The 51,700-nt window shown below is 71.3% G+C and carries 50 protein-coding genes (1 of these 50 cut by a window edge); 24 read left to right on the top strand and 26 right to left on the bottom strand.

Annotated elements, in window-relative coordinates:
• The 6 genes from ACQUQF_RS17500 to ACQUQF_RS17475 all read right to left on the bottom strand — a co-directional run.
• On the bottom strand, positions 1–1,484 hold a 1,484-nt coding region (locus ACQUQF_RS17500), incomplete at its 3' end, for an acetate--CoA ligase (RefSeq protein ID WP_435180393.1).
• Between the two features lie 161 nt (positions 1,485–1,645).
• The gene (locus ACQUQF_RS17495; RefSeq protein WP_435180392.1) at positions 1,646–3,508 is read right to left on the bottom strand and encodes a bacterio-opsin activator domain-containing protein; all 1,863 of its coding nucleotides are present in this window, start codon (positions 3,506–3,508) and stop codon (positions 1,646–1,648) included.
• A gap of 260 nt (positions 3,509–3,768) precedes the next feature.
• Positions 3,769–5,709, bottom strand: coding sequence for an acetate--CoA ligase (locus ACQUQF_RS17490; RefSeq protein WP_435180391.1), 1,941 nt, complete (start codon positions 5,707–5,709; stop codon positions 3,769–3,771).
• Between the two features lie 95 nt (positions 5,710–5,804).
• Positions 5,805–8,570 carry a DNA mismatch repair protein MutS gene (gene mutS / locus ACQUQF_RS17485; RefSeq protein WP_435180390.1) on the bottom strand — a complete coding sequence of 922 codons (2,766 nt, stop codon included), beginning with the start codon at positions 8,568–8,570 and terminating at the stop codon, positions 5,805–5,807.
• Positions 8,571–8,734: 164 nt separating this feature from the next.
• Entirely contained in the window at positions 8,735–10,324 is a 1,590-nt protein-coding gene (locus ACQUQF_RS17480; protein ID WP_435180389.1) for a BCCT family transporter, read from the bottom strand.
• Between the two features lie 243 nt (positions 10,325–10,567).
• The gene (locus ACQUQF_RS17475) at positions 10,568–10,765 is read right to left on the bottom strand and encodes a heavy-metal-associated domain-containing protein (RefSeq protein ID WP_435180388.1); all 198 of its coding nucleotides are present in this window, start codon (positions 10,763–10,765) and stop codon (positions 10,568–10,570) included.
• 184 nt (positions 10,766–10,949) lie between these two features.
• Here ACQUQF_RS17475 and ACQUQF_RS17470 point away from each other — a divergent pair, with 184 nt between their 5' ends.
• A complete protein-coding gene (locus ACQUQF_RS17470) occupies positions 10,950–11,627 on the top strand; it encodes a DUF4396 domain-containing protein (RefSeq protein WP_435180387.1) in 678 nt (225 codons plus the stop codon).
• Positions 11,628–11,729: 102 nt separating this feature from the next.
• Positions 11,730–12,080 (top strand): four-helix bundle copper-binding protein, encoded by a 351-nt coding sequence (locus ACQUQF_RS17465; RefSeq protein ID WP_435180386.1) that lies wholly within the window; start codon positions 11,730–11,732, stop codon positions 12,078–12,080.
• A 30-nt stretch (positions 12,081–12,110) separates the two neighbouring features.
• On the opposite strand, the gene ACQUQF_RS17460 is transcribed toward ACQUQF_RS17465, so the two are convergent.
• The gene (locus tag ACQUQF_RS17460; RefSeq protein ID WP_435180385.1) at positions 12,111–12,416 is read right to left on the bottom strand and encodes a hypothetical protein; all 306 of its coding nucleotides are present in this window, start codon (positions 12,414–12,416) and stop codon (positions 12,111–12,113) included.
• Between the two features lie 58 nt (positions 12,417–12,474).
• Between ACQUQF_RS17460 and ACQUQF_RS17455 the strand changes: the two genes are divergently transcribed.
• On the top strand, positions 12,475–12,960 hold the full coding sequence (locus ACQUQF_RS17455) for a hypothetical protein (protein WP_435180384.1): 486 nt from the start codon (positions 12,475–12,477) through the stop codon (positions 12,958–12,960).
• A 19-nt stretch (positions 12,961–12,979) separates the two neighbouring features.
• Here ACQUQF_RS17455 and ACQUQF_RS17450 read toward each other — a convergent pair whose 3' ends face one another.
• Complete coding sequence (locus tag ACQUQF_RS17450) at positions 12,980–13,165, bottom strand: hypothetical protein (protein ID WP_435180383.1); 186 nt, start codon at positions 13,163–13,165, stop codon at positions 12,980–12,982.
• A gap of 66 nt (positions 13,166–13,231) precedes the next feature.
• Entirely contained in the window at positions 13,232–14,689 is a 1,458-nt protein-coding gene (gene thiD, locus ACQUQF_RS17445) for a bifunctional hydroxymethylpyrimidine kinase/phosphomethylpyrimidine kinase (protein ID WP_435180382.1), read from the bottom strand.
• 166 nt (positions 14,690–14,855) lie between these two features.
• Between thiD and ACQUQF_RS17440 the strand changes: the two genes are divergently transcribed.
• Positions 14,856–15,866: an NOG1 family protein gene (locus tag ACQUQF_RS17440; protein WP_435180381.1), complete on the top strand. Its 1,011-nt coding sequence runs from the start codon at positions 14,856–14,858 to the stop codon at positions 15,864–15,866.
• On the opposite strand, the gene ACQUQF_RS17435 is transcribed toward ACQUQF_RS17440, so the two are convergent.
• From ACQUQF_RS17435 to ACQUQF_RS17425, 3 genes are all read right to left on the bottom strand, one after another.
• Positions 15,830–17,239: a TIGR00341 family protein gene (locus ACQUQF_RS17435; protein ID WP_435180380.1), complete on the bottom strand. Its 1,410-nt coding sequence runs from the start codon at positions 17,237–17,239 to the stop codon at positions 15,830–15,832. The two genes, ACQUQF_RS17440 and ACQUQF_RS17435, sit on opposite strands and share 37 nt — an antisense overlap.
• Positions 17,240–17,340: 101 nt before the next feature.
• A complete protein-coding gene (locus ACQUQF_RS17430; protein ID WP_435180379.1) occupies positions 17,341–18,087 on the bottom strand; it encodes an SIMPL domain-containing protein in 747 nt (248 codons plus the stop codon).
• 75 nt (positions 18,088–18,162) lie between these two features.
• Positions 18,163–19,461: a TIGR00341 family protein gene (locus ACQUQF_RS17425; RefSeq protein WP_435180378.1), complete on the bottom strand. Its 1,299-nt coding sequence runs from the start codon at positions 19,459–19,461 to the stop codon at positions 18,163–18,165.
• 192 nt (positions 19,462–19,653) lie between these two features.
• Here ACQUQF_RS17425 and engB point away from each other — a divergent pair, with 192 nt between their 5' ends.
• The 4 genes from engB to ACQUQF_RS17405 all read left to right on the top strand — a co-directional run bounded on the left by engB (position 19,654) and on the right by ACQUQF_RS17405 (position 25,241).
• Entirely contained in the window at positions 19,654–20,274 is a 621-nt protein-coding gene (gene engB, locus ACQUQF_RS17420) for a GTP-binding protein EngB (RefSeq protein WP_435180377.1), read from the top strand.
• Positions 20,275–20,453: 179 nt separating this feature from the next.
• Positions 20,454–23,684: an MEDS domain-containing protein gene (locus ACQUQF_RS17415; protein ID WP_435180376.1), complete on the top strand. Its 3,231-nt coding sequence runs from the start codon at positions 20,454–20,456 to the stop codon at positions 23,682–23,684.
• Between the two features lie 129 nt (positions 23,685–23,813).
• Positions 23,814–24,062: a hypothetical protein gene (locus tag ACQUQF_RS17410; protein WP_435180375.1), complete on the top strand. Its 249-nt coding sequence runs from the start codon at positions 23,814–23,816 to the stop codon at positions 24,060–24,062.
• A 78-nt stretch (positions 24,063–24,140) separates the two neighbouring features.
• Complete coding sequence (locus tag ACQUQF_RS17405; RefSeq protein WP_435180374.1) at positions 24,141–25,241, top strand: NAD(P)/FAD-dependent oxidoreductase; 1,101 nt, start codon at positions 24,141–24,143, stop codon at positions 25,239–25,241.
• Between the two features lie 21 nt (positions 25,242–25,262).
• Here the strand turns inward: ACQUQF_RS17405 and ddh are convergent, their stop codons facing one another.
• From ddh to ACQUQF_RS17390, 3 genes are all read right to left on the bottom strand, one after another.
• The gene (gene ddh, locus ACQUQF_RS17400) at positions 25,263–26,192 is read right to left on the bottom strand and encodes a D-2-hydroxyacid dehydrogenase (RefSeq protein WP_435180373.1); all 930 of its coding nucleotides are present in this window, start codon (positions 26,190–26,192) and stop codon (positions 25,263–25,265) included.
• Between the two features lie 209 nt (positions 26,193–26,401).
• Complete coding sequence (locus ACQUQF_RS17395; protein ID WP_435180372.1) at positions 26,402–27,778, bottom strand: initiation factor 2B; 1,377 nt, start codon at positions 27,776–27,778, stop codon at positions 26,402–26,404.
• Positions 27,779–27,916: 138 nt separating this feature from the next.
• Complete coding sequence (locus ACQUQF_RS17390) at positions 27,917–29,602, bottom strand: Hvo_1808 family surface protein (protein ID WP_435180371.1); 1,686 nt, start codon at positions 29,600–29,602, stop codon at positions 27,917–27,919.
• Between the two features lie 164 nt (positions 29,603–29,766).
• Between ACQUQF_RS17390 and ACQUQF_RS17385 the strand changes: the two genes are divergently transcribed.
• The 5 genes from ACQUQF_RS17385 to ACQUQF_RS17365 all read left to right on the top strand — a co-directional run bounded on the left by ACQUQF_RS17385 (position 29,767) and on the right by ACQUQF_RS17365 (position 33,235).
• Positions 29,767–30,291, top strand: coding sequence for a metallophosphoesterase family protein (locus ACQUQF_RS17385; protein WP_435180370.1), 525 nt, complete (start codon positions 29,767–29,769; stop codon positions 30,289–30,291).
• A gap of 86 nt (positions 30,292–30,377) precedes the next feature.
• Positions 30,378–31,064 carry a type 1 glutamine amidotransferase gene (locus tag ACQUQF_RS17380; protein WP_435180369.1) on the top strand — a complete coding sequence of 229 codons (687 nt, stop codon included), beginning with the start codon at positions 30,378–30,380 and terminating at the stop codon, positions 31,062–31,064.
• Between the two features lie 179 nt (positions 31,065–31,243).
• Positions 31,244–31,390, top strand: coding sequence for a hypothetical protein (locus tag ACQUQF_RS17375; protein WP_435180368.1), 147 nt, complete (start codon positions 31,244–31,246; stop codon positions 31,388–31,390).
• Positions 31,391–31,494: 104 nt separating this feature from the next.
• The gene (locus tag ACQUQF_RS17370; protein ID WP_435180367.1) at positions 31,495–32,262 is read left to right on the top strand and encodes a coenzyme F420-0:L-glutamate ligase; all 768 of its coding nucleotides are present in this window, start codon (positions 31,495–31,497) and stop codon (positions 32,260–32,262) included.
• Positions 32,249–33,235, top strand: a complete 987-nt coding sequence (locus tag ACQUQF_RS17365; protein WP_435180366.1) for a 5,10-methylenetetrahydromethanopterin reductase — start codon at positions 32,249–32,251, stop codon at positions 33,233–33,235. The genes ACQUQF_RS17370 and ACQUQF_RS17365 overlap by 14 nt, the downstream gene beginning before the upstream one ends.
• Here the strand turns inward: ACQUQF_RS17365 and ACQUQF_RS17360 are convergent.
• Positions 33,192–33,398 carry a hypothetical protein gene (locus tag ACQUQF_RS17360; protein ID WP_435180365.1) on the bottom strand — a complete coding sequence of 69 codons (207 nt, stop codon included), beginning with the start codon at positions 33,396–33,398 and terminating at the stop codon, positions 33,192–33,194. The two genes, ACQUQF_RS17365 and ACQUQF_RS17360, sit on opposite strands and share 44 nt — an antisense overlap.
• Before the next feature lie 105 nt (positions 33,399–33,503).
• Between ACQUQF_RS17360 and ACQUQF_RS17355 the strand changes: the two genes are divergently transcribed.
• The gene (locus tag ACQUQF_RS17355) at positions 33,504–33,809 is read left to right on the top strand and encodes a DUF7573 domain-containing protein (protein WP_435180364.1); all 306 of its coding nucleotides are present in this window, start codon (positions 33,504–33,506) and stop codon (positions 33,807–33,809) included.
• 54 nt (positions 33,810–33,863) lie between these two features.
• On the opposite strand, the gene ACQUQF_RS17350 is transcribed toward ACQUQF_RS17355, so the two are convergent.
• Positions 33,864–34,475 carry a TetR/AcrR family transcriptional regulator gene (locus ACQUQF_RS17350; protein ID WP_435180363.1) on the bottom strand — a complete coding sequence of 204 codons (612 nt, stop codon included), beginning with the start codon at positions 34,473–34,475 and terminating at the stop codon, positions 33,864–33,866.
• Between the two features lie 258 nt (positions 34,476–34,733).
• On the opposite strand from ACQUQF_RS17350, the gene ACQUQF_RS17345 reads away from it, so the two are divergent.
• The 4 genes from ACQUQF_RS17345 to yciH all read left to right on the top strand — a co-directional run bounded on the left by ACQUQF_RS17345 (position 34,734) and on the right by yciH (position 39,599).
• Positions 34,734–35,708, top strand: coding sequence for an AAA family ATPase (locus ACQUQF_RS17345; protein ID WP_435180361.1), 975 nt, complete (start codon positions 34,734–34,736; stop codon positions 35,706–35,708).
• Between the two features lies 1 nt (position 35,709).
• On the top strand, positions 35,710–36,777 hold the full coding sequence (locus tag ACQUQF_RS17340; RefSeq protein ID WP_435180359.1) for a DUF58 domain-containing protein: 1,068 nt from the start codon (positions 35,710–35,712) through the stop codon (positions 36,775–36,777).
• Entirely contained in the window at positions 36,774–39,095 is a 2,322-nt protein-coding gene (locus ACQUQF_RS17335; protein WP_435180357.1) for a transglutaminase TgpA family protein, read from the top strand. The genes ACQUQF_RS17340 and ACQUQF_RS17335 overlap by 4 nt, the downstream gene beginning before the upstream one ends.
• Before the next feature lie 210 nt (positions 39,096–39,305).
• Entirely contained in the window at positions 39,306–39,599 is a 294-nt protein-coding gene (yciH, locus tag ACQUQF_RS17330; protein WP_113276842.1) for a stress response translation initiation inhibitor YciH, read from the top strand.
• 186 nt (positions 39,600–39,785) lie between these two features.
• Here yciH and ACQUQF_RS17325 read toward each other — a convergent pair whose 3' ends face one another.
• On the bottom strand, positions 39,786–40,175 hold the full coding sequence (locus ACQUQF_RS17325) for a rhodanese-like domain-containing protein (RefSeq protein ID WP_435180354.1): 390 nt from the start codon (positions 40,173–40,175) through the stop codon (positions 39,786–39,788).
• A gap of 335 nt (positions 40,176–40,510) precedes the next feature.
• Between ACQUQF_RS17325 and ACQUQF_RS17320 the strand changes: the two genes are divergently transcribed.
• Complete coding sequence (locus tag ACQUQF_RS17320) at positions 40,511–40,810, top strand: DUF7562 family protein (RefSeq protein ID WP_435180352.1); 300 nt, start codon at positions 40,511–40,513, stop codon at positions 40,808–40,810.
• 155 nt (positions 40,811–40,965) lie between these two features.
• Positions 40,966–42,276: a ribonuclease catalytic domain-containing protein gene (locus tag ACQUQF_RS17315; RefSeq protein WP_435180351.1), complete on the top strand. Its 1,311-nt coding sequence runs from the start codon at positions 40,966–40,968 to the stop codon at positions 42,274–42,276.
• A 4-nt stretch (positions 42,277–42,280) separates the two neighbouring features.
• Here the strand turns inward: ACQUQF_RS17315 and ACQUQF_RS17310 are convergent, their stop codons facing one another.
• Both ACQUQF_RS17310 and ACQUQF_RS17305 read right to left on the bottom strand, forming a co-directional pair.
• Complete coding sequence (locus ACQUQF_RS17310) at positions 42,281–42,808, bottom strand: GrpB family protein (RefSeq protein ID WP_435180350.1); 528 nt, start codon at positions 42,806–42,808, stop codon at positions 42,281–42,283.
• A gap of 60 nt (positions 42,809–42,868) precedes the next feature.
• Positions 42,869–43,381, bottom strand: coding sequence for a GNAT family N-acetyltransferase (locus ACQUQF_RS17305; protein WP_435180348.1), 513 nt, complete (start codon positions 43,379–43,381; stop codon positions 42,869–42,871).
• Between the two features lie 168 nt (positions 43,382–43,549).
• Between ACQUQF_RS17305 and ACQUQF_RS17300 the strand changes: the two genes are divergently transcribed.
• Together ACQUQF_RS17300 and ACQUQF_RS17295 are read left to right on the top strand one after the other, a co-directional pair.
• A complete protein-coding gene (locus ACQUQF_RS17300; protein ID WP_435180346.1) occupies positions 43,550–43,753 on the top strand; it encodes a DUF7535 family protein in 204 nt (67 codons plus the stop codon).
• Positions 43,754–43,842: 89 nt separating this feature from the next.
• The gene (locus ACQUQF_RS17295) at positions 43,843–44,514 is read left to right on the top strand and encodes a uracil-DNA glycosylase (RefSeq protein WP_435180345.1); all 672 of its coding nucleotides are present in this window, start codon (positions 43,843–43,845) and stop codon (positions 44,512–44,514) included.
• A gap of 47 nt (positions 44,515–44,561) precedes the next feature.
• Here ACQUQF_RS17295 and ACQUQF_RS17290 read toward each other — a convergent pair whose 3' ends face one another.
• The 5 genes from ACQUQF_RS17290 to ACQUQF_RS17270 all read right to left on the bottom strand — a co-directional run bounded on the left by ACQUQF_RS17290 (position 44,562) and on the right by ACQUQF_RS17270 (position 49,493).
• On the bottom strand, positions 44,562–45,092 hold the full coding sequence (locus tag ACQUQF_RS17290; RefSeq protein ID WP_435180344.1) for an NUDIX hydrolase: 531 nt from the start codon (positions 45,090–45,092) through the stop codon (positions 44,562–44,564).
• Between the two features lie 301 nt (positions 45,093–45,393).
• Positions 45,394–45,810, bottom strand: a complete 417-nt coding sequence (locus tag ACQUQF_RS17285) for a DUF5809 family protein (protein ID WP_435180342.1) — start codon at positions 45,808–45,810, stop codon at positions 45,394–45,396.
• 292 nt (positions 45,811–46,102) lie between these two features.
• Positions 46,103–46,570 carry a DUF5810 domain-containing protein gene (locus ACQUQF_RS17280; protein WP_435180341.1) on the bottom strand — a complete coding sequence of 156 codons (468 nt, stop codon included), beginning with the start codon at positions 46,568–46,570 and terminating at the stop codon, positions 46,103–46,105.
• Positions 46,571–46,655: 85 nt separating this feature from the next.
• Entirely contained in the window at positions 46,656–47,189 is a 534-nt protein-coding gene (locus tag ACQUQF_RS17275) for a GNAT family N-acetyltransferase (protein ID WP_435180340.1), read from the bottom strand.
• 327 nt (positions 47,190–47,516) lie between these two features.
• Entirely contained in the window at positions 47,517–49,493 is a 1,977-nt protein-coding gene (locus ACQUQF_RS17270) for an aconitate hydratase (protein ID WP_435180339.1), read from the bottom strand.
• A gap of 142 nt (positions 49,494–49,635) precedes the next feature.
• Between ACQUQF_RS17270 and ACQUQF_RS17265 the strand changes: the two genes are divergently transcribed.
• Both ACQUQF_RS17265 and ACQUQF_RS17260 read left to right on the top strand, forming a co-directional pair.
• The gene (locus ACQUQF_RS17265) at positions 49,636–50,154 is read left to right on the top strand and encodes a deoxyuridine 5'-triphosphate nucleotidohydrolase (protein ID WP_435180338.1); all 519 of its coding nucleotides are present in this window, start codon (positions 49,636–49,638) and stop codon (positions 50,152–50,154) included.
• A 113-nt stretch (positions 50,155–50,267) separates the two neighbouring features.
• On the top strand, positions 50,268–50,948 hold the full coding sequence (locus ACQUQF_RS17260; protein ID WP_435180336.1) for a helix-turn-helix domain-containing protein: 681 nt from the start codon (positions 50,268–50,270) through the stop codon (positions 50,946–50,948).
• 16 nt (positions 50,949–50,964) lie between these two features.
• Here the strand turns inward: ACQUQF_RS17260 and trpB are convergent, their stop codons facing one another.
• A protein-coding gene (gene trpB, locus ACQUQF_RS17255) for a tryptophan synthase subunit beta (RefSeq protein ID WP_435180335.1) crosses the window boundary here: on the bottom strand, positions 50,965–51,700 show its 3' portion. Its footprint extends 440 nt past the window's final position; the window shows 736 of its 1,176 coding nt (coding positions 441–1,176); the start codon falls outside the window, past its right edge; its stop codon occupies positions 50,965–50,967.

Raw genomic sequence — 51,700 nt, 5'->3', positions numbered from 1 at the left:
TCGTCGATGTACCGTTCGTCGTTCCTGTAGAGCGTCCGGAGCATCCCCGGCCACGGCTTCTGCACCGTGAGGTAGCCCGCTTCACCCGGTCGGACCTGCTCGCCCTCGTTGTCGACGATCTGGACGTCGACGCCGGGCAGCGGCGGGCCCGCCGAGCCCGGCTTCATGTTCTTCACGCCGGGCAGCGTCGTCACCATCATGCCGCCGGTCTCGGTCTGCCACCAGGTGTCGATGATGGGGCAGGACTCGTCGCCGATGTGCTTGTAGTACCACTTCCAGGCCCGCGGGTTGATGGGCTCGCCGACCGTGCCGAGCAGCCGGAGGCTCGAGAGGTCGTGGCGGTCGGGGTAGTCGCTGCCCCACTTCATGAACGCCCGGATGGCGGTCGGCGCGGTGTAGAGCTGGGTGGCCTCGTAGTCCTCGATGATCTCCCAGAGCCGGTCCTGCTCGGGGTAGTCGGGCGTGCCCTCGTACATCATCGTCGTCGTCCCGAGCGCGAGGGGCCCGTAGACGATGTAGGAGTGGCCGGTGATCCAGCCGATGTCGGCCGAGCAGAAGTACGTGTCCTCCGGCTTGATGTCGAGCACCGCCTGGGAGGTCCAGGCGGTCCAGGCGAGGTAGCCGCCGGTGGTGTGCTTGACGCCCTTGGGCTGGCCGGTGGTTCCCGAGGTGTACATCAGGAACAGCATGTCCTCGGCGTCACGCGACACCGGTTCGACCTCCGCGCCAGCGTGGGCCTCCACGAGGTCGGCGTAGCTCCGGTGGTTCTCGCCCATCGGGTGGTCGTACTCGTCGCCGAGGCGGTCGACGACCACCACGTCGCTGACCTCGTGCTCGACGCCGTCGAGCCCCTCGTCGGCCTTGGCCTTGTGTTCGAGGGGGTCGCCGCGCCGGTAGTAGCCGTCGCAGGTCACCAGGTACTCGGAGTCGGCCGCGTTCATCCGGGTGGCGAGGGCGTCGGCCGAGAAGCCGGCGAAGACCACCGAGTGAGGTGCGCCGATGCGGGCGCAGGCCAGCATCGCGATGGGCAGCTCCGGAATCATCGGCATGTACATCGTGACGACGTCGTCCTCGCCGACACCGAGGTCACGGAGTGCGGCGGCGAACTCGTTGACCTCCCGGTGGAGCTCCTCGTAGGTGTAGGTCCGGTTCGCCTCGTCGGTGGGTTCGCCGACCCACTCGATGGCGGCCTCGTCGCCTCGCTCGTCCAGATGCCTGTCCAGGCAGTTCGCCGAGGCGTTCAGTTCGCCGCCGGTGAACCACTCGTAGAACGGCGGGTTCGAGTCGTCCAGCACCGTGTCGTAGTCGGTCTCCCAGTCGAGGAGGTCGGCGGCCTGCTCCCAGCACTCCGGCCAGTTCTCCTCGAACTCCTCGTAGATGGAGTCGTCGGAGACGTTCGCCTGGGCGACGAACTCCTCCGGGGGCTCGAACTCGTCCTGTTCGGCGAGTCGCGCTTCGAGTTCCACGTCTTGTTCTTCCGGCATGAGCCACGTTCACAATCTCACGACTCCCATTTAAGTGCGGGAACTAACTATCTCAAACGGCTCCTCTCGGGGAATAGACGGTCTCTCGCCCGCGTTGGCAACTTTTTCCGGACGCGGGCGCCTCGCGCTCCCGGAGCCCGTCCGGTCGCGACGCTAAACAGTTAGTGTTCGTCGGGGGTCGCGGCCGGGCGGTCCGGTCCGTCGAACACGGCGTCGAACACCTTCTGCTGGGCCTTCCGGAGGTGGTTGTGGAGCGTCGGCGACGACACCCCCATCGAGGCCGCCAGCTCCTCGGCGGTGCTGCCGCGGGGCCACTCGAAGTAGCCCGAGAGGTAGGCGGCCCGGAGCACGGTCCGCTGGCGCTCGGTGATGCGGTCGTGGACCGCCCGCCGGACGTCGGCCGCGCTCCGGACCGGTTCCTCGACCTCGCGCTTCGACCGCAGGTTCGTCTCGGGGAACGCGGCCTCGACCGCCTCGACGACCCGCCGGACGTCGACTCGCCGGGAGAACACGCCCGTGACGTCGGCGACGCCGGCCTCGACCGAGAGGTCCCGGACCGTCCCGCCGCGCTCGACGAGGATCGACGCGACCGACTCGCCCGAGACCGCGAACTCCAGCAGCGCGCCCTCGCCGTAGTCCCGGATGAGCCGGGCCTCGTCGACCGCCTCGGCCTCGCCCACCCGTTCGAGCACGTCGCCGACCGCGGCCCCGCGGACCGTGACGAAGTACAGCAGCGAGTGGTCCTCGACCGGCACGACCCCCTCCAGCTCGAACGCGCAGTCGAGGTCGGCCGAGGCCGCGACCAGGAACGCGCTGCGGTCGGTGGTCCGCAGCGAGAGCTCGACGCCCGTGTCGGCCAGCAGCAGCTGCTTGCGCGCGACGGCTGTGAGCGTCCGTCCGACCCGGCGGCCCGCGTCCGCGAGGAAGGTCCGGTCGGCCGCCGACACGGTCTCGCGGGCGACGCAGAGCAGCCCGTGGACGGTCTCGCTCGACCGGAGCGGTGCGACCGCGAGCGAACACCCCGCCAGCGACTCGTCGGCGTCAGCTGTCTCGCCGTCGGCCGCCCTGCCGACCGTCTCGACGTCCGACTCGCCGCTAACCGCCTCGACGACCGTCACGTCCGGGCCCTCGCCGGTCAGCGGTCCGGACTCGACGCCGTCGTCCAGCAGGCCCGCGGCGTCGAGCGCGTCGGCCGGCGCGTCCTCGGCGCCCGCCGGCGCGGCGCTGGTCCGGGTCCGACCGCGGTCGTCGCAGATCCAGACCGCGCGGTAGGCCTCGGCGAGGCAGTCGCAGGCGGCCCGCTCGACGTCCTCGCTGGTGGACGCGTCGGCGAGCGCCTCGCCCAGCGCCCCGGCCCGCGAGAGCAGGTCGCGGCTCCGGTCGTCGGCGGTCCGAGGTCGTCGGTCGCGCGGCGAGGGGTCGGCGTACCGGCCGGTCCGACGGGGGCGGCCGCCGGGCGACCCGTCGCCGGGTCGTCCCCGGTCGGCGAAGGCGGCCAGGACGTCGTCGGTGGTCGGTTCGTCGAGGTACGGCGCGAGGCTCCGGAGGTCGGCCCACCCGCCGACCGCCTGGACGACCCGGGCCGCGACGCCCTCCTCGACCAGGAGGCGCCGGGCGAAGTGCCGGCGGAGGTCCCGGCAGGTCACGTCCCGGAGGTCGCCGGTCCGGTCGGCCACTTCGCCGACCAGCATCTGGACGCGCCGGGCCGACACGTCGATTACGGGCTCGCCGGGGTCGACGTCGTTGACGGTGGCGAACTTCCGCAGGTCGTGGGCGACCCGCCGCGGGACGTACGCCTCGCGGGTCTCGCCGTCGCCCTCGCGCACGGTGAGCAGGTAGTGGACCTCGCCGCGGTGCTCGCGCTCGCGGAGGTCCGCCGGCCGGACGCGGACGATCTCCGACGCCCGGAGGCCGACCCGGCCGGCCAGCGCCACCGCGAGGTCCTCGCGGTAGGTCTCGGCGTGCCGGCGGAGTCGCTCGAACTCGGCGGTCGTCAGGTGGTCGTCGGACGCCTCGCCGCTCATCTGTTTCGCGTTCTCGCGCCGAGGCGAATAAACGTTCCGTGACGGAATCGGCGTTGGACGCCGGGATTCGGTCGGCAGATCTGGTGGAACGGTGACTGTCAGGGAGTCTCGTCCGCTTCCAGAGCTGCGGGCAGGGCGCCGAACCGGAGACGGTCATCGAATCGTTCTCAGGACGAACCGGCCACAGGTCCGTGGAAGTCACGGTGTTGGCTATCGAAGCATCCAATTTCGGATTCCTTCTGAAATCCGAAACAGTCCGGCTACTCCCGGTCGAGCAGCGATTCGAGCTCGCCGACGACCTCCGGGTTCCGGAGCGCGCTGGTGTCGCCGAGGTCCTCGCCGTTGGCGATGGCCGCGAGGTACCGCCGGACGACCTTGCCCGACCGGGTCTTCGGGAGCGAGGGCGCGAACGTCACCTCGTCGGGCGCCGCCACGGGGCCGATGGCCTCGGCGGCCGCCTCCCGGACGCGCTCGCGGAGGGCGTCGTCGCCCGCGACGTTCGACGCGGGGCTGACGAACGCGTGGATCTCGGACCGCCGGACGGCGTCGTCGTCGGTCCGGACGACCACCGCGGCCTCGGCGACGCCGTCGACGCCGACGATGGCCGACTCGATCTCGGTGGTGCTCAGCCGCCGGTCCGACACCTTGAGCACGTCGTCGGCCCGGCCCAGCAGGTGGACGTAGCCGTCCGCGTCGCGGACCGCGTTGTCGCCGGTGACGTACTGCCACTCGCCGTCTACGGTGCGGGTCCGGCGGGCGCCCCAGTCGGTCCCCTCGCACAGCGACCGGGCCATCCCCGGCCAGGGGCCGGTGACGACCAGCTGGCCGGCCTCGCCGTCCGGGACGCGGCGGCCCGTCTCGTCGACCACCGCGGTCTCGATGCCCGGTAGGCTCTTGCCGACCGCGCCGGGGCGCATCCGGTCGACCCCGGGGAGCGTCGAGAGCACGATGCCGCCGGTCTCGGTCTGCCACCAGGTGTCGACCACGGGGCACTCGCCGCCGCCGACGTGGTCGCGGTACCAGTGCCAGGCGGTCTCGTCGATGGGCTCGCCGACGGTGCCGAGCAGCCGGAGCGAGGAGAGGTCGTGGCGCTCGGGGTGCTCCTCGCCCCACTTCATGAACGCCCGGATGGAGGTCGGCGCGGTGTAGAACACGTCGACCCCGTTGCGCTCGATGATCTCCCAGAGCCGGTCGTTCTCGGGGTGGTCGGGCGTCCCCTCGTAGAGCACCGTGGTCGCGCCGAGCGCGAGCGGGCCGTACACCGCGTAGGAGTGGCCCGTGATCCACCCGACGTCGGCCGAGCACCAGTGGGTGTCATCGGGCCCGAGGTCGAGCACCGCGTGGCTGGTCCAGGCGACGTGGGCGAGGTAGCCCCCGGTGGTGTGGCGGACCAGCGTCGGCTCGCCGGTCGTCCCGGAGGTGTAGATGAGGAAGAGCAGGTCGTCGGCCGCGCGGGCGACCGGCTCGACCGTCGCGCCGGCGTGGGCCTCCACGAGGTCGGCGTAGGCCCGGTGGTCGCCGGCCGCGGGCTCGTCGTCGAGCCGGTTCACCACCACCTGCTCGACCGCGTGGTCGACCGAGACGCGGGCGTTGTCGGCCCGGCGCTTCAGGTCGAGCGCGGCGCCCCGGCGGTAGTAGCCGTCGCAGGTCACCAGATACTCGGAGTCCGCGCCGGCCAGCCGCGTGGCGAGCGCGTCGGCGGAGAAGCCCGCGAAGACGACGCTGTGGGGCGCGCCGATGCGAGCGCAGGCCAGCATCGCGATGGGGAGCTCGGGAATCATCGGGAGGTAGAGGGTCACCACGTCGCCCTCGCCGACGCCCATCTCGCGGAGCGCGGCCGCGAAGGCCTCGACCTCGTCGCGGAGCTCCCGGTAGGTGTACGTCCGGGTCTCGCCGAGCTTGCCCTCCCACGCGATGGCGGTCGCGTCGCCCCGGCCGGCCGCGACGTGGCGGTCGACGCAGTTGGCCGAGGCGTTCAGCTCGCCGCCGGGGAACCACCGCGTGGTGCCCTCGTCGTCGAGCACCGCGTCGAAGGGCCGGTCCCAGTCGAGCAGGTCGGCGGCCCGCGCCCAGCAGTCGGGCCACCCGGCCTCGCGGAACGCGTCGCGGTCGGCCGCGGTGACGTTCGCCTGCGCGGCGAACGACTCGGGCGGTGCCACCCACTCTCCCCCGCCCGTCTCCTCGGAACTCCTGTCGGCCATCCGTTTCGGCTTTCGCGTTAACCGGGAAAAATGGTTCGCCTCTCAGGGGGTGTCGGGGAGGTGTTCGTGCGAGCTGTCGAACGGAGCGGTCGACCTCACTCCGACTCCTTCAGCTCCGACTTCCACTCCTGGATCTTCGACAGCGCCTCGACCGGCGTCAGGTCGTTGACCGTCGTGTCCAGCACGTCCTCCAGCACCTCCTCCTGCTCGGGCGTCAGTTCCGGCCCGCCCTCGCCGCCCGATTCCTCCGCGGACTCCTCATCGGTCCCCGACGTCTCGAACTGCCCCGAGTCGAGGTCGAACACGACCTGCTGGGTCCCACCGCCCTCGCCACTCCCGCCCGTCTCCCCGCCCCGCACGTCGACGGCCTTGTCCTCACGCAGTCGCTGCAGCACGTCCCGGGAGCGCTCGACCACCGGCTCGGGGACGCCGGCGAGGTCCGCGACGTGGATGCCGTACGAGCGGTCGGTCGGGCCCTCCTCGACCGTCCGGAGGAAGGTGACGTCGCCCTCGGACTCGTCGGCGGCGACGTGGACGTTCCGGACGCCCGGGAGCCGGTCGGCGAGGCCGGTGAGCTCGTGGTAGTGGGTCGCGAACAGCGTCTTGGCCTCGATCTGGTTGGCCAGGTACTCCGTGGCGGCCCACGCGATGGAGATGCCGTCGTAGGTCGCGGTGCCCCGGCCGACCTCGTCTAAGATGACCAGCGAGTCCTCGCCCGCGGAGTGGAGGATGTTGCTGAGCTCCTGCATCTCGACCATGAACGTCGACCGGCCCTGCGCGAGCTCGTCGAGCGCGCCGACCCGGGTGTAGATGCCGTCGACCAGCCCGACCTCCGCCGACGCGGCCGGGACGAAGCTGCCGACCTGCGCGAGCAGGGTGATGAGCGCGGCCTGGCGCATGTACGTCGACTTGCCCGACATGTTCGGGCCCGTGACCACGAGGAACCGTCGCTCGTCGTCCATCCGGAGGTCGTTGGGCACGAACTCGGTGGTGCGCTCGACCACGGGGTGGCGGCCCGCCTCGATGCGGAGGTCGCCCGACTCCCGGAGCTCGGGGCGGACCCAGTCGTTCTCGACGGCGTGGACCGCGAGCGAGGCCAGTGCGTCGAGCTCGGCGAGCGCCCGGCCCACCGACTGGAGCAGGTCGGCGCTCGCGGCGACTCGCTCGCGCAGGTCGGTGAACAGCTCGTACTCCAGCTCGCCGCGGCGCTCCTCCAGCCGGAAGATCTGGCGCTCGCGCTCGTCGAGCTCGTCGGTGGTGTACCGCTCGGAGTTCTTCAGGCTCTTGAGCCGGTCGTAGCGGTCGGGCACCTTCTCGGTCTGGGACTGCCCGACTTGGATGTAGTAGCCGTCGGTCCTGTTCCGGTCGACCTGGAGGTGGGTGATGCCGGTCTTCTGCTTCTCGCGGTCGTCCAGGGTGGCGAGCCACTCCTTCGCCTCCTCGTGCCGGTCGATGAGTTCGTCCAGCTCCTCGTCGTGGCCCCGCCGGAAGAGCCCGCCCTCGGTGACGGTGCCCGGCGGGTCCTCGACCAGCGCCGCCAGCTCCTCGCGGAGCGCGGCGGCCGCCTCGCGGTCGGGCCGCGTCGCGATTTCTGCAAGCGGCGAGTCCGACAGCCGCGGGTCGTTCGCGACGGCGTCGGCGACCGCCGGCAGGAGTTCGAGCGTCTCGCGGACCCGGAGCAGGTCCCGGGCGTCGGCGCTGCCGTGGGCCGCCTTGCTCGCGAGGCGCTCGAGGTCGTAGGCCCCGCCCAGCGTCTCGCGGACCGTCTCGCGGGCCAGCGCCGAGTCGGCGAACGCGGCCACGCCGTCGGCCCGCTCCCGGAGCGCGGGCAGGTCCCGGCGGGGCCGCTGGAGCCACTCCTTCAGCAGGCGCTTGCCCGGGCTCGTGACGGTGTGGTCGAGGGTGGCGAACAGCGACCCCTCGCGGTCGCCCTGCATCGTCTCGGTGAGCTCGAGGTTGCGCTGGGTGGTCGCGTCGAGCGCCACGTGGTCGTCGCCCCGGTAGGACCGCAGCCGGGTCATCGAGGCCTTCACGCCGGTGCCGGTCTCCTCGACGTACGACAGCAGCGCGCCCGCGGCCCGGACCTGGGGGTTTTCGCCTCGCCCGCTTCCCGGTCCGCCGTCGTCCAGTCCGACGCTCGCCAGTGCCTCCTCGCCGAACTGCTCCTTGGTGGCGTGGGTCGCCCGTCCTGGTGCGAACGCGTCGGCCCGGTGGAGCGTCAGCGTGGCGTCGGTGCGCTCCCGGACCCGGTCGAGGAAGGCGTCGTCGTTGCGCACCTCCGGACCGGGCAGCACCTCCGCGGGGTCGAACCGGTAGAGCTCGGTGAACACCGCGTCTGCGGCCGCGTCATCGGACTGCGTCCGATTGCTCGACGAGCTTCGCTCGTCGGCGTCCGGATCCTCGCCCTCGACCTCCGTGACCATGAACCGGCCGGTGGTCACGTCGGCGAGCGCCAGCCCGTAGCGGTCGGCGTCGGCCCGGACCACGCCGGCGAGGTACCGGGCCTCGGCGTCGGTCGTCTCCAGCAGCGTACCGGGGGTCACGACCCGGGTGATCTCGCGGGCGTGGCCGTCGGCGGTCTCGTGCTGGTCGGCGACCGCCACCCGGTAGCCCCGCTCGACCAGCTGCTTGAGGTGGGGCGTGAGCTTGTCGACCGGCACGCCCGCCATCGCGTAGCTCGACCCGTGGCTCGACTTCTGGGAGACCTTCAGGTCGAGCAGGTCGGCGACCTCCTGGGCGTCCTCGCCGAAGAACTCGTAGAAGTCGCCCACCTGCATCACGAGGTAATCGGCGTCGGTCTCGGCCTTGAGCGAGAGGAACTCCCCGACGATGCCGGTGGCCTCGGCGTCAGCTTCGGCCACGGCGACCACCTCCCCGGAGGGACCAGCGCGAGGGCAGAGTCATAGTCGTGTCGGAGGGGCGACGGCGACAAAAACGGTGCGGGTTCGCGGTGAAAGTGGAGGGCGGGACGGTCGCCACCGCGGGACGCGACCGGCGTCGACGCCCGTCGCACCCCGCGACCCGCTCAGTCGTCGTCGGTCGGCGCCGGGTCGGACCGTCGGGTGAGCAGCGTCTCGCTCCTCTCGTCGTCGGTCCCGGTCTGGTCGACGTGGTCCCGAGCGACGACGTAGCTGCCGTACAGGATGACCAGCAGGAACACCGAGAACGGGAGCGCCATCGTGACCGACAGCGACTCGACCGCGCCGAACTTCTCGAGCTCCAGCGACATCATCCCGAAGACCGCGAGCAGCCCGCCCCACCACGCCCGGTTGCGCGGGTTGGGGTCCTCGTCGCCCAGCGTGATGGCCGAGATCATGAACACCGCCGAGTCGAGCGATGTGACGATGTACCCCGCGATGATGAGCACGAACAGCACCGCGAGCGCCGTCCCGTAGGGCGTTATCTGGAGCGCCTTCGCGATGGCGGCGGGTTTGCCCGCGGCGGCCATGGCCGCGGCGACCGGCTCCTGGTAGCCGGGCGCGAGCACCCAGCCGCCGATGAGCGCGTGCTGGACCCAGGTGAGGACCGTCGGCACCACCACGAGGACCGCGAACATCTCCCGGACGGTCCGGCCCTTCGAGACCCGGGCGACGAAGCTGCCGACGAAGATGCTCCACGCCGCCCACCAGGCCCACCAGAAGCCGGTCCAGTTGGCCGCCCAGTTGCTCGACGAGGTCGGGGCGGTGTACAGCGTCAGCCGCAGCATCTCGCTGAGCCAGACGCCGGTCGCGTCCAGCCCGAGCTCGAGCATGAAGACGGTCGGCCCGGCGACCGCGAGCAGCGCCATCGCGGCGCCGATGAGCACCACCGTCCCGCGGGCGGCGTTCCGGATTCCCTTGCGGAGGCCGAGCCAGACGTCGGCGAGGAAGACGACGCCGATGAGCGCGAACACCGCGTACGTCAGCGCCGTCGCCTCGAGGCCGAACACCCGTCCCAGGATGGCGGCCATGGTCTGGGCGCTGAAGCCCAGCGTCGTCGCGATGCCGCCGACCGTCGCGACGAGCGCGGCCAGGTCGACCAGCCAGTAGAGCCCGGGGACGCGGTCCTCGTCGACGACGCTCGCGAGCATCGAGCTGATCTTGTAGTCGCCGACGCCGTGGGTGTAGACGGTGACCCCGAACGCCATCGCGACCGGGAGGTACCACATCGCGAGCCCCGGGAACACCTCGTGGACGAACATGAACGCCAGCGCCATCGACTCGACCGACGCGCCCTGCACCGGGTAGGGCCGGGGCGGCGGGTGCCGGACGATGGAGATCGGCTCGGCGACGCCCCAGATGAGGATTGAGGCGCCGAAGCCGACGGTGAACACCATCGACAGCCACGAGAACAGGTCGAACTCCGGTTCGGCGTCGGGCCCGCCGATGCGGACGGTCCCGTACTCCGAGACCGTCAGCGCGAGCACGGCGACCAGCAGGACGAACCCGAGGAGGATGAACCACCACCCGAAGTAGGTGAGGACCCACGTCTTCGCGGCGGTGAGCGCGGCGCTCAGCGCCGACGGGCGCAGCAGCCCGAACCCGCCGAGCGCGAGCATCACGGCCATCGCCACCGAGAACAGCACCTTCTCCGACCGGTCGGCCCCGTCGAGGCCGAGGAGGTACCACGTCCTCATCGCGTTCACCCGGCCAACGTCGCGTCCGCGCCGCAGCTATCCGACTGCCCAACGTCGCTACCGCTCTCGGCGTTCCGAGTCACTGTCAGACTACCCGCAGGCTATCCAACGGCTCCTGAAAAAAGCCGGTGTCTCGACCCGCGTCGGGGAGACGGTAACACGCCCCGGGCGACCGGCGGCGAGCCGTCGACCGGCGGCGGTGCCCCGCGACTCACCGCCGTCGGCCGTCCGCTCGGCGCGGCCTCAGACCTTCGCGGTGTAGCCGGCGTCCGCGACCGCGGTCGCGATGTCCTCGTCGCTGGCGTCGCCCTCGATGGTCACGCTGTCGGACTCGTTGTCGGCCTCCGCGTCGGTCACGCCCGGCAGATCCCGGAGCGCGTTCTCGACGTTCTCCTCGCAGCCGCCGCAGCTCATGCCTTCGACGGTGATCTGTTTCGCCATGTACGGTAGTTGGGGCGCGTCCCTTTTCGGCGTTTCCCCTTCGTCTCTCGAACTCGAACCGAGCCGCACTTTGGAAAGAAAGGCGCGCGGGGTCCGGGTCGCGGATTCACCGCCCCGACCGGCTCGTTCGCGGCGTTGTGGATTAGCCGCAATCCCGTAAAACCTCGGTCACGTACCGTCGGACATGGGAATCGAGCAAGCGCTGGAGAACGTCCTGACGAACCCGACCTACCTCGCGGCGTGGGGCGTCGTCGTCGCGGCCTCGCTCGCGGTCCTGGTCTGGGACCTCTGGGCGAACAACTCGGAGCTCAAGGGCCTGATGAAGTTCGTCTGGGGGTTCACGGTGCTGTACTCCGGCCCACTCGGGCTCGTCGGCTACTGGTTCTCGGGCCGGACCCAGATCGACCACGACTCGTTCTGGCGCAAGGGGTTCCGGTCGGTCAGCCACTGCTACTCGGGCTGCGGCACCGGGGAGGTGCTCGGCGTCTCGATGGCCGTCGGGCTGTTCGCGTTCAAGACCACCGGGACCGTGATCCTCACGTTCGCGCTGGCGTACCTCTTCGGCTACGCGCTGACGGTCGGCCCGCTGCTCCAGGAGGGCGTCGGGCTGCGCGAGGCGCTCTGGGACGCCTTCTACTCCGAGACCGCCAGCATCACCGTGATGGAGATCGTCGCCATCAGCACCGACATCTGGCTCGCGGGCGAGGCCGCGCTGGGCGACGTGCTGTTCTGGACCTCGCTGGTGTTCTCGCTCACGATGGGCCTGCTGGCCGCCTACCCGGTCAACCTCCTGCTCATCCGCTTCGGCGTCAAGGAGGGGATGATGAACCCCGCGGAGATGGGGACCGAGATGGGCGCCTGACGGCCGGCCGGCGACCGACGGGGACCCGACCGAATGACCCCCTTCCGCCTCGGATTCTTAGCCACCGAGCGTAAGGCGGTCGCTACCGTGTTTTCCTACGCTATGGCACTGTCAGAACTCGACCTGAGTGACGACGCGGCGGAGTGCATGGACAACTGCCTCGAAGCGATGCAGGCCTGCGAGTGGTGCGCCGACCGGTGTCTCGACGAGGACATGGACATGGCCAAGTGCATCCGGCTCTGCCGGGACGTCGCGGACCTCACCAGCGAGCACGCCCGGTTCATGGCGCGCAACTCCAACTACAGCGCCGAGCTCGCCGAGGCCTGCGCCGGCGCCTGCGAGGAGTGCGCCGAGGAGTGCCGCCGCCACGACCAAGACCACTGCCAGGTCTGCGCCGACGTGCTGGAGGACTGCGCCGAGTCCTGTCGTCGGATGATGCAGCAGGCGTCCTGACGACCGAAGAAGATCCAGCCGCGCTCAGACTCACAACCGCGCTTCGATTTCTTCGGCCAGGTCCCGCGCCGCGGCCACGCGCTCGTCGGCTGCCTCACTGCCGGTCTCGTCCACGTTCGAGAGCAGCATCCGGACCTGTCCCACGCGCTTCTCGACGACCGCCTCCGGGACGTCCGGCCCGACCGCGTCCTCGCAGACGGCCTCGGCCTCGCCGAGCCACTGGCTCGCCCGCGCCTCGACGGGCAGTTCGGCGGTGGCTTCGAGATTGGCGTGGAGGTCCGCGACGAGCGACCGCAGGTCGTCGCCCTCGTCTTTCTCGTCGTCAGAACTGGCCATGTTCCGCGTTCGAGTCGAAGCCGCAAGGATGATGCGGTCGAGGCGAGCGCCTCCACGCATGACCGACGAGGACGACGGTCGCGGCGGGACCGCTGACGAGTCCGACCACGACCGCGGCCTCCCGCCCGAGGACCTCCAGTACCCCGAGTTCGTCTTCGAGGCGGGCGAGGTCGGGCCGGACGGGAGCTTCGACCTCGCCGCGGACCTCGACCGCGAGGAACTGCGGGAGTGGATCGAGGACCTCGCGGGCGGCCTCGCCAGCCACGACGTCGCCGTGGAATCCCCGGAGGGCTACGTCACCCTCGGGGTCGCACCGGAGGGCGTCTCGACGTCGTTCGACCCGGACGAGTCGGGCGTCGGCGCGTTCGAGTTCACCGTCGAGATGCGCGCGAAGGCGATGTTCGTCGCCGACGACCCCGACGGCGAGAAGGTGGGCGCCCGCGGCGGCAAGGGGTTCGTCCCGATAGAGATGCTGACCGGCGAGAGCGAGGCCGAGGAGTTCCGGTGTTACAACTGGATGGGCGATTCGACGGACGGGGATTGACGGAATACCTTCTCACAAATCACGTTTGCCGGTAGCCCTTCACGGAGTTGACGAGGAAGAATCCGAGGAGAACGACGACAACGACGACGAGATACGTCGCCACCAGTCCCGAACCACTGGTTAGGCCGAACTCGCCGCCCCATTCGGCCAGGACGACGAACGTAACGAGGAGGGCGAGCGAGGCGAGAACGCGATACGCGTTCATACCGCCAACGTCGATGCGATGACACAAAAAGCTTCCTCGAGTGTAAACCGACACTGACGCGCCCGATCAGAGACTGTCCGCCAGCGCCAGCACGCGCTCGGTCAGTTCGTCCGCATCCCCCGCGACGATCTTCGTCATCGCCTCCTTGCCGACCTCGCCGCGGTCCACGACCGCCACGGGGGTCCCCTCCACGGACTCGAACGCCCGGCGGGCGCCCCACTGCATCGTGGACCCCTCTGCCTCCTTCACCTCGTCCGGTTCCGACCCCCGGTCGTACTCGGCGACCGCCCAGTCCAGCGAGTCCAGCGCGGCCTCCACGTCGACGTCGAACCGGCAGTTCGCGGCGAACCGGAGGTCGGGGTCGAACTCCCGACAGGAAAGCAGGAAGCGCGCGACGTGGCTCGACGCGCCGAAGCGCACGCCCCGGTTGGGCTTCACCCCCGAGAGCGTCCGGGTGACGCGGCCCTCCACCGCGGCGGTCTCGTCGACCCGCTCGGCGTAGGGCGTCGCGCCGACGACGTTCGTCCCGACCTCCGGCACGAGCGCGGAGACGTCGGTGTCGACGAACTCCCGGACGACGCCTCGCACTGCTTCGGCGGTGGATTCCCGGGCGGCGCGGTTCCGGACTTCGACCGAGTGGTGCACCGACCCGGCTCCCTCGCCCACGTCGAGAGAGTAGCGGACCGCCCGGGTCGCGAAGTCCACGCCCGCCTCGACCGCCTCCCCGAGATCGTCGCCGCGGGCGAGGCGGGCCGCGATGGCCGCCGAGAGCGCGCATCCGGACCCGTGGGTCGCGTCGGTGTCGATGCGGGGGTGGTGGTGCGCGCAGGTCCGGTCTGAGGTCACCAGCACGTCCCGGACCGTCTCGCCGGGGACGTGGCCGCCTTTCACGAGGGCGGCGTCGGCGCCCATCGCGACCAGTTCCTCGCCCGCGGCGACCGCCGACTCGCGGTCGGTGACGTCGACGCCGGTCAGCACCGCGGCCTCGTCGGCGTTGGGCGTCACGAGCGCGGCCTCCGCGACCAGGTCCGCGTAGGCGTCCTCGGCCTCGCGGTCGAGCAGGCGGTCGCCCGAGGCGGCGACCATCACGGGGTCGACCACGACCGGGAAGTCGGCCGCGGCGGCGCGGTCGGCCGCGAGTTCGACTATCTCGGCGGTCGCGAGCATCCCGGTCTTGGCCGCCCGGACGTCGAAGTCGCCGGTCACGGCGTCGATCTGGGCCGCGACCTCCGCCGGGGGCAGGACGTGGGTCGACTCCACCCCGCGGGTGTGCTGGGCGGTGACCGCGGTCACGGCGCTGGTCCCGAACGCGCCGTGGGCCTCGATGGTCTTGAGGTCGGCCTGCACGCCCGCGCCGCCGCCGGAGTCGCTGCCCGCCACGGTCAGCGCGACGGGCGTCGCGACCGGGGCGGCCCGCCGGGCGCCGGTCGAGCGGTCGACGCCCCGGTCGGTCGTCGCGTCGGCGTCACTCCCGTTCGCCCGGTCGCCGTCTAGGTCGGTCGCGTCGGTGTCCTCGTCGCTCATTGCACGGTAGTACAACCGAGTGGTACTTAGTGGTGGGTGGTCCGGACGCGCTTCTACGGTCGTCCGGTCGGCGGGCCGCGGGCCCGGCGGCGCTCGACGCCGGGAGTCCGACCGCGCCACGCCCGTATGGACGCCCTTTTAAGCCCGCGAGACCCTATCTACGTCCATGATTTTCGAGAACCTGCCGACGACACCCACGTCGGAGGAGCTCATCGACAAGGCGTTCTCGCGGGCCGCGCGGGCCGGCCGGGCCAAGAGCGGCGCCGAGGCCCAGCAGTCGATGCTCCAGACCGCCTCCAACATCCTGAGCGACAACCTCCAGAACGTCGCGGCCGAGTGGCCCGACTTCGACGAGGTCGACCCGTTCTACTACGAGCTCGCCGACGCCATCGTCGACGTCGACGAGCTCCGCAAGAGCCTCTCGGAGATCCAGTGGGCCAGCCGGAAGACCCACGACATCGGCCGGGAGTACCAGGGCAAGCTCACCGGCGACGCCGAGGCCGACCGGAAGTTCCGCAAGCAGGGGTTCGCCCGGCTCGCCGACGTGGTCGAGGAGGTCGCCGACGACCTCGAGCGGGTGGGCCAGGCCCACCAGGACCTCCGGCGGCTCCCCGACATCGACCCCGACGAGCCGACGATCGTGGTCGCGGGCTACCCCAACGTCGGCAAGTCGTCGTTCGTCAACGCGGTCACCAACGCCCGCAACGAGATCGCCGAGTACCCCTTCACGACCAAGAGCGTCCGGGTGGGCCACTTCGAGCGCGACCGCATCCGCTACCAGATCGTCGACACGCCCGGCCTGCTGGACCGCCCCGCCGACGAGCGCAACGACATCGAGAACCAGGCGGTGTCGGCGCTGACCCACCTCGCGGACGCCATCCTCTTCGTCGTCGACGCCAGCGGCTACTGCGGCTACCCCCTCGACGCCCAGCTCGACCTCCGGGACGCGCTCGCCGAGCAGTTCGAGGGCGTGCCGGTGCTCACCGTCTGCAACAAGGCCGACCTCTCGACCGACGTCGAGGCCGACGCCTACATTAGCGTCGAGAACGGCGAGCGCGTTGCCGAACAGAGCTCGGCAGGCTCCGACCCGAAGGTTCAGACTGTGGACGACGTGCTGGACGCCGCGGTCGAGGCGGTCGGCTACGAGCCCGAGCTCCCCTTCGAGGACCGGGAGTAGGGCGCCTTCAGCGGAGACTGCGAGCGGGGCGTCCTCAGGGACCGGAATCCGGTCGTCCCGCTTTCCCCGACCGGAGCGAGCGACTGCCGGCCGGGCTTGGCGGTCTGGTAGTCCACGAAGTGGACGCGCACGGCGGGGTCCTGGCCCGTCGCGGCGGCGATCTGGCGCTGCAGCCGGCTCGCGAGGTTCGGGTACTCCCGGTCGGACGTGCGACTGATGGTGACGGTGACCGTCTCCGGCTCGAAGTTGTTGCCGGTGAAGCCGAACTGGGTGTTCGTGCTGACGTACGTCAGGTTGGCGTAGGCCGGGTCGTCGAGCACCGAACTGACCTGCTGGTTGATCTCGCGCGAGTAGGTGATCTGCTGGTAGGTGGCGAACGTCGCGCCGCCGGCGACGAGGACGATCGCCGCCACCGCGAGCGCGACGGTCGCGGTCCGCCCGGTCCCGTCGAACGCCCAGGACCGCCAGTCGAACTCGTCGGGCCGATAGCCCAGGTACCGCAGCGTGACGAACGCGGCGACGTTGATGCCGGTGACCGAGACGAGCAGCAGGACCAGCGACCCGGCCGCGACGACCGGGAACCCCCAGATGGTGGCGATGCCGGTCGTCGCGGCGGCCGGAATCAGCGCCGCGGCGATCATCACGCCGATGAGCGAGGTCGGCCCCTTCGTCGTCAGCCCGAACGCCGAGGCGCTCCCGGCCGCGAGGCCGACCGCCACGGTCAGCAGGCTCGGCGCGACCCGGGAGCTGATCTGTCCGAGCGCGGTGATCTGTAGCTGCGGGACGAACGAGAACGCCTTGAGCAGGTAGCCGAACGCCAGCGCGGTGACGACGGCGACGGCGAGACCGATCGCCTGCAATTTGATGCTGTCGACGAGCATCTCCCTGTCCCCGGTCACCCCGCCGACGCTCGCGGTGAGCACCGGCCCGACCATCGGCGCGATGACCATCGACCCGACGACGATGGCGGGCGAGTCGAGCAGCAGCCCCGCGGTGGCGATGACGGCGCTCAGGAAGATCATCCAGACGAACGACGTCAGGTCGTGGGCCATGTCGCGGGCCTTCGACCGGAGCTCCCGCCTGGTCAGGGGGTCGAAGTCGCCGGAGTACCGGTCCTCCAGCAGCTCCATGGTCGACGTGGAGGCGGTCTCGGCCGTCCCCACGACGGTGTACTCCGCCTCTTCGAGCCCGGCGTCCCGGAGCGCGTCCATCACGTCGCCGACCCCGTCGCTCGGCAGGGGGAACTCCACGAGCACCGCCTCGCCCGACCGTTCGTCGGTCTCGAGGACGGCGTAGTCGATCTGCTTCTCGTCGAGCGCACCCAGGATCGGGCCGCGGCGCTCGTCCGGCACCAGGACGTGTATCAGGCGCACACGGGAGGCACGGGTTAGCGACGCAAAAGAATTCAGGCCGTCGCCCGGCGGGACCGCCGGGCGGGCGGGTCGTTACCCGTCACCTCGGTGCGCCGGCACCGTCACCCGGTCGCGTTGTACGTCACCGACACCTGCGCGGTGACGGTGACCGGCCCCGACTCGATCTCCGTCGCCGCCTGGCCGCCGGCGTCGGCCGAGAGCGCCTCGACCCGGATCGGACTGTAGCTGAAGTCGCCGGTCGACACGCTGTGGACCCCCTCGATGGTCAGGTTCGTGCTCTCGGCGATGACGTCGGCGTTGGCCCGGGCGTTGTCTATCGCGTCCCGGAGCGCCTCGGCCCGGATCTCGCGCCGGCGCTCCTCCGAGAGCGTGAGCTCGACGCCGTCGACCCGGTCGGCGCCGTTCGACACTGCCGCGTCGAGCACCGCGCCGGCCCGGCTGGCGTTCGACAGGGTGATCTCGAAGGCGTGGACCCCCTGGAAGCCGGCGGGGACGCGGTCGCCGTTCTGCTCGCGGTACTCCCGGTCGATGCTGAACGCGACCGTCCGGACCCGGTCGTCGCCGACGCCGACGCGACGGAGCGCCTGGCGCAACTGCGTGGCGTTCTCGGCGAGCCGCTCCCGGACCGCGTTCGCGTCCTCGCCGCTGGCCAGCACCGCGACCCGCAGCACCGCCTGGTCGGGCTCGGCCGCGGCCTGCCCGGTCGCCGAGACGCTGATGGTCTTGCCCTCGGCGGCCGGTCGGACTGTCTGTGCGCTGGCGTCGCCCGTCGGATTCAGGCTCCCGACGCAGCCGGCCGTCAGCAGCAGGACGGCGACACCCACCGTTGCGAGTACTCCCCTGGACATCGCCACGTCGGTACGACGCACCGACACATAAGGTTCCGCTCGACTCGAACCGGCGCTTGCGCCTTCAGGGCGGGTTCACTGCGAGCCCACGTCGTACTCGACGTACCGCACCTGGACGGTGACGTCGTGGCCCGTGTTGCGGTTGATGCGCCGGCTCAGCGTCTCGGCGAGGTCCGGATACGACGTGTCGGGCGGCCGGCCCACGGTGACGACCACGCGCTGGGTCTGGTCGAACGGGATGGTGCCGCTGCCGCGGAACTCCATGTCGAACAGCCGCGCCCGGTCGTACGCGCCGTCGCCGAGCACGGCGTCGGCCTCCTGGCGGACCTGGTTCTGGAACTGGGCCTCCTGGACGGTGGCGAACGTGACGCCGCCGAGGAACACCGAGAGCAGGCCGATGGCGACCACGAGGATCCCGGCGCGCTTGAGCAGCGCCGACCGGGTCTGGTCGTGCTCGAAGATGTTCTTCGGCCCGTAGTCGAGGTACCACAGCACCGCCAGCCCCGCGAGGTTGATGGACAGCAGGTTGACGAGCACGAGCACGAGCGAACTCACCGCGGCCAGCGGCTTCCACCACGCGATGGCGATGCCCACCGCGGCGGCCGGCGGCACGAGCGCGGCCGCGATCATCACGCCCACGATGGCGACCGAGACGCCCGACGCGAGGCTCAGCACGCCGGCCGCGCCCGCCCCGAGCGCGACCGCCAGCGAGAGGAAGTCCGGCGTGAGCCGGCCGCTGACCTGCGAGATGGCGAGCACGTCGGTCTGGGGCGGGATGAGCAGGCCGTACCGCACCGCGGCCGCGAACAGGGTGGCGGCCGCGATCGCGGCGAAGCCGCCGATGAACTGGTACTTCACGCCCCGACGGAACAGGTCCCGGTCGCCGAGCACGGTGCCGACGCTCGCGCCCATCGCCGGGCCGATGAGCGGCGCGATGACCATCGACCCCACGACAACCGCGGGCGAGTCCAGCAGCATGCCCGCGGTGGCGACGACCGCGCTGATGACGGTCATCGCCACGAACGTCGGGAACTCCGGGGTCATCTCGTGGGCCTCGGTCCGGATCTCCTCGCGGGCGATGGTCTCCGGGTCGCCGCCCTGCTCGGCGTAGCGCTTCTCGAGCTCCTGGTACCGGCGGGAGGTGTCGGTCTCGGCGTCGATGATGACGGCGTGGGGGTCCTCGCCGAGGCCGGCGTCCTGGAGCCTGTCGAGGACGGGCTGGACCGCGCTGGTCGGCAGCGGGAAGTAGGCGATGGCGGTGTACTCGCGGCCGCTGGTCTCGTCGGTCAGCATGTAGTCGACGCCCTCATCCTCCAGGACGTCGGCGACCAGCTCTCGCTTGCCCGCCGGAATCGAAACCTGCACGAGCCGCATACGTTCGGGGATGGCACGGAAGGGGTAAATAAGCCGCGACCCGCCGACGGAGGCGGCTCGCGGCGGGAAATGTCGCCTGATACCGAGTGTCACGCCCGGCGCGGCTCGGCCCCTCGGCGCCCCGTCCCCGGCTCGTCGGGGGCGAGCCGGCGCAACCGCGGCCGTTAAACCCCGCCGCCGGCAAGTGACGGTATGTTCGAGAGTCGCCCGGACCGCGGCGCCGAGGTGGTGTTCGTCGGCCGGTCGAACGTCGGCAAGTCCACGCTGATGCGCGAGCTGACGGGCCACACCTTCGACACCGGGAGCAAGCCCGGGGTCACGCGGTCGCCCAACCACTACGACTGGGCCAGCGAGGACTTCGTGCTGACCGACCTGCCGGGGTTCGGATTCATGTCGGGCGTGCCCGAGGAGCGCCGCGAGCAGATCAAGACCGACATCGTCCGGTACATCGAGGACAACGCCGAGAAGATCCTGGTGGGCGTGCTCGTCGTCGACGGCAAGAGCGCGGTCGACATCATCGACCGTCACTCCGGCGAGGACGAGGTCCCCTACGACGTCGAGATGTTCTACTTCCTCCGGGACGTCGACATCCCGGTCGTGGTCGCGGTCAACAAGATGGACAAGGTCGACGACGAGGACGAGCGCCTGGACGAGCTCTGCGACCGGCTGGGCCTGCACCCGCCGTGGCAGCAGTGGCGCGACACCATCGCCCCGATCAGCGCCAAGCGCGGCAACATCGACGCGCTCACCGAGGCCGTGAAGGACCACCTCCACGAGCAGCAGCGCGACGACCTGCTGAAGTTCTTCTCGTAGATTCCGCGACAGAACGTTGGACGGAGCGGGCGGAGCTATCCCGTGAGACGGGTTCTCCCGGACGACAGTATCTTTTTACGGCCGGGAGCGCTGGTACCGGTAATGAACCGAATCTACCGGTCGGTCGAGCGCGCCGCGTCTGCCCGGCCACGGCGCTCCGGACGGGGGGAGGCGACGCCGTGAGCGAGCATCCGCCGCCGGCCGCCGGGGCGCCGCTCGAACCCGGGCTCGAGGCGCTCGAGACGGGCCCGGAGTTCCGCGGTCCCGTCGAGCGCCTCGACGGCCACCACTGCAACGACCACTTCGCCCAGATCTACGAGACCGACGAGGAGCGGTTCGCCGCGGCCGTCTCGTTCGCCCGCCACGGTCTCGAGTCGGGCGAGCGCGTCATGTACGTCGTCGACGAGGACCGCGAAGCGGAGGTCCGGGCGGCGCTCCGGGACGGCGGCGTCGACGTCGCCGCCGCGGTCCACTCCGGCGCGCTGTCGTTCCACACCGCGTCCGACACGTACCTCCGGAACGACTCGTTCGAGCCCGACGAGATGGTCGAGTTCTACGGCGACACCGTCGCCGAAGCCGACGCGGCGTACGAGGGGCTGCGCATCGTCGCCGAGACGTCGTGGCTCGACGGCGACCGCATCACCTACGAGCAGTTCATGGAGTACGAGGCGAAGGTCAACCGGCTGTTCGACGCCGAGAACTGCGTCGCGCTCTGCCAGTACGACCGGAGCCGGTTCCCGCCCGAGTTCGTCCGGAACATCGTGCGTTCCCACCCCCACCTCATCCACGACGGCGCCGTCAGCCACAACGTCTACTACACGCCGCCCGAGGAGGTCTTCGACGACGACCCCGCCCGCGAGGTCGACCGGATGCTGGGGACGCTCCGCGAGCGGACCGAGGCGAAGGACCGGCTCCAGCGGCGCGACCGGTTCCTCCGTGAGTTCCACGCCGTCACGGCCGACCGGACCCTGTCGTTCGAGGAGAAGGTCCGCGCGCTCCTCGACCTCGGCCGCGAGCAGTTCGACCTGGCGGTGGGCGGGCTGAACCGCGTCGACCCCGACGCCGACCACTTCGAGGTCGAGTACCTCAGCGGCGACCACGACCACTTCGAGCCCGGCGCGGAGTTCCCGCTGTCGGACACGTACTGCCAGGCGGCCGCCGACATCCGGTCGGCCGCCCTCGTGACGGACCCGGCCGCCGAGGGGCTCGCGGACATCCCGGTCTTCGAGGAGTTCGGCATCGAGGGGTACCTCGGGACCTACGTCCCGGTCGACGGCGGCCCCGACCGGACGCTCGGGTTCCTCCCGGCCGCGTCGGAGTCGGCGTCGTTCTCCGCCGAGGACCGGATGTACCTCGAGCTCATGGGCCAGTGGATCGGTCACGAGCTCAACCGCCGCCAGCGCGAGCGGTTCCTCCGGGAGTGCTACGAGACGACCTCCGACCCCACCCTGTCGTTCGAGGAGAAGCTCGACGCGCTGTTCGACCTCGGCCGCCGACAGTTCGGCCTCGAGATCGGCGGTCTGTCCAGGGTCGACCCCGAGACCGACCTGTTCGAGATCGAGCACGTCAGCGGCGACCACGACCACTTCGAGCCCGGGGCGCGGGCCGACCTCTCGGAGACGTACTGCCGGCTGGTGACCGAGGACGGCGCGACCGCCGCCGTGACCGACCCCGTCGACGCGGGGTTCGAGGACAGAGTGTGCTACGAACGGTTCGGCGTGCGGACGTACCTCGGCACCCACCTCACGGTCGAGGGCGGCCCCGACCGGACGTTCTGGTTCGTCTCGACCGAGCCGCGCGAGACCCCGATCACCGACGAGGAGCGCACGTTCGTCCACCTGATGGGCCAGTGGGTGAAGTACGAGCTGGAGCGCCGCCAGCGCGAGCGCCAGCTCGAACGCACCAAGACCCGGTTCGAGACGGTGTTCGAACAGAGCAACGACGGCGTCCTCCTCGTCGACCCCGAGGCCGACGAACTCGTGGACGCGAACGCGGCGGCCGCCCGGATGCTGGGGTACGCCCGGGACGAACTCGCGTCGCTGCGCCCGTCCGACATCCACCCGAACGAACGGGAGCAGTGCCGCGCGTTCCTCGACAGGGCGCTCGAGACCGGCTCGGCGTGGAGCGAGGACCTCCACTGCCGCACCAGGGACGGCCGCGACGTCCCGACGGAGATCTCGGCGGCGGCGGTCTCGCTCGACGGTCGCGAGCTCGTGCTCGCGAACGTCCGACCCATCGACGAGCGCAAGACCCACGAGCGGTACCAGCGCGAGCTGTACGAGACCGTCGCCGATTCGACGGCCCCGTTCGAGGCGAAGCTCGCGGACCTGCTCGAACTGGGTTGCGATCGGTTCGGTCTCGAAATCGGGTACTTCGCCCGGACCGACGACGACGACGCGTTCGAGATCATCGAGGCGGTCGGCGGCCACGACCGCATCGAGCCGGGCGTCACGGACTCGCTTTCGAACACGTACTGCGAGAAGCTGCTCGCCTCGCCCGACCCCGTCTCCGTGAGGTCCGCGGCGGAGGCCGGGTGGACCGACGACCCCGCGTACGAACGGTTCGGGCTCGACGCCTACTTCGCGACGACGGTCAACGTCGGGAACGACGAGCACGCGACGCTGTGTTTCGCCTCGGAGACGCCCCGCGAGCAGCCCTTCGCCAAGGCCGAGCGCACGTTCCTCGACCTGATGGGCCAGTGCGTGAGCTACGAACTCGAACGCACCCACCGCGAGGCCCAGCTCCGGCAGAAGAACGACCGGCTTGAATCGTTCGCCAGCATGCTGGCCCACGAGCTCCGCAACCCCGTCACCATCGGCCAGATCTACGGCCAGCAGCTCTCGGGCGAGCAGAACGCCGAGGCGATCGACTACGTCACCGAGGCGTTCGACCGCATCGAGGACATGGTCGACGTCCTGCTGATTCTGACCCGGGGCCGGGAGGCGGTCGGCGAGCGCGCGCCGATCGACCTCGGGGACGCCGCCCGCGACGTGTGGGAGACGGTCGAGGCGCCCGACGCCGCGCTCCGGGTCGACCTCGACCGCACCATCGAGGCCGACGAGACGTACGTCAGCCACCTGTTCCGCAACCTGCTCGACAACGCTGTCGAGCACGGCTCGACAGGCCGTGAGGCGCAGTCTCACGACGCCGTGGAACAGGCCGGGGCCGACGTCACCGTCACGGTCGGCGACCTCCCGTCCGGGTTCTACGTCGCGGACGACGGCGTCGGCATCCCCGAGGACGAGCGCGAGGCGGTCTTCGACGAGGGGTACACGACGGCCGCCGACAGCGGCGGGACCGGGCTCGGGCTGGCGTTCGTCCGGAAGCTCGCCGAGGTGTACGAGTGGGAGGTCTCGGTGACCGAGAGCGAGTCGGGCGGCGCGCGCTTCGAGTTCCGGAACGTCGCCTGACGGTCCGGCCCGCTAATTGTCGCCTAACGCGAGCAAAATCAGTCCTTGCCAACGGGTACGGTTGCCCGCCGCCGCCCGCATCGGCGGTCGGCCACCACGCCTACCACGCTCGGCGCCGACCGCCCTCCTATGCCAGACCTGACCGAGGACGAGGTGGCGAACGTCGTGCTGGACGGCGAGGGCAACCGGATCGGCGTGGTCACCGACGTCGAGGACGGGACCGCCTACGTCGACCCCGACGACGACATCGCGGGCCCGCTCAAGACCAAGCTCGACTGGGGCAGCGACACCCGCGACGCCTACCCGCTCCGGCACGACGCCGTCGGCGAGGTGACCGACGACGAGATCCGGTTGCGCGACGAGTACGTGGGCCACTGACGGCGCTCCGGACCGCTGCGCTTCTTCTCCGATTCCGCGGCCCCAAGTCGGAACATCCCGTCGCCCGTACCCGAGGTAATGGCACAGACTCCGGCCTACGAGGTGGTCGTCGTCGGCGGTGGCCCCGCGGGGCTCACGACCGCGCTGTACGCGACCCGGCTCGGCCACCGGACCGCGCTCGTCAACCGCGAGGGCGGCCGGTACGAGACGGTCTCGCACGTCCACAACCTGGTCGGGGTCTCGGAGGAGACCTCCGGCCGGGACGTGACCGAACTCGCCGTCGACCAGCTGGAGGAGTACGGCGCCGACTACTACCGCGACGACGTGCGCTCCGTCGATCGGATCGACCCCGACGCCGACGCGGCCGACTTCGAGAACCGGAGCGACGACACCCGATTCCGGGTCGACGCCGAGAGCGTCGCGCTGCGGGCCGACCGCGTGGTGCTGGCCACCGGCTTCACCGACGTCCCGCCCCAGGTCCGCAACCTCCGGGAGTTCGCCGGCCGGGGACTCCACTACTGCCTCCACTGCGACGCCTACACTCTCGGCGACGACCCCGTGTTCGTGCTCGGCCACGACGACCACGCCGCCGAGGTGGCGATGATCCTGCTCAACTTCACCGACGACGTCGACCTGCTGCTCAACGACGAGGAGCCGACGTGGGGCGACGACGCGGCCGCGCAGGTCCGCGAGCACCCGGTCGAGGTGGTCGACGACCGGGTCGACCACGCCTACGCCGCGACCGACCCCGACCGCGGCGGCGACGCCGAGGAGTGGCTCGGCGGCCTGGAGTTCGCCGACGGCCACACCCGGGAGTACGGCGGCGGCTTCGCGGTCTACGGCCGGGAGTACAACAACGAGCTCGCGACCGGCCTGGACTGTGAGTGCAACGACGACGGCTCGGTCGCGGTCGACGAGAACCGCGAGACCAGCGTCGACGGCGTCTACGCGGTCGGCGACCTGACCCACGGCCAGAACCAGACGCCCATCGCGCTGGGCGACGGCGCCTACGCCGGCATCGCGCTCCACAAGGACCTCCGGCAGTTCCCGGTCCCGGCCGACGACCTCGACCGGCTCGCCGACCTCGACGTGCCCGCGATGCCCGACGACCTCCGCGCCCGGATGTGGCGGGTGCAGGACGCCGACGAGCACGCCGGGATGACGCCGCCCGGCGAGTGACGGCGGCCGGCGTCACTCCGATCAGACGACCCGGTTCGTCATCTCGTCGCCCGACGCCAGCCGGTCGAGGTTCTCCCGGACCAGCCCCGCGATGTGGCGGTGGTAGTCGCGCTCGGCCGCCGCCCGGTGGGGCGTCACGACGACCTCCTCGAAGTCCCACAGCGGGGAGTCCTCGGGCAGCGGCTCCGCCTCGAACACGTCGAGGCCGGCGCCGGCGATCTCGCCCTCGCGGAGCGCCGCGACCAGCTCGTCCTCCGCGACCACGGGGCCGCGGGCGACGTTGACGAGGTAGGCGCCGTCGTCCATCGCGGCGAACTCCGCGGCGCCGAACAGCCCCTCGGTCTCGTCGGTCAGCGGCACCGCCAGCGCGACGAACCGGGCGCCCGCGACCGCCTCGTGGAGGTCGTCGGGCGTGTAGACGGTCTCGGTGTGCGGGGCGGGCTCGCCCGACCGCCGGACGCCCACGACCTCCATGCCGAGGGCGTCGGCGCGCTCGGCGATGCCCCGGCCGAGGGTGCCGAGCCCGACGACGCAGCACCGCTCGCCCTGGAGGGTGAACGGGGCGTCCCACTCGGGGTGGGCCCACTCGTGGGCCTCCTGCTGGCGGACGTAGGTGTGGAGCCGGCGGGCGAACGTCAGCATCAGGCCGACCGCGAACTCGCCGACGCTGGTGTCGTGGATGCCCGTGCTGCTGGTCAGCGCGACGCCCGCCGCCTCGAACTCGTCGAGCGGGAACGCGTCGTACCCGGCCTGGATGGAGTGGACCCACTCGACGCCCGAGTCGAGGAAGGCCGGGGAGTGGCCGAACGCCACGACCGCGTCGCAGTCGTCGAGCTCGTCGTCGTCGACCACGGCGACCGCCGGGCCTGATTCCGACAGCTCGTCTCGCAGCTCCTCGGGCGGGAAGACGGCGCTCACCGACTCGTGGATGCCGATGCGTCCTACCTGCATGGGTACGTCTCCGAATGCTCCGCGGTTGAATCTTCGGGTAAAGGTGTTCGGTGCGGACGCCGCGTCGCGTCGAAGGGCGGCTCGGTTGAAGGTCCTCGTCAGAAGGGGCTCGGTGGGGGTAACCCTCGTCACTGCCGCCCGTCGGGGGTTGGCGCGTCGCGGCCTTGGCTCTTGCGTGTCCGGGTCGACCGCCCGACTACCGGTCCGGCCTACTCGCCGTCGCGCCACGCCGCGAGCTCCTGTAGCTCCTCGGCCACCTGCGAGACGCCGTCAGCGTCCAGTGCGCCGCGCTCCGTGACGACGCTCGCGATCAGGTCGGCCGGCGTCGCGTCGAAGGTCGGGTTCAGCACGTCGATGTCGGCCTCGCCGTCGTACACCGCGCCGGCCTCACCCTCCTCCAGATGCACCGCGTCGTCGGTCCGGACCTTGTCGCTCGCCGCGACCGCGTGGACCGGGACGCCCTCGCGGGCCGCGGCGATCGCGACTCCGCGGGTGCCGGTCTTGTTGACGACCCGCCCGTCCGGCAGGACCGCGTCGGCGCCGACGACCACCGCGTCGACGTCGGCGGTCGCCAGCACGTGTGCCGCGGCGGCGTCGGTGTGGAGCGTCACCTCGGGGCGCTCCCCGTCCGCGCTCTCGGCGAGCGCCTCCGCGACGCCGACGCCCTCGCGGGCCGGCCGCGACTCGGCGACGAACGCCGCCGCGGCCGCGGGCAGGGCGTCGAGCACGGTCCCCGACCGCGAGAGGGTGAGCACGCGGTCGCCGCGAATCCGGTCGGCCGCGGCCTCGGCGGCCCGCTCGTCGGCCCGGTAGGCGCGCTCGATGCCATCGCGGGCGGCCCGCTCGACGGCCTCGGGGGTCCGGCCCTCGTCGGCGGCGTCGGCCATCGCCCGGTTCACCCGGTTGCCGACCGCGGCCATGCTCGGTCGGGCGTCGAGCAGCGCGTCGGCGAGGTCGGCCAGCTGGTCCCACCCGCCAGTCTCCTGCACCGCGAAGCTGCCGGCCCGGTCCCGCAGCACCTCGAGCGCCCGGACCGAGACGTAGGCCGACCCGTGGTCCTCGTCCTCGGCGACCCGGCCGACGGTCGGGGCCACCCGGGAGTAGGAGGTCCAGAGGTTCGAGACCGTCTCGCGCCGCAGTATCTCGGTCGGGTGGACCCACTCGGCGTCGGCGGTCTCCCAGTCGGTCTCTGCGTCGCGGCGCTCGCAGTCGAAGAGGTACGGGTGGACGACCCACTCCGTGTCCAGCTCCTCGTCCTCGAAGCTGAAGCTGACGCCCCTCCGGGCGAGCGTGCAGGCGTCGAGCAGCCCCGTCTCCTCGGCGATCTCCTCGCGGGCCGCGGCGTCCTCGCGGGCCGTGTCATTTTCGCGGGCCGTGGTGTCTTCGCGGGCCGCGACGTCCTTGCGAGCGTCGGCGGGCGTGGGCTCGGAGGACGCGGTTCGTCCTCCGGCGTCGGGGTCGCCCTCGACGTGGCCCGCCACGCCGCCCCACAGGCCGGCGTACGAGCCCACCTCGTCGGAGCGCCTGAGCAGCAGGACCTCGCCGCGGTTCCGCAGAAAGCAGGTGACGACGTGCGTCTCCTCCATGCCGGACGCGTCGGTCCCGAGCGGCTTGAATACCGGGTTCGGCGGGACCGGAGACGCGACCTCACCGGCGGAGCGCCGGGTCGTTCGCGACCGGAGACGCTGTCGGCCCGAGACCGACGCGGCCGTCGCGGCCCCTCTTCAGGCCGCGGTGGTCGTCCGGACCGCCAGTTCGGCGCTGTCCGCCGTCGCGTTGCTCGTCGTCTCGCTCGCGCCGTCACCCGGCGCGGCGGTCGTCCCGTCTGCCTGACCGCCGGCGGCGGTGGTCGTCTGGTTTGTCGCGATCGGGCCGATGTCGGGCCGGATCTCCGAGAGCTGGCCCACCGTCGGCGCGTTCACGATGGTGACGTTCCGCCCGTCGACCTGGACGTAGAACGCGTCGGCGAACCCGCCCTCCGCGATGCGCCAGGTGTTCGGGCCGACCTGCTGGCCGCCCCAGTACCGGAGCACCCGGCGGTAGCCCTCGACGAACTGCCGGGCGTCCTGCGGCGAGTCCCACGCGAGCCGCCAGACGTAGCCGAACTCGCCGGCGTCGTTCCGGTAGGCGTGGAGCCGGTCGCCGTCCCAGCCCGCCGAGAAGTCCGACTCGTAGTTCAGCGGGTCGAACGTGCTGACGCCGCCCGACTGGTTGTAGTCGAACCACTCGTCGCGGGGCACGATCTGGGTCTGGCCCCCGCTGTGGTAGTACGGGTAGACGAACATCATCATCGCCGCGGCCTCGCCGAGCTGGCCGTAGTTGGGCCGGTTCGGCGCGTTCACGCGCTCCCACGACCCCGCCGCGGTGTCGTTGATGGTCACGTTCGTCACCGGGTCGTTGCGGTACTTCAGCGGGTGGATGACCTGCTCGGTGCTCGCCGGCGGGCGCCGGTACAGCGAGTTGACCGCGTCCCAGCCGCCGGTCTCGTGGACCATCCGGATGAACGCCGGGCCGTCGCTGTACGGCTGGTACTTCAGCAGGTAGACGCCGATGTTGGCGAGCTGGCCGGCGCTCGGCCGGGGCGCGTCGAGGCACTCCCACCCGGCGTTGCACTTCGCCTCGTAGAGGGTCTCGACGTAGCTGGCGTCGCCCTCGATGACGCCGTTGCGGGCGTTGACCTGGTCGCGGAGCTGGGCCTGGAGCTCGGAGCCCGAGAGGTTGTACTGCTGGTCCTGCCAGGCGTGCATCAGCTCGTGGGCCAGGGTCAGCTCGTCGATGCGGAGGTCCTCGGTGCTCTCGGCGATGACGACGATCTCGTCGCGCCGCGGGCTGTAGTAGCCCAGGACGCCGCTGGCGCGGTTCCGGTTCTGGACCGCGATGGAGTCGGCCGACTCGTTGATCAGGAACAGCGCTTCGAACTTGACGTTGTCGAACGCCCGGAGCCCCTTGGAGGCGTTGCGCTGGAGCTGCCGGCGCTGGAACTCCTGCCTGCTGACGACCGACACCGGCACCGACTGGTTGAACTCGATGCACCGGATCGCCTCGACGCGGGCCATCGTCCGCGAGACGATGCGCTCGCGCTCGCCCCGCTGGACCCCGTCGTTCTGGTTCACGTCGAGCGACGCGTTGTACCAGAGGCCGTTCTCCCACCCCTTGACGTCCGAGCTCGGGTCGGCGCCGTTCGCGGGCACCGACGCCGCGCACTCCGTCGAGACGTTCTCCACGCCGCTCTGTCCGCCCCCGTCCTGTGCGCTGGCGCTCGGTCCCGCGTCGGCCGCAGTCGGTCCCGCGTCGGCCGCGACCGCCGTCGCGTCGGCCGGCGCACCGCCGAGGGTCGCCCCGGCCGCGCTCGACGCGAGCAGCCCGATCGCCAGTAGTACTGCCGCGATTCGTTCACCCTGTGATAGCATTACCCACTTCTCCCCCGTGGCGGTCCACGACGGCCTCGGGCAAAAGGTCACCGACCGTGAACGAATCCTCGGCCGCGGCTCCCCGATTCGGCGAGCCGACGGCGAACCGACGGCGTGCCGCGCTCGCCTCCAGCTTTTTCCCGGCCCGGGTCGAACGTGGTCGCATGGTCGAGGTAGCCATCCTCAGCGACACGCACGTCCCGTCGCGCGCCGACCGCATCCCCGACTGGGTGGCCGAGCGCGTCGGCGAGGCCGACCACACCATCCACGCCGGCGACTTCGACAGCCCGGAGGCCTACGAGCGGGTCGCGGACCTCGCGGGGGAGAACTTCACCGCGGTCGCCGGCAACATGGACCCCGCGTCGCTCGACCTGCCGCGGGTCGCCGCGGTCGAGGTCAGCGGGACCACGTTCGTCGTGACCCACGGCACGGCGGCCGGCCCCGATGAGTACGAGGAGACCGTCGCCGAGGCCATCAGCGAGGAACTCACCGGTCCCGGCATCGCCATCGCCGGCCACACCCACGAGGTCGTCGACGACGACATCGAGGGCATCCGCTTCCTGAACCCCGGGAGCGCGACCGGGGCTTCCCCCGCCGAGCGCGAGACGATGATGACCGTCGAGATCGTCGAGGGCGAAGTGGACGTCAGGGTCTTCGAGGACGACGAGGAGATCGAGGTCGAGGACTGAGGCGGGTTGCGTCGAGACCGACGCGTCCCGCCGGCGGAGCGCCACCAGCCGTTTCCGCGTCAGGCCGCTAGTCGGCCCCGAGAACGATGGAATTCGCGTTACTCGACGCGTCCCACCTGGGGACGCCCACCCGGCGCAACTTCCGGCGCGAACTCGACGCGGAGCTGACGGCGTTCGACGCGAAGGGCGGCGACCTGCCGCCGACCCGCGACTACGACGGCGCGGTCGTCACGGGGTCGCGGTCGTCGGTGAACGACGACGAGGCCTGGATCGACGACCTCGAGACCTGGGTCGCCGAGGCGCTCGACCGCGACGTCCCGGTGCTGGGCGTCTGCTTCGGCCAGCAGCTACTCGTCGACGCGCTCGGCGGCGAGGTCGAGAGCATGAGCACGTACGAGCTCGGCTACCACCAGGTCCACCGAACCGGCGACTCTCGCCTGCTCGACGGCGCCGACGAGTGGTTCGTCGCCTTCACCGCCCACTCCGACGCGGTGGCCGAGCTCCCGCCGGGCGCCGAGAGGCTCGCCGAGAACAACTTCTCGCTCCACGCGTTCCGGAAGGGCGCCGCGTTCGGCGTGCAGTTCCACCCCGACTTCGACCTCGAGACCGCGAAGGCCGCCATGGAGTACAAGGACGTCGACGACGGGCAGATCCGCCGCGTGCTCGACCAGGTCCAGGCGGGCGCCGACCGCCAAGTCGCCGACTCGAAGCGGGTCTTCGAGAACTTCGAGAGGTTCGCCCGGGACCGAGCGCGCGACCGCGTGCTCGCGTGACCGCAGAGGACGAGAACCGCGCACCGGCCGAGGACCGACCGGCGGACCGCCCCGCAGATGCGACCGGCGGGGACGGCGCGCTGTCGACGCCGTCACGCTCCCGCGCCGGGTCGGCCACGTGCTTCAAGCCGGTAGACGCCCATTTCCGACGCGGTCCGCGTCTGCGGGCCGTGATTCCGATGCCAGTCGAGACACACCGGTGCGACGTGTGCGGCGACTTCCGCGGCGAGCACGAGGAGGTGCGCCAGCACGTCGCCGAGTCCCACGACGTGGACGAGAACAGCGCCGACGACCACGTCGAACCGCTCGACGACCGGGGCGTGTAGGCGTCCCCGGGCGGTTCGGCGACCGGACCCGTCGGTCCGTCCCCGCCCAGCACCGCTTGCCCGTTTCGGGCGGGTTTTTACCCGCGACGCGCCAACCCCAGTGCATGAACGTGTTCGCGGTGCCGGGGCTCCCCGAGGTCCGGCCGGGCGACGACCTCGCGGCGCTCGTCGAGGCCCGGACCGACCTCCGGGACGACGACGTGGTGCTGGTCGCCAGCACCGTCGTCTCGAAGGCCGAGGGCCGGCTGGCCGACCTCGAGGACTTCCCCGCCGGCCCCCGGGCCAGGGAGCTCGCCAAGCGGCTCGAAGCCATCTCGGGCGAGGAGAAGGACCCCCGGTTCGCGCAGGCCGTCCTGGAGGAGAGCACCGAGATCATCACGGAGGCGCCGTTCCTGCTCACCGCCACGAGGTTCGGCCACGTCGGCGTCAACGCGGGCATCGACCGGTCGAACGTCGGCGACGAGGGCCACGACCTGCTGCTGCTGCCCGAGCGCCCGAGCGAGAGCGCCGCCCGCATCCGCCGGAACCTCTCGGCCGACCCCGCCGTGATCGTGACCGACACCTCGGGCCGGCCGTTCCGGCACGGCCAGCGCGGCGTCGCCATCGGCTGGGCGGGGATGCCGGCCTCGCGGGACTGGCGGGGCGAGCGCGACCGCGACGGCCACGAGCTCGAGGTCACGGTCGAGGCGGTCGTCGACGAGCTGGCGGCCGCCGCCAACCTGGTGACCGGCGAGGGCGACGACGGCCTCCCGGTGGCGGTCGTCCGCGACTGGGAGTTCGGCGACCACGAGGGGTCGGACAACCTCTACCGCGACGTCGACGGCGACTTCGTCCGGCAGGCGCTCAGGGGGTGGGAGTTTGCGCGGAATTGAGCTCACGCCCGAGCACCCGATCGAGGACCTCGTCGCGATCGGCGAGGCCGCCGAGGCCGAGGGGTTCGACGCCGCGTTCGCGAGCTGCCACTACAACAACCGCGACCCGTTCGTCGTGCTCGACCGGATAGCGGCCGCGACCGACGATCTGCTCGTGGGGCCGGGCGTGGCCAACCCCTACGAGACCCACCCGGTCGCGCTCGCCTCCCGGGTGGCGACGCTGGCGGAGGCCAGCGGCGGCCGGGCGGTCTGCGGGCTGGGCGCGGGCGACCGCTCGACGCTCGCCAACCTCGGCGTCGAGCGCGAGAGGCCCCTCCGGCGGGTGCTGGAGACGATGAAGGTGGCCCAGAAGCTCTGGGCCGGCAAGCGCGTCGACCACGACGGCACCTTCCGGGCGACCGACGCGGGCCTCAACTACGCCGAAGCGATAGATGCTATCCCCGTCTACGTCGGCGCGCAGGGCCCGCACATGATCCGGATGGCGGCCAAGCACGCCGACGGGGTCCTGGTCAACGCCTCCCACCCCGACGACTTCGCGTGGGCCGACGAGCAGGTCGAGACGGGACTCGCCGAGCGCCCCGACGAGCGGGGCGACTTCGACTTCGCGGCCTACGCCAGCGTCAGCGTGGCCGAGGACGCCGACGCCGCCCGGGAGGCCGCGCGGCCGCCGGTGGCGTTCATCGCGGCCGGGGCGGCGCCGCCGGTGCTCGACAGGCACGGCATCGACCGGGAGCGCGCCGAGGAGATCGGCGAGGCCATCGAGGCGGGCGAGTTCTCGGCCGCGTTCGAGGCGGTCACGCCCGCCATGCTCGACGCGTTCTGCATCGCCGGCACGGCGGAGACCGCCGCGGAGAAGATTTCGGGGGTGCTCGAGTACGCCGACAGCTTCGTCGCCGGGTCGCCGCTGGGACCGGACCCGCGGGCGGCGGTCAGCCTCGCTGCTGGGGCGGTCGACCGAGCGACTCGGGAGTGACGAGGTCGACGAGCGCCCCCGCCGTGAGGTACGCGAACACGAGCACCGAGCCCGTGATCAGCACGAATCCGATCAGCACGAGCAGTATCGAGGTCGGGAACGACAGCGCGGCGTCGCCGATGTAGCCGGTCATGTCCAGGATGTTCTGGATGATGCTCGCCATGCGTGACCGTCCGTAACGAGGGTACTTGTTTGCTCCGTCTGCGGGCGGGCGACGCCGGCCGCGGACTCCGGCACGCTTACCACCGGGGATTGCGTAGACGGCCCCGTGACCGAGGACGCGTCGCTCGACCGGTTCGCCTCCCCCGACTCGCCCGAGAGCGAGGCGGACGCCGAACCGGCGGACGATGGACGTGCGGACGCGGAACAGACGGCCGCCGGAACGGACGACTCGGGGGCGGACGCCGGCGAACCGCCGGCCGCCACGGAGGCGGCCGAGCCGGCGGTCTCGACGTTCGGGTGGTCGCCCGGCGGCGGCGAGTGCGCCGCCTGCGGCGCGTCGGTCGAGCGCCGGTGGCGGGCCGACGGCGAGCGCGGCGGCGACCTGGTCTGCGCCGACTGCAAGGAGTGGTAGGCCGAGGGGCCGGTGCGGTCCGCCGGGACCGGTCGGGGCGTTCCGGGCGGTCGCTCAGTCCTCGCGGTACAGTCTGGTCTCGAGGTAGTGGTCCAGTTCGTCGAGGACGTCCCGCGCCACCGCCTCGTCGTCGGTGGTGGTGGTGCGCCGCAGTAGCACGGAGTCGAGTATCGAGACGAGGAACGCCGCGGTCCGGTCCGGGTCCACCTCGCGGAAGGACCCCTGCTCGATGCCGTCCTCGATGATCGACGCGAGGTACTCGCGGATGTACTCGTCGGTCCGGGTGATCAGCTGCTCGTAGTCGTCGCACTGGACCGCCTGGGCCCGGAGCTCGACGAAGACGCCGACGAACTCGTCGGTCCTCGCGGGGTCCGCCGGGTCGATGCCCGCGAAGAACGTCCGGAGCCGCTCCGCGGCCGGCGCGTCCGGAGGTACCATGGTCTCGCGCTGCAGGTAGTCGAGGTAGAACGTGAGGAAGTCGACCAGTAGGTCGTCCTTCCCCTCGTAGTGGTGGTACAGCAGCGACTTGCTCTTGTCGAACTGGTCGGCGATGCGCTGGATGCTGAGCCCGGCGTAGCCGTGCTCGACCAGCGCGTGATACGTCGCCTCCATGATGGCAGTCCGGGTGTCCTCGGCAGACTCGTCGAAGAGATTCTCGGGAGGCATACGGGCTGTCGGGGGGTTGGAGTGACGAACGTATGAAAGCTCTGGCCGTCACGTAACTGACGTGTCACGAACGCGTCAGCCACCGCGTCGGAAACGGCCCGTTTCGCCGACGGCGCGACAGTCGGGACGGCGAGGGGACACGTTTCCACCGGGACAAAAGTTTCAAAGGTGGGGCCGATAGGTAGGGGTAGCAATCGCACGCCCGGCGGCCGGCGGGTCGCCGACCTTCTCGCCCTCCGCGTGCGGACGGAGCTACCCATGACGGAAGCCAATCCCCCAACGCCCCGAACCGACGCGTCGCCGGACCCCCTCTCGGTCGCCGAGGCGGCCGGCGTCGCCGAGCGAGTCGTCGAGAACGTCGAGCGGGTCATCGTGGGCCACCGCGACGTGACCGAGCACATCGTGACCGCCATCCTCGCACGGGGTCACCTCCTGCTGGACGACGTGCCCGGCGTCGGCAAGACGATGCTCGCCCGGTCGCTGGCCCGCTCGATCGACTGCGAGTTCTCCCGGGTCCAGTTCACCCCCGACCTGATGCCCAGCGACGTGACCGGGGTCAACGTCTTCGACGAGCGCACCCGGGAGTTCGAGTTCCGGCCCGGCCCCGTGTTCGGCAACGTGGTGCTGGCCGACGAGATCAACCGCGCGCCGCCCAAGACCCAGAGCGCGCTGCTCGAGGCGATGGAGGAGGCCCAGGTCACCGTCGACGGCGAGACCTACGAGCTCGACCAGCCGTTCACCGTCATCGCCACCCAGAACGACGTCGAGGCCGACCGGACCTACGACCTCCCGATCGCCGAGATCGACCGGTTCGCCAAGCGGCTCACGCTGGGCTACCCCTCACCGGACGAGGAGTCGGAGGTGCTCCGGCGGGTCACCGGCGGCCACCCCATCGACGACCTCGAACCCGTGGCGACCGCCGAGGACGTGCTGGCCGCCCGCGAGACCGTGGCGGACGCGACCGCGGGCGAGGCGGTCCGGGCGTACGTGACCCGGCTGGCCAACTACACCCGCGACCACGCCGACCTGGGGGTCAGCCCCCGGGGCTCCATCGCGCTGCTCCGGTCGGCCCAGGCCAGGGCGGTGCTCGACGGCCGCGACTACGTCGTCCCCGACGACGTCCAGGCCGAGGCCGAGGCCGTGCTCGCCCACCGGGTCAGGACCGGCGCGTCGTCGGGCCGGTCAGGTCGCGACCTGATCGCCGAGGCGCTCGAGTCGGTCCCGGTGGAGTGAGATGCTGACGCGACGCGGCTGGGCGCTCGCGGCGGTCGCGGCCGGCGCCGTCCTGCTGGCCGCGGGGTTCGGCGCCCGCTCGCTCAACGCGGTGGTCGGCCCGGCCCTCGTCGCGCTCGCGGCCGGGTGGCTCCAGGTCCGGCGCGCGGGCCGGCCCGACCTCGCCGTCGAGGCGCCCGAGTTCGGCTTCGCCGGCGAGCGCGCGACGATAGCGCTGGAGTTCGCGGTGTCGCCGCCGATGGCCGCGACGGTCCGGCTGAGCGCCGCCGACGGGCTCGAGCTCGACGAGTCGACGGTCGAGACCACGGTCGCCGACGGCGACCTGACGGTCGGCGCGACGCTCCGCGACCGGGGCTTCCAGTCGGTCGGCCCGGTCAAGGTGGTCCTCGAGGACGTGCTTGGCGTCTGGGCGGCGACCCACACCTACCGCGTCTCCCGGGAGGTCGTGGTGTTCCCCCGGATCCGCCGGCTCGACGACGTCAGCGACTTCGCGGCGCTCAGCGAGCGGTTCGGCGTCGGCGGCCGCGACCGGTTCGACCAGCTCCGGGAGTACGAGCGGGGCGACCCGCTCCGGAACGTCCACTGGAAGGCCAGCGCGAAGCGCGCCGACGGCGAGCTCGTGGTGATGGAGTTCGAGGCCGACGAGGAGCGCGAGCGGATCGAGCTGCTCGCGGAGGCCGACGGCGGCCGGATGGACGACGCCGCCGAGGCGACCGCCAGCGTGCTGGCGTACCTGCTCGACGCCGGCTTCGCGGTCGGGCTGACCCTCCCCGGCGACCGGGTCGAGCCCGACGCCGGCCCCGACCACCGCACCGACCTCCTGACCGCGCTCGCCCGGGCGACACCCGGGACGGTGGCGGAGCACCGCCGGGAGGACGTCGACGTGGTGATCCAGGGTCGCGGCGGCGAGGACGACGTCCGGATCACCATCGGCGAGCGCACCGTCACCTTCGACCAGCTGTCGGGGGGCCGCGAGTCTGGCGTCGGCCGCGAGTCGGCGCCGACCGGTGGCGAGCACGCTGCGCTCGCCGACGGCCGCGGGCCCCGCGCCGGAGGTGACCGGCGGTGAGCGCGGACAGCGCCGGCGCGACCGACGCGCGCGCGGACGGTGCGGCGGCCGCCGACGCCGTCGGCGACGCCCTCGACCTCGGCGACGCGTCGGTGCCGTACCACTGGCTCGCGGTCGGGTCGCTCGCGGTCACGGCGTCGACCTACCTCGGCGTGCTCTACCACATCACCGACATCGTCGGCGGGACGACGACCCTGCTGGCGCTGGTGGCCGCGACGCTGGTCGCGGGCGCGGCGGTCGCGCGGCGGCTCCGGCTCGTCCAGGCCGCCGCCCTCGCGGTCGGCCTGCTCGCGGTCGGCATCGTCGCCTACTACCTGGCGGTGCCCAGCGCCTACCTGGTCGCGGTGTCGGCGGGGAAGCTGGTGGCCGACAACGTCGCGCTGCTCACCGGGCTGTCGGTGCTCCGGATGACCGAGGTCGGCGCGTGGGCGCTCGGCGTCGCGCCGGCGATGGTCTTCGCGCCGTGGTACCTCGTGCTCCGGCGGCGCTACGCGCTGGCGGTCGGCGCGGCCGGCACCGCGATGGGCTTCTTCGTGCTGACCGGCGACCTCGGCACCTTCGCCACGCTGGTCGGGACGCTCGGAGCGGCCGCGACGCTGGGCTTCGGCACGCTCGCGCGCCGGGGCGGCACGACCGCCCAGGTCGACGTCCTGGCGGTCGTGCTGGTGGCGATGGTGGTGCTCGCGTCGAGTGCCACCCTGGTGCCGGGCGGCGGCCCGAGCCCCGTCCTGCCCGGCGGCGGGGCGGGCACCCCGACCGTCGAGGGGGCGTTCGTCTCGAACCCCGAGCGGATGTCGATCAAGGGGTCGATCCGGCTCTCGCCGAAGGTCCGGTTCACCGTCGAGTCGACCGACCGGGCCTACTGGCGGGTGGCGGCGTACGACCGCTACGACGGCAACGGCTGGATCCGGGCCGGCGAGGGCGGGCCGTACCGGTCCCAGCCCGCGCCGCCCGGCCCCGCCGACGAGGTGACCCAGACCGTCGAGGTGAAGGCCGAGCGGATGGGCGCGATGCCCGCGGCGTGGCGGCCGACCCGGCTGGAGTCGGGCGATCGCGACAACGTCCGGGTCACCTCGCTCGGCGGCTTCGACCTCGTGGGCGCGCTCCGCGAGGGCGAGCGCTACACGGTCGTGAGCCGGGTGCCCGACCCCACGGAGCGCCGGCTCCGGACCGCCGGCACCGACTACCCCGAGTACGTCGAGAGCCGCTACCTCCAGCTGCCCGCGAGCTCGGCCGACCGCATCCGCAAGCGGACCGACCGCATCGCGGCGGCCGCGAACGCGACGACGCCCTACGCGACCGCGAAGGCCGTCGAGCGCTGGCTCGAGACCAACAAGCAGTACTCGCTCGACGTCTCCCGGCCCGACGGCAACATCGCCGAGTCGTTCATCTTCGACATGGAGCGGGGCTACTGCACCTACTACGCCACCGCGATGGTCGCGATGCTCCGGTCCCAGGACGTCCCCGCCCGGTTCGCGGTGGGGTACACGCCCGGCCAGCGCGTCTCGGAGGACGAGTGGGTCGTCCGCGGCCTCGACTCCCACGCGTGGGTCGAGGTGTACTTCCCCGACGTCGGCTGGGTGAAGTTCGACCCGACGCCGGGCGCGGCGCGCCAGCAGCGGGAGGGCGCCCGCGTCGAGCAGGCCCGCCAGAGCAACGTCTCGGGCGTCGACACCGACGAGAGCGAGGAGGGGACCTGGACGACCACCCCCGAGACCACGGTCGACCCCGCGGACGGCGAGACGACCACCGTCGCCGGCAACGCGACGACCGGGCCGTCGACCACCGCGCCCGGGATCGGCGGTCGCCGCCCCGTCACCCCCGGCGCGCCCGGCTTCAACGGGACCGTCGGCAACCTGACGACGACCGGCGGCGCGGGCCCCGGCGGCGCGACCGGCGACGAGGGCGGCTGGCTGCCCGTCGGACTCCCGTCGCGCGAGCAGGCCGCGCTGGGCGCGCTGGTCGCGGTCGGGCTGCTGGCCGCGGCCCGCCGGACGGGGCTGTTCGACCGGCTCCGGCGGGCGGTCCGGCTCCGGTGGCAGCCCCGGACCGACCCCGAGACCGACGTGACCCGGGCGTTCGACCGGCTGGAACGCCTGCTCGCCCGGGAGCACCGCGAGCGGCGGCCGGGCGAGACGCCCCGGGAGTACCTCGCGTCGATCGGCGGCGCCGACCTCGACGACCGGATCGAGCGCGTCGGCGCCATCCACGAGCGGGTCCGGTACGCCGAGGACGCCGACCGCGGGCTGGCCGACGAGGCGGTCTCGCTGGTCGACGAACTGGTCCGCGAGCGCGCGTCGCTGCTCGGCCGCCGGTGACCGCGGGTCGTCGGCTCCCCGACACCCCGCACGATTGGAGCGACGTCGCCTCCGCTCCGGGCCGAATCGCCGACCCCGCGATCCCCACATGAACGATTCGGCCGGTGCGCGCTCGGCGGGCGCGAGCGCCCGCGTCAGCTTTCTATCGCGGTCCTGACCGGGGAATTAGCGACACAGTTTTGTACCCCTACGACCAATTCCCGAACTGTAATGTCGGAAGTGTGCTCGACGTGCGGGCTGCCTCAAGAGCTCTGCGTCTGCGAGGACGTGGCCAAAGAGTCCCAGCAGATCAACATCCGCATCGACGAGCGACGCTACGGTAAAGAGGTAACGATAATCGAAGGATTCGACCCCAAGGACGTGGATCTGGACAGCCTGTCGTCGGACCTCAAGTCCAAGTTCGCGTGTGGCGGGACCGTCGAAGAAGGCCAGATAGAGCTCCAGGGCAACCACACCGGGCGCGTCGAGGATTTCCTCCGTGACAAGGGATTCAACGTAGCCTGACATCGCGTCGGTTTTGTGACGTCGAAGCGGGTCGCCGAGTGGCGACCACGCGCTAGTTTCTCTTCGACCGACGGGCCGCTCGCGCTCCAGCCGATCGCATCGCGACCGCCCGTGTCGCGTCACTCCTCGCGTCGCGATGCGCTCACGCGAACTGTTCTCGCGCGTAACCCGCCACCGGCGGGACCCCTAGAAGGGCGCGTCGGCGTCGTCCGCGGTCGCGTCGCCGGCGCTCCCGTCCGAGCTTCCCTCGCCGTCGGCGCCCTCCACCAGGTCGGCCTCCCACGCCGCGAGCCCGCCGGCCATGCTCTCGACCCGGGCGCCGTCGGCCACGCCCTCGTACGAGGAGACGAGCCGGGCCGCCTGCACGCTGGCCTTGCCGTGCGGGCAGACGGTGACGACCCGGTCGGCCCCGTCGAGGCGCTCGATCTCGTCGGCGAAGGCGTGGAACGGGATGTTCTCGCTGCCGGGGATGTGGCCCCGCTCGAACTCTTCCTCGGACCGGATGTCGACCACCCGGACGTCCTCGTCCGCGTCGAGGAGCTGCTCGACCTCCTCGGGGGAGATTTCGGCGTCCATCGCGTGCGGGTTGGCTCTCCGACCGAATAAGCCCCGCGGTGGTCCGAGGCGCGTCCGGGCCGGCGCGACGGTCGGTCTTCTAGAGAGTGACGGTCGGTCCTCTCGGGGGTAACGGTCGATCTCCCGGGGGAACGACGGCCGATTCGCCCGACCCGTCGCTCTCGGCAGGTGCCGTCGGAGGTCGGTGCCGCGGGGTAGCCGGCGCTTAACTTCTTTCTACGCCAAACCGGATAGAAAATAGAGGGTAAGCCGTCATTACTTCCACCGGCAAATCGCCCGAACCTACCGGTATTCTGACCGAAAACCGCAAGTAACCGCGGGCCGTGGTGACGCGTATGTGGGGTTCCCGGAGTAACCGGGGAAACGACTCGGTCGACTGCATCGCCTGCGGCGAGACCATCCGTCGCTCGGACGCGCGGGAGTACGACAAGGAGGGCGACCGCTGGAACCGCAAGGGAAAGGACTTCGAACACCTCTGCAAGGAGTGTCACACCGACCTCTGTCACCAGCCGCGAGACGAGCTCGAGGACCTGCTGGTGGACATCGACGCCGGGGGGCTGACCGAGGTCGAGTTCCTCGACCGGTACTGCGAGGCCGTCGAGGACCGCTACGGGCCGCTCGACCACGAGCGGTGAGCGGCGCCGGGCCGTGAGCCGCACGGGAGGGGCGAGGAGGTCGGCGAACGGTCGCCTGCGGGGACGCCCGGACCGCGACCCGAGCCGCGGCGCCGCGCCGCCGGCCCGACCCTCGCTCCGATACGCCTAACTATTCGACTCCGCTATCCTTCGGTATGACGAGCGACGCGCAGGCCGAGGCTGGAACTCCCGAGGGACAAGGCCCGGTCGAGATTTCGCCGGAACTCGCCGAGCGACTCGAGGAGAAGCGCGAGGAGCTCTTCGAGAAGTTCGAGATCCGCGACGAGTTCCCCCAGGCCGTGCTGACCGAGGCCGAGAAGCGCACCGAGGACATCCAGCAGGAGATCGCCGACGAGGTCGACGAGCGGACCGACCTCCGGGAGATGACGACCTGGACCACCGACCCCATCGACGCCCAGGACTTCGACGACGCGCTGTCGGTCGAGGAGCGCGACGACGAGTACGTCCTCTGGGTCCACATCGCCGACGTGACCCACTACGTCGATCCCGAGACCAACATGTGGGAGGAGGCGGTCGAGCGGGCCAACACCGTCTACCTGCCGGCCTACACCATCCACATGCTCCCGCCGGTGCTGGCCGAGACGGTCTGCTCGCTGGTGCCCAACGAGGACCGGCTGGCCCACACCGTCGAGATGCACCTCGACAAGGAGAACCTGGGGTTCGAGACCATCGACATCTACAAGTCGGTCATCCGGAGCGACGCCCGACTGACCTACACCGAGGCCGAGCGGCTGCTCGACGAGCCCGAGACCGCCGCCGACCTCCTCGAGGACCCGGAGGTCGACCTCGCGGAGAAGACCGAACTGGTCTGGGAGCTGGCCGACCGGATGCACGAGCAGCGCAAGGAGGACGGCAGCCTCGTGCTCAACCCCCGGCGGGACCGCGCCCACACCATCATCGAGGAGTGCATGCTGAAGGCCAACAAGGCGGTCACCCACACCCTGATGTGGGACCGCGGGGTCGAGGCGATGTACCGGGTCCACCCCCAGCCCAGCCCCGACGAGTGGAGCGAGGCCCTCCAGGAGATCCAGGACCTCGACGGCGTCTCGATCCCCGGCGAGGCGTGGGACGACCCCCGGAAGGCAGTCAACGCCACCCTGGAGGACGCCCCGTCGCGCCAGCTCGACAAGATCCAGTGGGCCGTGATGAAGGTGATGCCCCGGGCGCGGTACATGAACGACCCGTTCGGCGGCCACCACGCCCTCAACTTCGAGATCTACGGCCACTTCACCAGCCCCATCCGGCGGCTGAGCGACCTCATCAACCACTGGATCGTCTACACCAACGACGTGCCCGAGGACCTGGTGGCGCTGTGCGACCGGGCCAGCGACAAGCAGGCCGACGCCGAGGCCTGCGAGCGCGAGTACAAGCAGTTCCTAGAGGAGGTCGGCCTCGACGCCGCCGCGGTCAACAACCGCGGGATCGAGGTCGTCGACGAGGAGTGAGCGCCTACGCGAACGCCGGGAGCCGGTCGTCGTACCCCTCGTCGTAGGCGCGCTCGACCAGGTCGAGCACGGTTTCCTCCTTCGCGTCCGTGTAAGCGTCTGCGTCGTTCGGATGCGTCGCGGCCGCGACGCGCTTGACCCGCTCGTACTCGGCTCTGGCCTCGGGACTCTCCCGGAGGAGTTCGCGGAACACCACCTGGTCGCGCCACGCCTCGGCGTCGCGCGGCCGGAGGTGGAGGACGGCGGGGTACTCGTCGCCGGTCCGGTTCAGCCGGACCCAGTCGGGTTCGTCGCGCCGCAGGTCGCACCCGGTCGCGACGAGTCCGGTCGCCGCGGCGCGTGCGCCCTCGTAGTCGTCGTACACCGCCAGCACGTCGAGGACGGGTTTCGCCGCCAGGTCGGCCACCGCGGTGCTCCCGACGTGGAGGACGCCGAGGGGGCCGGCGGGCGACGCCTCGCGAACCCGGTCGCGCTCGCGCTCGAATCGGGTGCGCCAGACGGGGTCGTGGGGTTCGAGTTCGATCTCGGCCATTCGTCGGCGTACCGGAACGACTCGGATATACTTTCTCCCCGTCTCGCTCGCGAACGTTCCCTACAACTGCTTCTCGCGGACGTACTCGCTCACGGTCCGGCCCGCCAGCTCGGACTCGCGTTCGTCGACCACGTCGTACCTGTGCGTCTCGTAGAAGCGGTTGCCGACCTCGTTGTCGGCCAGCACGACGAGCCGGAGCCGCTCGGCGCCGCGGTCGGTCAGCCACGCCTCGACGCGGGAGAGCAGCGCCGACCCGGCGCCCTCGCCCCAGCGGTCGGGGCGGACGTAGATGCGCGGGAGTTCGGCCGGGTCGTCGCCGTCGCCGAGCACCCCCTGCGCGAAGCCGACGACCTCGGAATCGGGCGGTTCACCGCCTTCGGCGACCGGGAAGACGCCGTCCTCGCGCTCGATCGACCGGGCGAGGTGCTGGGGGTCGTACCACTCGTCGACCACCGCGTCGACCGTCTCCGCGCCGAGCAGGTCGTCGTAGGCGGCGTGCCACGATTCGCGGGCGACCCGCCGAACCGCGGTCGCGTCGTCCGCGGCGGCCGGTCGGACGTCGAACCGCGCCACGGCCGAACTGTCCGCTCCGCCCGACAAGTAGCTTCCGCGGGTGAGCGAACAATCGGCATCTACCGCCGCGGCGAGCGGTTCCGCGCAGAGAGCGGTCGCTGTCGGCGCCGGACGGTCCGCAACATTGGATTAGATTCTATACTGATCGCGGCGTAGTTGTCACCGAGTATGGCCCGCACAGTGACGACGCTACCCCGACCGGAACCCGAACCGTCGATGAGCCTCATCGGGTACCTCCTCGCGGCGGGGGTCGCCCTGCTGCTCCTGCCGCTCCTCCCGTTCCTCGCGGTGCTGTGGGTCGCCTACCGACTGCTCGGTGGCGGCCGGTCGGCGGAGGCGACGCGCGGCGCGCGACGCCAGCGGGCGGCCTGACCGCCGACCCGGCCCCGCGACGGTATCCGGAGGCGCAGGCCCGCGCGTCGAAACGAGGGGTTGAGTAGCGTCGCCGCCGAACCCGCGCCATGGCCGAGTTTCCGGACTCCGAGTCGCGCAACGTCCTCGAACCCGGGTGTGCGCGGTGCCCCGCGCTGGCCGAGTCCCGCGAGCGCATCGCGTGGGGCAACGGATCGCTCGACGCCGAGGTGATGGTGGTCGGGGAGGCGCCGGCGTTCGGCGACCCCGACGCCGACCGCTGGCAGGGCGGCAACTGGACCGGGATGGCCTACACCTCCCGGCACTCCGGTCGGCGGGTCCGGGACCTGTTCGCCGACGCCGGCCTCGCGTCCGGGGACCTGTACTTCACGAACGCCGTCAAGTGCTTCCCCCGGGCGGAGGCCGAGAGCGACGCGGACGAGGCGGAACACGACGCGTCCGGCGACCCGCCGACCAACCGCGAACCGACCGCCGGCGAGCGCGCGAACTGCCGCGGCCACCTCGCGACCGAGATCGAGCGGGTCGACCCCGCGGTGGTGGCGACCACCGGCAAGCACGCCACCCTCTCGGTGCTCGGCGACGAGGCGCTTTCCGGCGGGTTCCTCGACGCGGTGCTCGACCCCGTCGACTCCCCCGAGTTCGGGACGACCGTCCTCCCGCTGCTGCACCCGTCGTACCAGAACGTCTGGCTGCCGCGCATCGGGTACGACCGCGAGGCGTACGTCGCGGCGCTCCGGGACGCGATCGCGGCCCGGCGTTGACCTGCGGCGGCCCCGCCACCGCTGTCGCGGGTGCCGGCGGTAGTCCCCTACAGCAGCCCCTCCGCCTCGGCGAGCAGCAGCGCCTCGATGGTGGCGTCGTTGGCCGGCGCCTCGCGGGCGGCGTCGAGGGCCTCGTCGACCGGCAGCGACCGCACCCGGAGGAACTCGTTGTCGTCGAGGTCGCGCTCGACCGGCGCCAGCCCCTCGGCGAAGACGATGCCCCGCTCGTGGCGCAGCACGCCCGTGGCCACGTGGAACTCCTCCAGCAGGCTCACGCCGGCGGGGTCGAAGCCGGTCTCCTCGCGGAGCTCCCGCGCGCCGGCCTGGGTGTAGGACTCGCCGTCCTCGACGATGCCGGCCGGGCACTCCAGGCACTCCTCGCCGATGACGGGCCGGTACTGCTCGACGAAGACGACCTGGCCGTCGGTCACCGCCAGGATCACGACCGCGGGCGGGAGCTCGGCCCAGTAGTACCGCTTCGTGGAGCCGTCGGGCTGTTCCACCAGGTCGTAGCCGCCGGTGTACCAGCCGGTCTCGTACTCGGCGACCGACTCGATGACGCGCCAGTCCTCGCTCATGACTACTGCGTCGACTGCGAGGGGGTAAAGCGTGGCTACTCGGAGATGGGACGGCTTCTAGACCGAGACGACCTGTCGGTCTGCTGGTCGGCGCGCGCTGGCGCGGCCCGTCAGTGGCCGCGCCGTCTCCGTGCGAGGGACGAGCGAACGGAGTGAGCGAGGAGGTTGGGGAGGTGTGAGGTCTGCGGTCGCGGTGCTGTGCTGTACATAGGTGACGGCAGTAGCTAGCTCGACCATCTCGTTCCCGGTATCAATTGATGCGGTTTCCTTCCCCGCACAATCCGCGCAAGCCCCGCGTCCGCTATCCCTGCACCACGTCCCGATAGACCCGTCCGAACGCCTGCCGCCGCAGCGTCGCCACCGCGGCCCGCTCCTCGCGCTGGTAGGTCGCGGCCACCACGGTCTCGCCGAGCGCGTCGTGCCACGCGACGTTGTCGACGTTCGCCGAGCCCTCCTCGCGCACCTCGCGGTCGCGGTCGGCCAGCCACTCCTCGTACTCCTCGCGGGTGCCGGTCCGGACCGCCAGCAGCGACGCGAACAGGGCGTCGCGGGCGGTCTCGACCACCTCGCCGGTCACGCGCCGGTCGTACTCGTCGGCGTCGAACGCCATCGCCTTCGCGGTCTCCTTGACGACGGTCTGGGCCGCCGGCCCGATCGCCTCGTAGCGCTCGCGGGCCTCGCTCTCGGTCGCCGGCGCGAGAAAGCCGTGGGTCTCCATGGGCGGGCGTTCGGAGGCCGGGGACTACTGGTTTTCGTCCTCGGCCGAGTTCCGATTTGAATGTCAAATGACGGTATCAGCACGACCGAAACGAGGATTTCCCAGAAAGCCCCCGGTCGGTCGCGGTCGCTGAGCGACATATCCTCCGCTCACTGCGTTCGCTCCGGATAGGGGTCGCTCAGGCGACTGAACTGGACGCGACCGACCGGCCCCTTTCATCCACCCAGACGACGGACTGGTCGTTCGCCCACGCGAACGGTGGATAGGTCCGGTAGCTCTCGCCCCTCTGGGGTTATTCGTCGCGCTCGTCGGCCGTCTCCCCGTCGCTCTCGCCCTCGTAGTCCAGCAGCTGCTCGGTCATCTCCTGGGCCTCCTGGAGGATCTCCTGGGCCTCGCCGTCGAGCGCACCTGCCCCTCCACCGGCACCGCGACCGCCCGCACCGCCCGCCATCGACCCCCGACCGCGGGCGTTGGCCCGCTCCAGTTCGTCCTCGAAGAGGTCGCCCGCCCGGGGTTCGTCGCCGTGACCGTGGTCGTGGCCGGTCGTGTCGTCGAACACCTGGGGGAACCCGACCTCCTTGGCGTGCTCCTCGACGCGGGCGGCGAGCTCGCGCTCGCCCTGCTCCTGCCACCCCGGCGCGTGGTCGTCGAGCCACGCCTCGTGGTCGTCGTCGCCCAGCATGGCCGTGAACGCGAGGTGGTTGGCGAGGTGCTCGGCGTCGGACTGGGGCGTCTCGCAGACCGGACAGGCGTATCCCATGGGCGGCCGTAGGGTCCTCGCGCCGAAAAGCGCCACGCTCGACGGTCGCGTGCGACCCGGAGTCGCCCGCGCTCGCTCCGTCCCCTCACGCGTCGAGATCGACGACCATGATGTGGGCGTCCTCGCCGTCGTCGTAGTACCGGGGGATGGTCCGGAGGAACTCGAAGTCGAAGTCCCGGTACAGCGACACCGCCCGGTCGTTGCTCGCCCGGACCTCCAGCTTCACGCTCCGGGCGCCCCGGGCCTCCAGCACGCCGAGCGCCCGCTCCAGCAGGGTCGCGCCCACGCCCTCGCCGCGGTGGTCGGGGTGGACCGCGATGTCCTTGACGTGGCCCAGCGGCCGGCCGTGGTTCCGCACGAGGTCGGCGACGACGTAGCCGACCACGCTCTCGCCCGGGCCCGGACTCGGCGCCTCCTCGCCGTCGAGCGGGTACGGCTCGGGGTCCCCGCCCGCGATCGCCACGAGGAAGCCCGGTTCGCCCAGGTACCGCTCGAACGCGGAGAACGGCCACGGCTGGTCGAACGAGGCGCGCTCGATGCGCAGCACGGCGAGCAGGTCGGCCTGGACCGCCTCTCGGATCCGGACGCCGTCGCCGTCCGCCGCGCGGGTCGTTGTCACTGTCCGCGGGTTCTCGCCCGACCCTTAAGAGTGTCATGCCCGATTCGAGGCCCGTAATTCTTTAGTAGTATGAATCATAAGAACGAAACGCACTTTCCGGCCGGAAGTGCAAGCTCCCGAAATCTCCCCCACCCACCCCCCACTTTTGCACGCGACCTTTTACGACGCTCAGGAGCGCCTGCCCCGCTCCTTCGCTGGAAAAGCTCGATCAAAAGCACGGCGCTCCTCGCTCGCAGTACAGTAGCTGGTACTCCTGTCGGACGCGAAGATGCGCGCCGCAGCCACTGCTGATCGGGACGCGAAAAAACGGGAGAAAGAACGGGCTACTCAGTCGTCCGCGGGCGTCGCGCCGGAGCTGCCGCCCTGGGCCTGCTTCTTCGTGTGGGGCAGCTTGCCGCCGTCCGCGAGGATCTCGCGCTCGCGCTCGGAGGCGTCGAGGTGGGCCGTCGCCTCCCAGTCGTCGTTCACGCGGACCGTGAACTCCTCCTGGCCGGAGCGGACCGCCTCGGCGACGTCGTCGACGATCTCGATGTCGTCGCCCTGCTCGATCTTCTCGTAGGTCTCCTCGTCGATCTCCAGCGGGATGAGGCCGAAGTTGAACAGGTTCGCCTTGTGGATGCGGGCGAAGCTCTGGGCGAGGACGCCGTCGACGCCGAGGTACATCGGGCACAGCGCGGCGTGCTCGCGGGAGCTCCCCTGCCCGTAGTTCTCGCCGGCGACGAGGAACCCGCCGTCGGAGTCGAGCGCGCGCTGAGCGAAGTCCTCGTCGACGCGGCTGAGGGTGAACTCAGAGAGCTTCGGGATGTTCGACCGGAACTTCAGGATGTCGCTGGTCGCCGGGATGATGTGGTCCGTGGTGATGTTGTCCCCCATCTTGAGGAGGTTCGGACCTTCGAGGTTGGCCTCGAGCTCGTCCTTCAGCGGGACGTCGCCGATGTTCGGACCCTTGATGAGCTCGTCGTCGGGCGCCTCGTCGGGCGCGATGAGGTCGGCCTTGCTGCCCGTGTACTTGTCGGGCATCTCGAAGCCGGGGTCCTCGAGGTCGCCGAGCTCGTCGGCGAGGTCGCGCGGGTCGACGATCTCGCCCTTGATGGCGGCCGCGGTGGCCACCTCCGGCGAGCAGAGGTAGACGTTGTCGTCCTCGATGCCCGAGCGGCCCTCGAAGTTGCGGTTGAACGTCCGGAGCGACACCGAGTCGCTGGCCGGGACGTGACCGATGCCGATGCAGGCGCCGCAGGTCGCCTCGGAGAAGTTGACGCCGGCCGCCATCATCTCGGCGACCCAGCCCTCCTTCGCGAGCATCTCGGAGGCCTGCTTGCTACCGGGCGCGACGATCATCTCGGTCGTCTTGTTGGTCTCGCGGCCCTCCAGCATCTTGGCGGCCGGGAGGATGTCCTCGTAGGCGCCGTTGGTGCAGGAGCCGATGATGACCTGGTCGACGTCGGTGCCGGCGACCTCGCGGACGGGCACGACGTTGTCGGGCATCGACGGCTCGGCGATGAGCGGCTCGAGGTCGCTGAGGTCGATGGTGATCTGGTCGTCGTACTCGGCGTCCTCGTCGGGACCGATCTCGACGTACTCGTCGCCGCGGCCGAGCCGCTCGAGGTAGTCCTTCGTGTTCTCGTCGGTCGGGAAGATCGAGGAGGTCGCGCCGAGCTCGGTGCCCATGTTGGTGATGGTCGTCCGCTCGGGGACCGAGAGGCTCTCGACGCCCGGACCGGTGTACTCGAAGATCTTGCCGACGCCGCCCTTCACCGAGAGCCGGCGCAGCATCTCGAGGATGACGTCCTTCGCCGTCGCCCACTCGGGGAGCTCGCCCTCGAGCCGGACGTTGACGACCTCGGGCATCTCGATGTAGTACGGGCCGCCGCCCATCGCGACCGCGACGTCGAGACCGCCCGAACCGATGGCGAGCTCGCCCAGGCCGCCGGGGGTCGGCGTGTGGGAGTCGGACCCGAGCATCGTCTTGCCGGGCGCCGCGAAGTTCTCCTTGTGGACGTTGTGACAGATACCGTTGCCGGGCCGCGAGAAGTGGGCGCCGTAGGTGCCCGCCGCGCTCCGGAGGAACCGGTGGTCGTCCGTGTTCTTGAAGTCGAACTGGTAGGTCTGGTGGTCGCAGTACTGCGCCGCCAGCTCGGTCTGCACCTCGTCGAGGTCCAGCGCCTCGAACTGGAGCCAGACGAGCGTCCCTGTGGTGTCCTGTGCGAGGACCTGGTCGATCTCGATGCCGATCTCCTCGCCGGTGGTGAGTTCACCCTCGACGAGGTGGTCCTCGAGAATTTTTTCCGTTAGCGTCTGTCCCATATCGTCCGGATGTCGGCCCTCCACATGTATAAATCCCGCGTGTTTCCGTTCATTACGCGGGTTGTAAATCCCGCTGCCGTGCGGCAAAAGTTGTGCGAACCGGCCGGGAGTCCCACGCCCGTCCAACTCCGCCAACGCTAAGGTGGCCCGGCGGAACCGGACCCACATGTTCGAGAGCGGTCCGTTCGTCGCCGAACACGTTTCCGAGACCGACGACGAGCAGGTTCAGCCCAACGGCGTCGACCTCACGCTCGCGGCGGTGTACGAGCAGCGCGAACCCGGCCGGATCGGCCGGGACGGCAAGGAGATCGGCGACCGCCGGGAACTGGAATCCGAACAGATCGCCGACGACGCGCCCGAGACCTACTACCTCACCCCCGGCGGCTACGTCGTCCAGTACGCCGAGACCATCGCGATCCCGGAGGGCCACGTCGGCTACGTCTACCCCCGGTCGTCGCTGCTGCGCAACTCCTGCATGCTGAACACCGCGGTCTGGGACGCCGGCTACGAGGGGAAGGGCGAGGGCCTGCTCGAAGTCCACCACGACATCGAGCTCGAGACGGGGGCCCGGATCGCCCAGCTCGTGCTCGCGGAGGCCGACCACGAGGGCACCTACGCCGGGTCGTACCAGGGCGAGAACCTGGGACTCGACGAGTTCTGACGCGCTCTCCGGGACGCTCCGCCGCCCTCTCGCTCGTCCCGGCTTCGATTCCGGCGCTCTCCGCCAGAACTAATGCGGTCGCTTTGTCCGGCCGCGGGCTCTTAGGGTAGACGATGAGCATCGTCGCTCACTTCAGCGTCCCGCTCGACGCGGTGGCGCTCGGGGAGACGTTCGGGGCAGCGCCGGAGATGCGCGTCGAGGTCGAACGCCTCGCCACCCACAGCAGGGAGTGGGTGATGCCGTTCGTCTGGGCGTCCGGCGGCGACTTCGAGGCGTTCGAGGCCGCGCTCGCCGACGACCCCTCGGTCGCCGAGCGCTCGGTCGTCGACGCGTTCGACGCGACCCGGCTGTACGAGATCGAGTGGGTCGAATCGGTCGCCGACCTCGTCGACGAGATCGTCGACCAGCACGGCACGATACTCGAGGCGTCGGCCGCCGCGGACGGGTGGTTCTTCAGGGTCCGGTTCACCGACCAGTCCCAGGTCGAGGCGTTCAGCGACCACTTCAACGACCGGGGCGTCAGCTTCGAGGTCCAGCAGCTGACCCGGCCGACCGACCCCCGGCAGGCGACGTTCGGGCTGACGGAGAACCAGCGCGAGACCCTCGTCCTCGCCCAGCAGTCCGGTTACTTCGAGGTCCCGCGGGCCGTCTCGCTGTCGGACCTGGCCGAGCGGGTCGGCGTCTCCGCGAACTCGCTGTCCGAGCGCCTCCGCCGGGGCACCGACGAGCTCGTCCGCAACGCGCTGGTCGTCGAGGACCGTCACGAGGCCGACGACGGAGCCGACGACGAGTAGACCGGTCGCAGGTCCGCTACTCCCCGAGGTCGAACATCTGGGCGGCCTGCTCCATGTCCTTGTCGCCCCGACCGCTCAGGTTGACGAGGATCACGTCGTCCTCGTCCATCCCCGCGGCGACCTCCTTCGCCAGCGCGACCGCGTGGCTGGACTCGAGCGCGGGGATGATGCCCTCCAGCTCCGAGAGCTCGCGGAACGCGTCGAGCGCGGCGTCGTCCTCGACCGCCCGGTAGTCGCACCGGCCGACCGCCCGGAACATGGCGTGCTCGGGCCCGACCGCCGGGTAGTCGAGGCCGGCCGACACCGAGTGGACCTCGGTGTCCTGGTCGAGCGTCCGGGTCTTCATCCCGTGCATGACGCCGTCCTCGCCCTCCGAGAGCGGCGCGGCGTGCTTGCCCGACCCCTCGCCCTCGCCGCCGCCCTCGGCGCCGTAGAAGTCGACGTCGTCGTCGCGGAACGCGTGGAACAGCCCGATGGCGTTCGACCCGCCGCCGACGCAGGCGACCGCGGCGTCCGGCAGCTGTCCGGCCCGCTCGCGGATCTGGTCGCGGGCCTCCCGGCCGATGACCGACTGGAACTCCCGGACCATCCGCGGGAAGGGGTCGGGGCCGACCGCCGACCCCACCAGGTAGTGGGTGTTCTCGACGTCGGCGGCGAAGTCCTCCAGCGCGGCGTCGACCGCGTCGGCCAGCCCCGATCCGCCCCGGGTGACCTCGTTGACCTCCGCACCCATGAGCCGCATCCGGAAGACG

The organism is Halorussus sp. AFM4 (assembly GCF_051194995.1).
Taxonomy (GTDB): Archaea; Halobacteriota; Halobacteria; order Halobacteriales; family Haladaptataceae; genus Halorussus.
The sequence above is the reverse complement of the archived record's forward strand: the minus strand, read 5'-3'. Positions and strand labels throughout refer to the sequence as shown.

Coding starts and splice junctions, on each gene's coding strand:
- ACQUQF_RS17325 (WP_435180354.1), bottom strand. CDS start 40,175: ATGGACGCCGAAATCTCCCCCGAGGAGGTCGAGCAGCTCCTCGACGCG.
- ACQUQF_RS17290 (WP_435180344.1), bottom strand. CDS start 45,092: ATGAGCGAGGACTGGCGCGTCATCGAGTCGGTCGCCGAGTACGAGACC.
- ACQUQF_RS17395 (WP_435180372.1), bottom strand. CDS start 27,778: ATGGAGGAGACGCACGTCGTCACCTGCTTTCTGCGGAACCGCGGCGAG.
- ACQUQF_RS17260 (WP_435180336.1), top strand. CDS start 50,268: ATGAGCATCGTCGCTCACTTCAGCGTCCCGCTCGACGCGGTGGCGCTC.
- ACQUQF_RS17390 (WP_435180371.1), bottom strand. CDS start 29,602: ATGCTATCACAGGGTGAACGAATCGCGGCAGTACTACTGGCGATCGGG.
- ACQUQF_RS17280 (WP_435180341.1), bottom strand. CDS start 46,570: ATGGGATACGCCTGTCCGGTCTGCGAGACGCCCCAGTCCGACGCCGAG.
- ACQUQF_RS17380 (WP_435180369.1), top strand. CDS start 30,378: ATGGAATTCGCGTTACTCGACGCGTCCCACCTGGGGACGCCCACCCGG.
- thiD (WP_435180382.1), bottom strand. CDS start 14,689: ATGAGCGACGAGGACACCGACGCGACCGACCTAGACGGCGACCGGGCG.
- ACQUQF_RS17470 (WP_435180387.1), top strand. CDS start 10,950: ATGGGAATCGAGCAAGCGCTGGAGAACGTCCTGACGAACCCGACCTAC.
- ACQUQF_RS17360 (WP_435180365.1), bottom strand. CDS start 33,398: ATGGCGAGCATCATCCAGAACATCCTGGACATGACCGGCTACATCGGC.
- ACQUQF_RS17475 (WP_435180388.1), bottom strand. CDS start 10,765: ATGGCGAAACAGATCACCGTCGAAGGCATGAGCTGCGGCGGCTGCGAG.
- ACQUQF_RS17460 (WP_435180385.1), bottom strand. CDS start 12,416: ATGGCCAGTTCTGACGACGAGAAAGACGAGGGCGACGACCTGCGGTCG.
- ACQUQF_RS17480 (WP_435180389.1), bottom strand. CDS start 10,324: ATGAGGACGTGGTACCTCCTCGGCCTCGACGGGGCCGACCGGTCGGAG.
- ACQUQF_RS17270 (WP_435180339.1), bottom strand. CDS start 49,493: ATGGGACAGACGCTAACGGAAAAAATTCTCGAGGACCACCTCGTCGAG.
- ACQUQF_RS17310 (WP_435180350.1), bottom strand. CDS start 42,808: ATGGCCGAGATCGAACTCGAACCCCACGACCCCGTCTGGCGCACCCGA.
- ACQUQF_RS17495 (WP_435180392.1), bottom strand. CDS start 3,508: ATGAGCGGCGAGGCGTCCGACGACCACCTGACGACCGCCGAGTTCGAG.
- ACQUQF_RS17405 (WP_435180374.1), top strand. CDS start 24,141: ATGGCACAGACTCCGGCCTACGAGGTGGTCGTCGTCGGCGGTGGCCCC.
- ACQUQF_RS17340 (WP_435180359.1), top strand. CDS start 35,710: ATGCTGACGCGACGCGGCTGGGCGCTCGCGGCGGTCGCGGCCGGCGCC.
- ACQUQF_RS17410 (WP_435180375.1), top strand. CDS start 23,814: ATGCCAGACCTGACCGAGGACGAGGTGGCGAACGTCGTGCTGGACGGC.
- ACQUQF_RS17295 (WP_435180345.1), top strand. CDS start 43,843: ATGGCCGAGTTTCCGGACTCCGAGTCGCGCAACGTCCTCGAACCCGGG.
- ACQUQF_RS17350 (WP_435180363.1), bottom strand. CDS start 34,475: ATGCCTCCCGAGAATCTCTTCGACGAGTCTGCCGAGGACACCCGGACT.
- ddh (WP_435180373.1), bottom strand. CDS start 26,192: ATGCAGGTAGGACGCATCGGCATCCACGAGTCGGTGAGCGCCGTCTTC.
- ACQUQF_RS17345 (WP_435180361.1), top strand. CDS start 34,734: ATGACGGAAGCCAATCCCCCAACGCCCCGAACCGACGCGTCGCCGGAC.
- ACQUQF_RS17440 (WP_435180381.1), top strand. CDS start 14,856: ATGATTTTCGAGAACCTGCCGACGACACCCACGTCGGAGGAGCTCATC.
- ACQUQF_RS17385 (WP_435180370.1), top strand. CDS start 29,767: ATGGTCGAGGTAGCCATCCTCAGCGACACGCACGTCCCGTCGCGCGCC.
- engB (WP_435180377.1), top strand. CDS start 19,654: ATGTTCGAGAGTCGCCCGGACCGCGGCGCCGAGGTGGTGTTCGTCGGC.
- ACQUQF_RS17315 (WP_435180351.1), top strand. CDS start 40,966: ATGACGAGCGACGCGCAGGCCGAGGCTGGAACTCCCGAGGGACAAGGC.
- ACQUQF_RS17320 (WP_435180352.1), top strand. CDS start 40,511: ATGTGGGGTTCCCGGAGTAACCGGGGAAACGACTCGGTCGACTGCATC.
- ACQUQF_RS17375 (WP_435180368.1), top strand. CDS start 31,244: ATGCCAGTCGAGACACACCGGTGCGACGTGTGCGGCGACTTCCGCGGC.
- ACQUQF_RS17465 (WP_435180386.1), top strand. CDS start 11,730: ATGGCACTGTCAGAACTCGACCTGAGTGACGACGCGGCGGAGTGCATG.
- ACQUQF_RS17425 (WP_435180378.1), bottom strand. CDS start 19,461: ATGCGGCTCGTGCAGGTTTCGATTCCGGCGGGCAAGCGAGAGCTGGTC.
- ACQUQF_RS17430 (WP_435180379.1), bottom strand. CDS start 18,087: ATGTCCAGGGGAGTACTCGCAACGGTGGGTGTCGCCGTCCTGCTGCTG.
- ACQUQF_RS17450 (WP_435180383.1), bottom strand. CDS start 13,165: ATGAACGCGTATCGCGTTCTCGCCTCGCTCGCCCTCCTCGTTACGTTC.
- ACQUQF_RS17490 (WP_435180391.1), bottom strand. CDS start 5,709: ATGGCCGACAGGAGTTCCGAGGAGACGGGCGGGGGAGAGTGGGTGGCA.
- ACQUQF_RS17285 (WP_435180342.1), bottom strand. CDS start 45,810: ATGGAGACCCACGGCTTTCTCGCGCCGGCGACCGAGAGCGAGGCCCGC.
- yciH (WP_113276842.1), top strand. CDS start 39,306: ATGTCGGAAGTGTGCTCGACGTGCGGGCTGCCTCAAGAGCTCTGCGTC.
- ACQUQF_RS17300 (WP_435180346.1), top strand. CDS start 43,550: ATGGCCCGCACAGTGACGACGCTACCCCGACCGGAACCCGAACCGTCG.
- ACQUQF_RS17455 (WP_435180384.1), top strand. CDS start 12,475: ATGACCGACGAGGACGACGGTCGCGGCGGGACCGCTGACGAGTCCGAC.
- ACQUQF_RS17370 (WP_435180367.1), top strand. CDS start 31,495: ATGAACGTGTTCGCGGTGCCGGGGCTCCCCGAGGTCCGGCCGGGCGAC.